Genomic DNA, 55,942 nt, shown 5'->3' with positions numbered 1-55,942 from the left:
AGTGGCGCCGTCGTTGATCTTGGCGCGAATCGCAGCATCCTGCTGCAGCAGCATTTCGGCGCGTTCCACCGTGGTCATAGTGGGGACCGCAGCCTCGTCCTCATTCTGGTTTTCTTGGGATTCATTGGTCTCAGTCATAAGCCAACAGTGTACCGAGAAGCCACTACACAACACGCGACACGCCGTATTTGCAAGCACCGCGCAATCGTGTAACATAACCAACTGTTGCCAAACGGGCTGTAGCGCAGCTTGGTAGCGCGCTTCGTTCGGGACGAAGAGGCCGCGGGTTCAAATCCCGCCAGCCCGACAACTAAGGCGGAACTTCGGTTCCGCCTTTTTCTTTGCCTTTCCATCAAACCGACGCTTGGCACCGTCTCACCGTCGGTTTCGCGGGAATCGCAATATCGAACCGACGCTTGGCACCATCCAAGTGCTGGTTCGGCGGACAATCCAAAATAAGGAATCCCCATGAAGAGAAGCATTCTGGCGCTGGCCTCCGGCGCCCTCATCCTCGGCGCCGCCGAATTCGTGATGATGGGCATCCTGCCCCAGACGGCCACCGCCATGCATGTCAGCATTCCCGCGGCCGGCCATTACATCTCCGCATACGCCATCGGCGTGTGTATCGGCACACTGATCCTGGTGTTCGGCCGCAAGGTGCCGCCGAAGCATCTCATCATCCTGTTCATGGCCATCGCGTTGGTCGGCAACACGCTCAGCGCCGTCTCCTTCTGCTCGCCGATGCTGCTGGTGGCGCGTTTCATTTCCGGCCTGCCGCATGGCGCGTTCTTCGGCACGGCCACGCCGATCGCCAAAACGCTTGCCGACAAGGGCAAGGAGGCGCAATCCGTGTCCATGATGGTGATGGGCCAGACGGTGGCCAACATGCTGGGCGTGCCCGCGGGAACGTTGCTCGCCGAGGCGATGTCCTGGCGGCTGGCGTTTGCGATTCTGGCCGCCTGGGCGCTTATGACGATCGTCGTGGTGATTTCGTGGGTGCCGTCCATCGATCCGATCAAGGACGCCGGCATCAAGGGGCAGTTCCGCTTCCTCACCCATCCCGGCCCGTGGCTGATTCTGCTGGCCGTGTTCTTCGGCAATTCGGGCATCTTCTGCTGGTGGAGCTACGTGTCGCCGTGGTTGCAGAAAACCGGCGGATGGTCGGCGACGATGGTGCCGATGCTGATGGTGCTCGCCGGCCTCGGCATGGTGGTCGGCGGCATCGTGGGCGGCAGGCTGACCGACCTGTGGAAGGCGGGCGCGACCGCGGCGCTATCGCACGGCATCGCCTTGTGCGGACTGTTGCTGGTCTTCCTGTTGCCCGGCAATCATGCGACCACCGCGTTGCTGACGTTCATCATCGGTTTCGCGCTGTTCTTCAATTCATCGCCACAGCAACTGCTGATGGTGCAGGCGGGCGAAGGCGGCGGCGAGCTGATTGCCGGTGCCGCCGTACAAATCGCCTTCAATTTCGGCAATGCGATCGGTTCCATCGTCGGCGGAGCGGCACTGACCGCGACGGCGATGAATTACCATTTCACCGGCATCGCAGGCGCGCCGATCAGCCTGCTCGCCGTCATCCTGCTGGTGCTCTACACCCGTCGCTACGAAGCCCGCGCCTAGCCCCATCCCAACCTTCCCATCCTTCTCCCCCAAATCCCATCTCAGCGTCGATTCCATCGCCCCCAATCCGCGAAACCGACGCTGAGGAGGGCCTAAGCGTCGGTTTGGCGGAAAAGGTGCGGCGAAACCGACGGCTGGAGGACGCTCAGCGTCGGTTTGGCGGAGGGGATGCGATGGAACCGACGTCTGCCCGCATCAAAGGATTTCCACATATCCACAGGTGGATTGTGGAAGGGGTTATTGCGATTTTCCCCTGGTTTCGTGTTGATTTGCAGCACGAAACGTCGGTTGGCGATTACGAAATCGCGATTATACGCGGATTCCCCATGATTCCGTGTTTTCCGCGCCACGCACGCCGAATACGACTAGAGTGGCGTACCGTGCGAAGCATTGTGAAACGAATTCTCGTCACCTGCGCGGCGACTACCGCGCTGGCGCTTCTTCTGACCATGGTCCTATGCGCGCTCGGCAATGCGATGGCGCCGAAATGGCAGGTCGAGCCGTTCACGGACCATATCACGCTCACCACGACCAATACCGCTATCCAAGCCGTTGACCCGGCCACAGGTGCCGTGTTCAAAACCCCGCAGGAGGGCGCGTACCGCACCAAGGAAACGCATATCACGGTCGCGTTGGACGGCGGCAAAACCGTGAATGCCATCGTTCGCGAGCCGCTCGACGCGCCGGCAGATCGTCCCGCATGCCTGTTCCTGCACGGTTCGGGCACCGGCAAATCGTCGGAGGCGTTCGTCGACGTGGCGAACGCGATGGCGTCGGCCGGCATCACCACTCTCGTGCCGGACAAGCGGCTCGACAACTACACCATGCTGCACCGCGACTACGTGTCCAGCGCGCACGACTATGCGAAATCGCTGGAAATCCTGAGAAAATGGCCGGGCGTGAGCAGATCGGAAACCGGCATCTACGCCGAATCGGAAGGCACATGGATCGCCACCGTGCTGACGCAACAGCATCCGGATCTTGCCTTCGCCATCCTCACCTCTCCCCCGGTCGTTTCGGGCCGTCAGCAGATGACGCTCGCAGCCACCAATTATCTGACCGCCGCGGGCGCACCCGATGCCGTCAAGCAGCTTATTCCGCGCATCACCAGCCTTGGCACACAACGCATGGGACTCGCCTATGCGGATTTCGACGCGGCCAAATACCGCAGATCGCTCACCATGCCGCTACTCATCAACTATGGCGTCAAGGACACAGCCATGCCGGTCGAACAGGGCGCGCGGCTGCTGATCAAAGCCGCAAACCAGGCTGGCAATACGAATGTGACGCTGCGGTATTATGACGCGAACCATCAGCTTCGAACCGGTTCGAATCAGACGGTTCCGGGACTGCCGTTGGAACCGCATTACACGCACGATCTGGAGGATTGGATCAACGCGGTGACGAGCGGCACGGGTGCGAACGGCTGGGCAACGCCGATGATCGCCGGAACGCAGCCGAATCAGACGGTCACGGCACCGCTGAAGACCCCGCCCGCGCTGGTGAAGTCGATGGGTGTGATTGTCGGCGCAATCGCGGTTTGCCCGCTCTGCGCGCTGCTGGCGATGTGCGGCGCGCCAATTCTGCTCATCGCCGGCTGGGTGCGCGAGCGCCGTGCGTCACGGCGGATATCGCACGATTCGGCTTCGACGGAACCGGCGGAGCCAACGGATTCGACTTCAATGTTTTCAACGGATGCGACCACACCGACAGGTCCGTCCACACAACCGAATGCAGCACGTCCAATCGCAATAACCGACCATCGATTCCCGGTCGGCATGCGCGTCGCACTGGCGCTCAACACCCTCCTTGCCGTCGGCACGACCGGCGTGTTCCTGGCGTATCTGGTCACCGTCATCATTGATGCGATCTCGTTGACCGACAATTCGGCGGTGCTTGCCAAGAACTGGCATGCCATCGTCATGCTCACATGGCTGAGCCTTGTCGCGTTCGCCTGGCTGTTGGCGGAAATCATCGTGGACGCGTGCCGTCGTCATGCTAGGAATCGCGCGATTGCAAGCATAGATGACGATGCGGATATGAATAATGGCCACGATGCCGCAGCCGGAAGCCGATGCGATATAGGAAAAGATGGAAAAGCATGCATCGGATCCGGCCATGTCATCGTGGCCACGTGTGTGGTGGTGTCGGCGGCGCTATCGTTGGCGCTGCTGGCTTTCTGGGGACTGTTCTGCTGACTGGCGTTCCCGTCGGCGCAGACGCACCGCGGCGACGACGGCCCAGACCACGGAAATGATGAGCAGCAGCGCGCCGAGACCGCCGACCACGTAGAAGAACAGCGTCGAGGGATTCGGCATCCACCGCCATGCGCCGATGGGCAGCAGGCACAGCATGGACATCAGGCCGATCAGGCAGAAGAACACGCCCAGCACGATAGTTCCGGTGCTTGGTCCGGACGGGCGGATTACCAGCTCGCCGTCCGTTTTGCCGATGCGCACTTGCTTGGAGGGGTCGACCGGCTCGGCTGATTTGGCTGGATCAGCCGATTTGACGGAACCGGTCGGACGTGCCGAACGGCCCGCAAAGCTTCCGCGCATGTCTTGTCCGGAGGTTTCCAGCGATTCGGCCTCGTCCTGCGATTCGGCCTCGTCCTGCGATTCGAACTTCCTCTGCGCTTCCGGACCGCCGTCGAACGGCTTCTGGAACGATTCGGTCTTCGCCTCGCCCGGATCGTCGACGGCCGGCAGGGTTTCCGTGGGCTCGTCCGAGACCTCCGCGATTCCCATGACGTCGGTCAACGGCACTTCACGGGTTTTCTCGTCACTCATTTCGTTTCCTTTCCGCTGGCGCTTTTCCCGACGTTCTTTCCATCGACGCTGCCATGCGATTGGCCGCCCGTCGTTCCCACTGGCAGCTTGCTGTCGGACGTGTACTGCATGGTGACACTGCCGCCGACCGTCCCATCGACGTTGACATACAGATCCGGTTCCTCCGGAGCCTTGTCCGAATCGATCGACGGCCAATACCACTTGTTCTCGTAGATCGTTTTGAATGCCTTGTCGAGATCCGTGCCGGCGTATACCGAATCCTGCGAATCGTTCTCCGTATCCGAACCGGCATCGCCCGCATCATCATCGCCGGAATCGTCGAAATCGGTGGTGCCGTTGAGCGCCGGAACGCCCTTGTTCACGCCATGATGGCCGAGTCCCGAATCATCGTTCTCATCGAGGGACAGGCCCATGAAGCCCGTGCCGTTGAAGAACGTAATCCCGTCCGGCCCTCCTATGTAATCCGTGACGTTGGTGTAGCCGTCGTCCGGATCGCTGACCGACCACTGGCATCCGTCCGGCAGCGTGACCACCACCTGGGCGTTCACCACCACCAGATTCAGCTTCCCTGTCGGACATGAGCTTTCGCCGTACGTGCCGTCGTTGAGCTTGACCTTGTGCTTGCCATGCGCTGCCGGATATCCGCTCAAATCGATGTCGAGCACATCGTTGGCGTAGTTCTTGCCGACCACCACCAGTCCCTGTTCGTATCGTTTCATCTGGGCGTCGCTGGTGTCGCTCCATGTCACGATGCCGGAGACCGTCGTGCGGTGGTAGTCATTCGACATCATCCAATCGCGGCTTTCCCATGCCACCGCACTCGTGCAGAACGTCATCACCACGGCCATGAACGCCGCGCACCATGCCAGCGGATGCAGGCCGCCGGTGCGACGGCCCATGCAACCAAGCACGACGATCACCACGCCGATTCCCAGGCAGATGCCGCCGCAGCACAGTGTGGCGAGACGCAGCACGCGCAAGGCGTAATCCCAATCAACCGGCATCGTAATGGCGTACCAGCCAGATCCGGCGATCGCCAGCAATGCCAAGCCAAGCGTCACCAGTACCAGCAGCGGTCCGGCTGGCTTGCGGCGGGCGCGTTTCGACTGCGGCGCCGCCACCGTCGGCGGAGCGGTGAAGGTCGGCGGCACATTGGCCGTGGCAAACGCTGCAGGCGGGTTCACCGGCTGCTGAAACGTCTGGTATGGCGATTGGACGGGACGCGCGTACTGCTGGTAGCCGGAAGGCGCGGGACACGTCGGCTGCGGCATCGGCTGGCCTGGCGTGCCGGGCATGTTTGCAGTGGTGGCCGTGTTCGTGGACATCGGCTGCGGCATATATTGCGATTGCGCAGGCCGCACCGGCTGTCCCGGCTGAACGGGCTGAGCAGGCTGCCCAGGCCACGATCCGCCCTGCTGCGGCGGCTGCCAGCTCGCCGCATACGACTGGCGGTTCACCAGCAGCCAGAACACCAGCACGGCCACGCCGAACGCCAGCCATCCGGCGCCGGGCAGGCACAGCGCCACCGCGGCGCATACCAGCGCGCCCGCGCAGTTCCAATCCCAATGGCCGTTGACCAGCTCCTCGCACAGGATCCGACCATCCGTCTCGTCCGGTAGCAGGAACCAGGCCAATGCGTAGAACGCCGCTCCGGCGCCGAACAGTAGCGAGGTGAGAATCACCAGCGCGCGGACCAGGGTGGCGTTCCATCCCAAGCGGCGCGCCACGCCGTCGCACACGCCTGCGATCCACCGGTTGCGGCCGCGCGTGATCCGGCTGGAGCGGATCCATGCGAAGAATCGATTGCCGCGATTCGGCTGCGGCTGATACATCGGCGGCCGTGGCTGCGATTGCGGTTCGGCAGAACCAGCGGCACTGCCGCCTTGCGGATTGTTGTTTGCGTTGCTCATATCTCCATTACAGCAATCCGCAGCCGTCATACGTATCGGGGAACACCCTGAATCTGCCCTGAACACCAGCTGAAAGCCCTGAATCGGCATCCCCGACAGGGCACAATGGAAGCATGAAGTCCTTAGCCAAACCGCGATACACGCAGGAACAGTACGACCAGGCCAGCGCGGTCTACATGCGCTGGTGCTACGTGCAGGCCCTGCGCGAAGGCCGTCCCGCACCATCACGACCGGCCAGACTGCCGTTGCTGCGGCCAACGTACGGACGTGCGGTTGCGGGCGTGGCCAAAGCCGTCAGCATGCATCTGGGCGTGTCCGTCCATCTGGTCCGCTTCATCTTCATCATCACCTCCTTCTTCTTCGGCTCCGGACTCATCGCCTACATCTTCCTGTGGATCACCATTCCCACAGGTGATCCGGTACAGCAGGCATACGCCATCGCAGGCAGCCAGCCCGTAGGCAACGCGCCGTTGTCACGCGGCAATGCGCCGTATGGCGAATCCGTCGCACACGGCTTCATGGGCAATGGGGCAGGCACGCAAAACGTCGGCACGCAATCGGCAAAAACCGGCGCGATGGCAAACGAAACGCCATCGGAAGACGGACGGCAATCGTCCGAAAGCCTGGAACAGATGCTCCGGCAGGCGCCGAAACCCGCACTGTTGGCCATGGCGGGACTCGCCGCGTTGGGTCTGTGCGCGGTGATGACGGCGACCGGTCTCGAAGGCATGCTGATTCTGCCGGTACTGCTCGGCGTGGTCGGCATCGGCGTGTCCTGGCTTCGTTTCAACGCGAAGGAAGGCCAGTTGTGGACGATGCTCGCCGGCATTGCGATCATTTTCGCCGCATATGCGCTGTACATCGCCACGCATGTCCGCACGATGCCGTCCGCACGGCATGCCACGCTCACCATGCTGGTCGCCGGCCTGGCGATGCTTGTCGGCGTGCTGCTGGCGATCGTGCCATGGATCGTGGCGATGATCCGGGATTTGGGCACGGAGCGCGCGCTGAAGGAGCGCGAGGAGGAGCGCGCCGACATGACCGCCCACCTGCACGACGGCGTGCTGCAGACGCTGGCGCTGATCCAGTTGCATGCCGATGACCAGCAGACCGTGTTTTCACTGGCGAGGCAGCAGGAACGCGAGTTGCGTGAATGGCTATATCAGGAGCGCACCACGTCGGATCGTTCCGTCAACGCCGGTTTGAAGCAGATCGCAGCGCATGTGGAGGACACGCATGGCAAGCCGATCGAGGTGGTGACGGTGGGTGACGCGCGGCCGAGCGCGCAGACCGACGCGTTGTTGGATGCCACGCAGCAGGCACTCGTCAACGCCGTGACGCATGGCGGCGAACCGGTGTCCGTCTACTGCGAGGCCGGCGACAAGCTGGTGGAGGTGTTCGTACGCGACCATGGCGACGGCTTCGACGTCGACGCCATTCCAGCGAATCGCCTGGGCATCCGCGAGTCCATCATCGGACGTATCAAGCGCCGCGGCGGTACAGTGGAGATTGTGTCGAGGCCCGGCTGGGGCACGGAGGTGCGCATGCACATGCCGATTTCAGGAGCGGCGGAGGATGCGGACAGCGCTACGACCACCACAGCGGACGGCGATACGGGCGTGCAATCGGCGCAATGAACACGGCACATGCAGCAGGTGCGGCAATGAATCAATCGAACCAAGGAGCAGGAATGAGCGAGCGGGAACAGCGCATCAGAATCGCCGTCGTGGACGACCATGAGATGTTCCGCGCGGGCGTGATCGCCACGTTGCAGCCGTATTTCGACGTGGTCGGACAGGCGGCCGACGTGGAGGGGTCAGTGGCGATGATCGCGCAGACCAAACCGGACGTGGTGCTGCTGGACGTGCATGTGCCGGGCGGCGAGAACGGCGGTGGCGCCGAAATCCTCACGAAATCGCGCGCATACTCCCCCGATACCGTCTTCCTCGCGCTGTCCGTGTCGGATTCTCCGCAGGATGTCGGTTCCGTGATCCGCGCCGGTGCGCAGGGATATGTGACGAAAACTATTTCCGGCGACGACCTGGTGTCCTCCATCAAGCAGGTGCATGAGGGCTACGCCGTGTTCTCGCCGAAATTGGCGGGATTCGTGCTGTCCGCCTTCCAGAACGGCCCGAGCGCGAACGGCGCGTTCGGCGGCCCGATCCACGATGACGAGCTGGACCGGCTGTCCAACCGCGAGCAGGAGGTCATGCGGCTGATCGCGCGCGGCTACACGTACAAGGAGGTGGCTTCGGAACTGTTCATCTCCATCAAGACCGTGGAGACCCATATGAGCTCGGTGCTGCGCAAACTGCAGCTGTCGAACCGTTCCGAGCTCACCCGTTGGGCCGCGGACCGTCGGATCGTGTGACGTTCCGCGCATCATCCCGCGTCGCGGAAAGCCTCACATAGCCGGAATGATGCATGGTGAAACGCATCTGGTCTGCGATGTACATGTCGATCGCCCGTTCGAAAGGATACCCGTCCGCCGCATAGGCGATTCTGTGGATGCGCATCAGAGGCGTTCCAGGATCGATGTCCAGTAGCTCGTTCTCATGCTCGTCACCCACCACGGATTCCAGCGTCTCATCCACGGTGCACGGCCGGATGCCGTATTCACGTTCGAACATGGTGTAGAACGGCGCGGTCAGGTCGCGCGTCAGGAATTGCGGGAACAGATACGCGGGCAGATGTGTTTTTTCCAAGGAAAGCGGCCGATCCTCGATATAGCGCAGACGGATGATGTCGTATATCATGGGGTGCTCGCCGGGCAGCCTCAGCAAGCGCACGTCCGATGGCGAAGCGGGTGCGATCACCGCCCGCAGCACTTTCGAAGAGACGCGCATCCCCTGCCTTCGCGCGATTGTCGGCAGCGATTCCACGGTGTTGATATTGCGTTCCAACCGGCCGTCGGAGACGACGGTGCCGCCCGCACGGCCGATTTTGCGAATGACCTCGTGGCTGGATTCCAGGACCGCGAGCGCGGTGCGCAGATCAGACCTGCTGACGCCAAGGCTTTTGGCAAGCGCGCGTTCCGATCCGAGCCGCTCCCCTGGCTGGAGTTCCTGCTCGCGGATGAGGACGCGGATAAGGTGAACCAACCCGTTCGCCGCTGTTGCCGTGCGATCCGTGTCAATGTGGTCCGCCATGTCCACGCCCTTTCGTCGGTTGGTTTCCTGTAGTTCTACAACTTCAATGTTTCCAGCGTCTTCGTGAATCCGTCCATGAACCAGTCCACGTCGGATTCGCTGAAGACCAGCGGCGGACGCAGTTTGAGGATGTTGCCGTAGCGTCCACACACCGAGGTGAGGATGTGGTTGTCCCTCAGGGTTTCGAGGATGTCGAGCGCGGCCTTCTGGTCGGGATTCTTGGTTCCGGGTTTGACGATTTCGCAGCCGATGTACAGGCCTGCGCCACGGACGTCGCCGATGCAGGGGTGCTCCGGCATGAGGGAGGTGACGGCGTCCTTGAAGATCTTGCCGACTTTCTTGGCGTTGCCCATGGTGTCCTCGTCGCGCATGACGTCGAGCACGGCCTGTGCTGCGGCCATGCAGACCGGGTTGCCGCCGAAGGTGTTGAAGTATGGGATGGAGCCGGCGAACGGTTCCAGCACTTCATGACGGGCCGCCATCAGGGAGGTCGGTAGGCCGTTGGCCATCGGCTTGCCGGAGGTGACCAGGTCAGGCACGATGCCTTGGCGTCCGAATCCCCAGAATGCATCGCCGGTGCGGGTGAAGCCAGGCTGCACCTCATCGGCGATCCACACGCCGCCAAGCTCGTGGACGGTGTCGATGACCGGTTTCAGGTAGCCGACCGGATCCGGGTACACGCCGTCGGACGAGAAGATGGAGTCGGCCAGCAGGGCCGCGAACTTGATGCCGTGGCGTTCCATGTCGGTCACGGCCTTCCGCACCTCGCCGGCCATCCAGTTGCCGAATTCCTCGGCGGTGCATTCGGAGGCGGGCTTGCCGTCGATCTCGAGACGGTAGGTGTCCGGCGTTGGAATCATGCGCATCGTCAGTCCCAAGGTCTGCGCGGTGCCGAGCGCTGGAGACAGCTTGGAGGTCAGCGCGGAATTGCCGTGGTAGGCCTCATGCGTCACAATCACACCTTCGCCGCCGGTGTAGGTCTGTGCCACGCGGACGGCCAGATCATTGGCTTCGGAGCCGGTGCATTGGAACATGATGCGGTCGAGCTCGTCCGGCATAGTGGAAAGGATATCCTCCGCGTAATGCAGGATGTTCTCGTGCAGGTAGCGGGTGTGAGTGTTGAGCATCGATGCCTGCTTGGACAAGGCTTCGACCACGCGCGGATGGCAATGCCCAACGGAGGCCACGTTGTTGTACACGTCGAGGTATTCCTCGCCATCCGCATCCCACAGATGGGAGCCGACGCCCTTCACCAGGTGGACCGGATTGCGGTAGAACAGACGGTATGCGGGGCCGAGCACGTTGCGCTCCTCGGTCAGTTTGCGGGTCTCCGGATCAAGCGCGGCCGCCATTTCCGGGCGGAAACTGTTGGTGTCCATGATGGTCGATCGGGTTGCCATGATTCCTTCTTTCGTTGGCTCCTTGACGTTACCCAAACGGTAGCGCGGCTTTGTTGAGCGCCTCGATACAGTAGAGAAACAAACCATTTCCATTGTTTTTTGTCGATTTGGTTGACCATTTGAGATGTCTTCATCGACGTTTACATCGACGAAAAAAGCGCCGGGGCGCATCCCACCTGCAACGATGGGATGTGCCCCGGCGCTTTCCGTATGCGGCTATAACGCCTAGTCTTCAGTTCTGTACTCCGCCTTGCCTCCGGATGCCGCGAACTCCTCTTCGGGGGACAGCACCAGGTGCTTGCGGCCGTAGACCGCGAAGAAGATGGTGGCGAGGATGTAGATGGCCACCATGGCGTAGACGGCCAACCGGTAGTCGGGATTGAGCAGCACGGCCACGAAGATGCAGAAGGCCAGCAGGCCGGCGATCACCGCGCCCGGCACACCGAAGCGGCTGACGAAAGGCCTTTCGATGTCCGGCATCTTCTTCTTGAGCAATACGTAGGAGACCATCTGCAGCAGATAGGCCAGCACGGCGCCCCAGACGGCGATGTTCAGCACCACGGAGCCTGCGCCGGAACCGCCGTAGGCGATGATGAACAGGGCCGCGAAACCGATGAAGGCGCCCACGATCAGTCCCCAGTACGGCGTCTTCTTCTTGCCGGTCAGCGACAGGAACGCCGGATAGTAGCCAGCGCGGGACAGCGAATACAGGTTGCGCCCGTAGGCGAACATGATGCCTTGGATGGAGGCCAGCAGGCCGATGAGCGCGAAGGCGGACAGCACCGCGGCGAGATTGCCCGGCAGAATCGCACGGTAGCCGTCAAGCAGCGGTTCATCGGAGCCGGCGAGCGCCTTGGAGCCGACCACGGCCGGGTTCAGGAACACGATGATCAGCGCGGACAGACCAAGCGTGAAGATGCACAGGCGGGAGGACTTGGGAATGTTCCTCTCCGGGTCGCGCACCTCCTCGGCGGCCAACGGCAGCTGCTCGATGCCGAGAAACAGCCACATCGCGAACGGCATGGCGTAGAAGATGGCGCCCGGACCGAACGGCAGGAACGCGGAGTTGCCGTCCGTCGCGGGAATGTTCAGCAACGTGGAGAAATCGGCTTTGCCGGCGATGAAGGTGCCGATGCCGAACATGGCCACGATGGTGAGCGCCGCGATCGAAACCACTTCGGCGAAGCGGAACGAGGTTTCGGCGCCGAGCCAATTGACCACGACGAAAATCGCGTACAGGGCAAGCCACCAGACCCATCGCAGACCATGGTCGTCAAGCGAGTAGCCAGTCAGATCGGACAGGATGGCGTCGGCGTACGCCGATGAGAAGTAGACGATGGTGGCCGCCGTCATCACATATTCGATGGTTTCGGCCAGACCGGTGAAGAAGCCGCCCCACGGCCCCATGGCGGCACGCGCGAACGAGTATGCACCACCGGTGTGCGGCATGGCCGACGCCATTTCGCTGATGGAGTTCAGCATGAGCACATACATGAGATAGACCACGATGGCCGCGATGAGCATGCCTGCCCATCCGGCTTGGGCTATGCCTCCGTTCCATCCGGAGAAGTCTCCGGAGACCACGGCCGAGATGCCGATGGCCCAGAGGCCGAACGCCCCCGCAGTGCGTTTGAGCTGTCGCTTTTTGAAGTAGTCCTTGTCGGTCGCGACGTAGGTAACGCTGCCTATGGAGCCGCTTGAAACGGTTGATGCCGTCATGGTGATCGCCTTCCTCTCTTGTCATTCGGCGAATGATGCCATTGATTCCTCATTCATGTTGTGTTGTGGTTGGTTGTTCAGTTATGAAGTCGATACGCGCCTCACGATGGCGTCAGTGCAGCAGCCAAAGCGGATCGTCGAGATACCTTTTGGCGCACATCACGCTGCCGGGAGCCTGCTGCGCGGCCAGACCGTCGGGAAGCGCGTCCTCGCGGTGGCTTGTGGTCCAGCCAAGCATCTGCAGACGTCGGATCATGGACAATGCCGACATGATGTGCAGCTGCTCGTCGGTGAACGCTCCGGCCACGCTTTGGTATCCTTTGACCCAGGCCTTGGCCAGGTCGGGCGCGTACGGCTCGTGTTCGATGAAGCTCAACGACGAGGCGTAGTCGTAGAGGTACCAGCTGTAGCCAGCGTCGTCGAAATCGATGATGGTCAGCTTGCCGTCGTCGCCGCGGATGACATTCGACGGCCTCAGATCGGCGTGGATCAGCCCCCATGTCTCGGTGGTGCGCGGCACCTTCATCACCACGTCCATCGCCTTCCATAGGGCCGTCTCGCACAGATGCCGTTCCTCGTCGCTCAGATCGGCGTTCTCCCAACGTCCCCAACGCGGCGCGGGACCGACCATGTTCGACAGATCCCAGTTGAAGCGGGTGAAGCCGTACGGCTTGGTCCATGTTCTGGACTGCTCATGGAATTTCGCGGCCCATTCGCCGATGGTCTCGTAGTATGGCGCCGGATTGTCGAGGTCCTCCAGCACGGTACCCTCCACGAATTTGGTGGAGATGACGGTCCAGCCGATGCCGTTCAAATCGTTGATCTTCGTCACGAACGTGCCACGGATGGTCGGCACGGGGTTGATCAGGCTGATGCCGTCGATGTCATGCAGGGCGTTGAGCCAGCTGATCTCCGACGCGACCGCTTCCGGACCGCCCACATACCCCGGTTGGGAGACGCGCACCACGCCTTGCGGCTCGCCGTCGAGCAGCAGCAGGAACGTGGCGTTCTCCGATACCGTGATGAGGTTGAGCTGGGCGCGGGAGTGGTCGATGCCCCAAGCGGCACACACGCCTTGGAACAGCCAGAACGGTGCCGGGCATCCTTTCGTCAGACCGCTGAAGGTGTCAAGACTGACCCCCTGCGAAGTGTCATCGAGCAGGCTAGTGATCTGCTGTGTCATGATGGCCTCGATTCATGCTGGGGTTCCTGGGATTCGGATATACATCCGTTGCGATACCCAAGATTGTGCCGGAATCGAGCGTTACAATCGCCACCGCACTGTTACGCGACAGTAAAGAAACGGCTTGAGAACATTAATGGCGCGTTACCGAACATCCCGTTGCGCGACCGTAAGGCAGGCATGAAAAAGGGCTTATCGGTATGAAACCGATAAGCCCCACACGGCGGACAGAGCGAGATTCGAACTCGCGGAAGGTTGCCCTTCAACGGTTTTCAAGACCGTCTCTTTAGACCGCTCAGACATCTGTCCTTAGTACTTTGCACGCGAAGCCGAAACCATATCGAAACCACGTGTACGGAACGTCAATATATCACAGCGATAAGAAAAGCGGCGTGGCACAGGTGCCGACGCCGCTTTTCACGGATTCACATCGGATGCCGGACATGGCCGGTGCGTAGCGCAAGCGTAACGCACCGCGCACAGACCTGGCGAAGCCTGATGAAATCAGGCCTCCCATTTAGTGGGCTCGATGACTTCCTTGCCGCCCATGTACGGACGCATGGCCTTCGGAATCTCGATGGAGCCGTCCTTGTGCTGGTGATTCTCAAGGATGGCGACCAGCCAACGGGTGGTGGCCAGCGTGCCGTTCAGCGTGGAGACGGCGCGGGTGCTGCCGTCCTCCATGCGTTCGCGGATGTTCAGGCGACGAGCCTGGTATTCGGTGCAGTTGGAGGTGGAGGTCAGCTCACGGTAGCGGCCCTGGGTCGGCACCCAAGCCTCACAATCGAATTTACGGGCGGCGGAGGAGCCCAGATCGCCGGCGGCGGTATCGATGATGCGGTACGGCACCTCGACCTTGCCGAGCATCTCCTGCTCCATGGCCAGCAGGTGCTCGTGCTCCTTGTAGGAGTCCTCCTGCTTAGCGTAGACGAACATCTCAACCTTATCGAACTGGTGCACGCGGATGATGCCGGAGGTGTCCTTGCCCGCGGCGCCGGCCTCGCGGCGGTAGCAGGAGCTCCAGCCGCAGTAGCGCAGCGGGCCGTTCTCAAGGTTCAGGATCTCGTTCTCGTGCATGCCGGCGAGCGCCACTTCGGAGGTGCCGACCAGATACTGGTCGTCGGGCTCGCGCAGGCGGTAGATCTCGTCCGCATGGGAGTTGAGGAAGCCGGTGCCGCGCATCACTTCCGGACGCACCAGCGTCGGGGTGATGGCCAGCGTGAAGCCGTGCTCCTCGGCCTGATCGACGGCCATGGTCAGCATGGCGATCTGCATACGGGCCACCTGGCCGCGCAGGAAGTAGAAGCGGGAGCCGCCGACCTTCACGCCGCGCTCCATATCGATGCCGGCGACGCCACGGCCGAGAGTCAGATGATCCTTCGGCTCGAAGCCTTCGGCCGCAAAGTCGCGGATCTGGCCGACCTTCTTGACGACGACGTAATCATCCTCGCCGCCTTCCGGAGCCTCCGGCTCGACGATGTTGGACAGCTTCCACATGGCGGTGGTGTATTCTTCGGCTGCAGCATCGGCGGCGGCCTTGTATTCGGAGACCTTCTGAGACAGCTCCTTGGTGGCGGCGATCAGCTTGGCCTTCTCGTCCGCGGGGGCGGCGGCGACCTTCTTGCCGATCTCCTTCTGCCGCGCGCGAGCGGCTTCAAATTCCTTCAGAGAGGAGCGGCGAACCTCGTCGGAGCGCAGCACCTCGTCGACAAGTTCGACCGATTCGCCACGCTTACGCTGGGATTCCTTGACAACGTCAGCATGTTCACGAATGAATTGAATATCAAGCATGGTTCTCAGCCTAGTGCCGAAAGCAGACACCGACGCAACCGTTCTCATTTTTAGACGCGTGCGCGGGAATCGTCGAAATTCGGCATGTCAAATTCGCCTTTTTCGAAGGCCCAGTAGACAATAGGTATATGCCTATGCCACTTATCGTTCTCATCATCGCCGTCGCCGTGATCGCCGTAGGCACGGCCGCGTTCTTCGGATACCGGGCCTACAAGCACCGCTCGCTCGCCGAGAAACTCGACAAACGCGACGACGACCAAGTGCATTACGCGTTCATCGTCAATCCTTCCAAGCCGCAGGCGAAACAGCGCAAGGAGCACATCAGGGAATTCTGCGAGGCGAAGCATCTCACCCAGGTGGAGTTCATCGAGACCCAGCTCGACAAGGACGGACGCGCCTGCGCTTTGGAGGCCTTGGACCATGGCGCCGACGTCGTGGTGGCGGTCGGTGGGGACGGCACGGTGCGCACCGTGGCAAGCGCGCTGTCCGGAACGGGGCACGCATTGGGCATCGTGCCGATCGGCACCGGCAATCTGTTCGCTCGGAATATGGGCATTCCCGTGGACGACATCGACGCGGCGCTTACCGTGGCGACCTCGCACGGCTCGCGTCAGGTGGATGTGGGCCGCCTCACCCTGCTGGACGACAAGACCACCGACCATGGCCACGCGTTCCTTATCATCGCGGGTATCGGCTTCGACGCGGTGATGATCGAGGACACCGATCCGGAATTGAAGAAGAACATCAGCTGGCTGGCCTATTTCGTGTCGGGTGCGAAGAACCTGTTCGCGCCGAAATACAAGGGCGACGTCACCATCACCAAGGCCGACGGCAGCACGCATACCACGCATGGGCTCGTCTTCCGCACATTCATGGCGGGCAATTGCGGGCAGATCCCCGTGTTCTCGCTGATGCCCGACGCCTCGTACGATGACGGCCTGCTCGATTACGAGGTCATCGACACCTCCGGCGGTCTCCTCGGCTGGTGCAATCTGTTCGGCGACGTGCTGCACCAGACCATCACCGGCAAGGCCCAGCAGAGCCCGCTGTCCACGAATTCCACCGTCGACCAGATGCAGGGCGTCAGCGCGGAAATCAAATTGGAGAAGCCGGTCCTGGCGCAAGTGGACGGCGACATGCTCCCCGAAACGAAGCACATCCGCTTCACTGTGGAGCGCAAGGCACTGACCGTACGCGTGCCGGAGACGCCCGCGGAGCCGAGCGCGCTGGAACGCGTCGCCGAGCAGCGGTAGCCGCTGCCGGAATCGCACGTAGGATACTTATTATTTAATCGCGCGCGATTCACGGAACGTCCATCACAATATCCGTCGTTTTGAAAATAGAAATATACGAGTAATTGTGCGAATCATGCATATCCGTGCAATCGCATGACACGGTTATTTCGATTGCGGCTCCCCGGCCTTCTCCGCGACGCGTGACACATGCAACGCGAGATAGGCGGTTTCCGATTCCGTAAGGCCGACGTTCAATCTCATCTGCACCACCATCGCAAGCTGCTTCGCGCACTGGTACGCGCGCGGATACGAAGTTTTGATGGAATCGATGATTGGCTGCGGCTCGTCGTCGAGCTGCTTGTGCTGGTGGATGCGTACGAACAGGTAGCGCAGATGCGTGATGAACCGCGCCACATTGACGCCATCCTGCTCAAGTTTGATATCGTATGTGCTTTCGATGACGGCGATCATCTGCTGGATGACGCCGGTCATGGCGTACGTGGCGGACATGTCGCCGCCTGAGAATCCCGCATTGACTAGGTGTAATGCGAACGCCACCGCTTCGCTGCGGGGCAGGGCTCCGCCCAGATAGGTGTTCATCGCGTCGACCAGCGCCAGGCCTTTGGCGTATTCGTCGGGATAGAGCGATCTCACTTCCGCTTCAAGCGGATATTCGATGGATTGTTTTTTCTGCGCGCGTTGGATCGCGCCGCAGAGATGGTCGGCGAGCGCCATGACCAGGGATGGCTTGTCGTCGGCCTGTTCTTTCAGCCCCGTCCGGTTCATGGCGTCCGTGACGAGTCTGATGATTTCGGGAGGAATCCCGGCCACCTGTTGAGCCATGTGGTCGGGATCCTTACCGTCGACGGGGACGAATCGACGGACGATCTTCGCGTCATCCACGTGCTGGCCGGGCTTGGCTTGGAAGCCGATGCCACGGCCCGTGAGGATCACCTCGCGGTTGCCATCCCTGGCCAGCACGACATTGTTGTTGAACACGCGAAGAACGTCCACGTCGACCCCTTTTCGCCTCTGTGTGATAGTTAGCGCTGGATGTCGATCACCTCATCCCCTGCCTTGACGTCGATGCCGGTCTTCGGCGTGACGGAGGCGAGGGCGGCGGTGTTGAGCACCGTCATCAGCGTGGTGGTGCTGTATCCAGCTTCCTTCACTTTAGCAAAGTCGACGGAAACCAGCGGATCTCCCGCATTCACGCGATCATTGGCCTTGACCTTGACGGCAAAGCCCTCGCCGTTCATCTTCACGGTGTCGATGCCGACGTGCACGAGCACCTCCACGCCATCATCGGTTTTGATGCCGAAGGCGTGGCCGGTTTCGGCGACGGTCTGCAGCACACCGGAGACCGGGGCCACGACCTCGCTGTCGGTCGGCTGGATGCCGACGCCCTCGCCGAGCGCGCGGGAGGCGAACACCGGATCGCCGGTTTCGTCCAGAGCGATCACATGGCCGGCGACCGGCGCGTTCACCACGGTGGTGGAGGTGGCGGTCGGAGCAGTGGTTTCGGTCTTGGTTTCGATCTTGGTCGCGGTGGCGACGGCGACCGGAGCGGCGGCCTTCTGATCGGCGGCGGCGCGGGCCAGGACTTCAGCCTTCTGTTCCGGGGTGCGGTAATCGAAGGTGATGATCAGGAGGAAGGAGGTGATGAAGGAGACCGCGATGGACACCGCGTACACCCACATCTGGTTGAAGACCGGGATGGTCAGCAGCGAGGTGAAGGCGAAGGCGGTGGTGGTCACGCCGTGCACGGTCTGGCCGGCGGCGGTGACGGACGGGAAGAGCCAGCCGAGGACGGCGATGACGACGCCGCCGAGGCCGCAGCCCACGAGCATGCGCTTGTAGACCAGCTTGTAACGCAGATGGATGCCGTACAGGGACGGTTCGGAAACACCACCGAGCAGGCCGGCGGCAAGCGCGCCGAGAGCGGTCTGGCGCATGTCCTTGTCCTTGTCACGCACGGCGAGGAAGAGCACACCGGCGGTGGCGCCGAAGCAGGCGAAGTTCCACACACCCATCGGGCCCTGGATGAAGTCGTAGCCGAGAGTCTGGATGTTCATCAGCATCAGGGCGTTGAGCGGCCAATGCAGGCCGAGCGGCACCAGGAACGGATACAGCAGCGGAATGATGATGGCGAAGATGAACGGAGCATGGGTGTTCATCCAAGCCAGGCCGACGCCGAGGCCGTTGCCGACCCACACGCCGATCGGGCCGATGATGAAGGCGGTCAGAGCGCCGACGATGATCATGCAGAAGAACGGCACGAACACCAGCTGGACACTTTCAGGGATAATCTTCTTCAGTCCATGGTAGACGAGGGCAAGCACGGCAGCCATAAGCAGCGGCACAAACACATTGCCGGAGTAGTCGCTCAATGACATCGGCAGACCGAAGATGCTGGCCGTGCAGGACTTGGTGCCCAAAGCGGCGTTCTCCACGCACGAGGTGGTCTTGGCATCCATCAGACCAGTGAACTGCGGGGTCATGAGGATGGCCATGATAGCGCCGCCCAGCCACGGATCGACCTTGAGCTTCTTGGAGGCGTTATAGGCGACCATGATCGGCAGGAAGTAGAACACGCCCTTCCAGATGGCCTTCACGAACACCCAGCCCGCGGAGGCCTCGTCATTCGGGATGACGTTCAGCGAGATGAGCAGGTTGACCAAGGCGATGATAATGGAGGCGCCAAGCAGCACACCCAGAATCGGGCGGAAGGAATCGGCAAGATACTCGAAGAAGGAGTCCAGCCAAGCCACCTTGCCCCGAGCCTTGGAACGAGCTTCAGCCTTGACATCAGCATTGCTCTTCTGAGCATCGTCGGACGCGGAGGCACCGCCAACGTTGGCCATTTCGGGCAGATGCATGATGTTTTCGTACACAGTAGCAACACCGCCACCGATGACGACCTGGAAGCGGTCACCGCTCTGCGGAACCGCGCCAAGCACGCCCTTCATATGTTCGAGGGCGTTCTGGTCCACCTTGGACGCATCCGCCAATTCGAAACGCAGTCGGGTGGCGCAATGCGTCAAACTGCGAACGTTTTCAGGACCACCGATTGCAGTGATGATCTGCGATGCAAGTGAGTCAGCCATCCTGATTCCTTTCTTTTCCTTTCAACCGTCCCGATCATGCAATCCTGGCTGCCGCGCAACAAAAAAGACCCGAGACATGGCATAGCAATGCCACATCTCAGGTCTTGCGTCTTAAAAAGTTGACTTGCAACCCTGCATGAGTCGAATCAGGTAAGACAATACACGACCAACACGATATTGGCAAATCGCCCGTCAGCAAACCACGCAAAGCCCCGGCCACATATGAGACACGCCGAAATCAGCCAAAAAAGAAAACGTATTCATCGCACATAATGGGACGATTGCGCCGATTGGACATGCACGCGTGGCACAATGTTGACTATGGTTGCAAAAAATGCGGGAATGCCCGCCACCCCAGCAGATCTGATCAACGTCGACGAGGTCATCGGCAAGTACTATGACGTCGTCCCCGATCCCAACATCCCGGAACAGCGTGTCTCCTTCGGCACCTCCGGCCATCGCGGATCGTCCCTGAAGACCTCGTTCAACGAGGCCCACATCGTCGCCATCACCCAGGCCATCGCCGAATACCGCAAGAAGGCCGGCGTCACCGGCCCGCTGTACATCGGCCGCGACACCCACGCCCTGTCCGAACCGGCTTGGAAGACCGCCATCGAAGTGCTCGTCGCCAACGGCGTGCGCGTGCGTATCGACTCCCGCGACGACTTCACCCCGACCCCGGTCGTCTCCCAGGCCATCCTGACCCACAACCGTGCGGCCGACGGCACCCAGCGCTTCACCGGCGACGGCCTCGCTGACGGCATCGTCGTCACCCCGTCCCACAACCCGCCCACCGACGGCGGCTTCAAGTACGACCCGGTCACCGGCGGCCCGGCCCCGGCCGACGTCACCAACGCCATCGCCGATCGCGCCAACGAACTGCTCGGCGACTTCAAGAACGTCAAGCGCGTGCCGTTCGAGCAGGCCATCAAGTCCGATCTGGTCGAGCGCTTCGACTTCCGTGAGCACTACGTGTCCGATCTGGAGAACGTCATCGACTTCGACGTGATCCGTTCCTCCGGCGTGCGCCTGGGCATCGATCCGCTCGGCGGCGCTTCGGTCAACTACTGGCCGCTCATGAACGAGAAGTACAACCTGACCATCGACGTGGTGCGCCCGCAGGTCGACCCGACCTGGAGCTTCATGACCATCGACCATGACGGAAAGATCCGTATGGATCCGAGTTCCCCGTACGCCATGAAGGGTCTGGTCGATTCCCTCAACAACGGCGCGTGGGACAAGTACGATCTGGTCGGCGGCACCGATCCGGACGCCGATCGCCACGGCATCGTCTGCCCAAACTGGGGCGTCATGAACCCGAACCACTACATCGCCGTGTGCGTGGAGTACCTGTTCGGCGGCAACCGCCCGGGCTGGCCGGAGAACGCCGGCATCGGCAAGACACTCGTCTCCTCCTCCCTGATCGACCGCGTGGCCGCGTCCATCAACGCCAAGCTCGTCGAGGTTCCGGTCGGCTTCAAGTGGTTCGTGGATCCGCTGTTCAAGGGCGAAGTCGCTTTCGGCGGCGAGGAGAGCTCCGGCATGTCCTTCCTGCGCAAGGACGGCCGCGTGTGGACCACCGACAAGGACGGTCTGATCCCCGACCTGCTGGCCGCCGAGATCACCGCCAAGACCGGCAAGAACCCGGCACAGCTGCACCAGGAGCAGGTCGAGCGCTTCGGCGAAAGCTGGTACAAGCGCGTCGACACCCCGACCACCCTTGAGCAGAAGCAGAAGTTCGCCAAGCTCACCGGCGACGACGTCGAAGCCACGCAGCTGGCGGGCGAGGACATTACCGCCAAGCTCACCGAGGCTCCGGGCAACCACGCCAAGATCGGCGGCCTGAAGGTCACCACCAAGGACAACTGGTTCGCCGCCCGTCCGTCCGGCACCGAGAACATCTACAAGGTGTACGCCGAGTCCTTCGAGTCCCCCGAGGCTCTGGACAAGGTGCTCGCCGAGGCCACTGAGGTCGTGGACAAGGCCCTGGCCGAGTGATGCGGCGCCGTCATACCGAGCGATGACGCAAGGCATGCGATGACGGCATGACGCATGTATGGCGAAAGGCCCGTTCCCATCCGTGGAACGGGCCTTTCGCCATACATGCGGCTATATCGCCCCGTCCCACAAAGCGACGAGCATGGCACGAAACGCGGTTTTCTGGCATGAAACGCGCCGTTCGCCGCACCCCGTATTTCCCTCTCCCGGTACGCTGGAAACAGAACAGGCAAAACGGCCGGCGCGGACAACGCATGTCAGCCGGAAATCACCGGAAGGAGGGAACGTGCGCATTGCCATCGTCGAGGACCACGCCGCCGAACGCGAGCAGATTGCAGCCATGTGCGCGGACTATTTCGGCCACGGACATGGTGGGGACATGGTCTGCGACTCCTTCGCCGACGCGGGCTCATTCATCGCAAGCTGGAGGAAAAAGCGATACGACCTGCTGCTGCTCGACTGCTATCTCACCGACGACGAGGCATCGCCGCACGCCGCCACCGGTCTGGACATAGCGCGGCTGCTTCGCCGGCAGGACGATGACTGCGCGATCGTGTTCATCACATCCAGCAGCGATTTCGCGGTGCTCGGCTATGAGGTGCAGGCAAGCGGATACCTGCTCAAACCCGTCGACCGCAAAACCTTCGACGCCACCATGGAACACGTCGGGAAACAACTCGAATCGAGATTCCCATCCGCACATCCGGGTACGGCGCGGACGCCCGGCACTGTGAATCCCAATTGGCATGTGGCGTTCGGCAATCCCGCCATCACCATGGACCGGCGGCTCATCGTCTGCGCGCTGTCCAACGCGCACTACGTGGAATTCACCTTCTCGGACGGCACGCGGACCCGCATCCGCACCAATTTCTCCGACGTGGAACAACGGCTCACCGTCTTCGACAATTTCTACCGCACCGCGCGCGGCGTGCTCGTCAACTTCGACTACGTGTCCGGCATCGTCAACGCGCAATTCGTCATGAAAGGCGGCAGACGCATCCCCATCACGAAGACGATGGTGACCTCCACCTGCCGCGCATATGCGGAATACACGTTCACCCGCATGCGGACGGAGGACTGACATGCACATCCTGTTCGCGGACCTCGCCCAGATCAACCCATCATCCCTGTTCTTCGCCGTCGGAGAGCAGTTCAACGCGCTTGCAGGACTGGCGCTGTGTCTCATCATGGCGTGGGACCATATGGACAATCCCCGTCGCAGCGGCGCGCTGATCATGCTCTCCGGCCTGATCTGGTTCCTGCTGTGCGGAGCGCTGTGCTGCGCACTGAACATCCCCTCGCTGTGGACGGTCCTTCCGACCACGCCAATCGTGCTGCTGGTCTTCAAATGGCTGTCCGAGTTGCCATGGAGGCAACTGCTGCTCATCGTGGCCACCGCATCCTACATGGTGGCGATCATCTATTATGTGTCGCTCGTCATCGACGTGGCGGCGCTCGGCACCCAATCCGTCAATCTGCGCGTCGGCTGGCCGGGACTGACCACCCTGCTGCTGCTTGACATCGTCGCGCTGCTCTCCCTGTGGCATCCGCTGCACGACTCCATTCCAAGCACCTTCGACTCCCCGTCCATCAACAAGGACTTCTGGCGGACCATCTGGCTTTTCCCCCTTCATCTCCACATCGATCGTGGTGTGGTGCCTGCCCGCAGACAATTCGTCGCTGCTGGACGCGCGCGTGCTGGAGATAGCGTTCACCGTGGCGGTGTTCTACACCTTGTTCATGGCTTTGGCGTACTTCCTTATCTGGTACATGATCAAGCAGTCGGACAGCCTGCTCGAGGCGCACAGGCGGGAGCATTACGAGGCCATGCAGACGCTGCAGCTGCAGCATATGGACGAACGCATCCGGGAGGCGCGTCAGATCAAGCACAATGTGCGCCACCACATCCATTCCCTGCAGGCGCTGGCGGCCGACGACGACATGGACGGCATCCGCTCGTATCTGGAGGAGGCGTCGAAGCACCATCTGCTGCAGCCGGCGCCGATGCAGTACTGCGAGCACACGTCGCTCAACGCCGTGCTGGTCTATTACTGCGACTGGATCCGGCATCTGGGAGCGGACGTGGATGTCAAGGCGTCGGTTCCGCAATACATCGGCATCAACAACGCGGAGCTCTGCTCGATGGTCGGCAATCTGCTGGAGAACGCCACGGACGCCATCACCCGGCAGACCAGCGGATGCAAACGGCTAAAAATGCGCGTCCAATACCGTCCCGGTCCGCCATCGGCGCTGTTCATCACGGTGGACAACACCTACGATGCCGACAAAACCGACATCACACGGATCGACGACGGCTTCGCCTCCACGAAGCATGGCGGCAACGGACTGGGCACCGCCACCGTGCGCGAGACCGCCGAGCGGCATCATGGCACGGCCACGTTCGATTACGGCGACGGTGTGTTCCGCGCCTCCGTCATGTTGTGTCTGGATGATTGACGTGCGATACGACCGGATGCTTCGCGTCGCGCGGCTTTCGTAGGGTAGAAGGCATGACGATTACGGTTTCCACAGATGGTTCCGCTCTTGGCAACCCGAACGGCCCGATGGGCTGGGCATGGGCCGACCATGAACCCGCCGCGGGCGGACGGCCAGGACACGAGCATGCCGGCGATTGCGATGCCGGCGGCGCCACGAACGGCACCAACCAGATCGGCGAGCTATGCGCCGTGCTGGAGGCCTTGCGCGCACATCCCGGTTCCGAGGAACTCATAATCGAAACCGATTCGCAGTATGCGATCAACTGCTCCACCAAGTGGGTGCAGGGTTGGAAACGCAATGGATGGAAGAATTCACAGAAGAAACCGGTGAAGAACGCCGACCTGATTCGCGCCATCGATGACGAGATCGGGCACAGAGCCGGTTCGGTGCGCTTCGTCTGGGTCAAGGGACACGCGGGCAATGCCGGCAATGAGAAGGTGGACGAGCTTGCACGCACCTACGCGGGCGACTGCCGTTCGCACGTGCGCGAAGGCTATCTGCCGTTGGAAGGCTGGAAGTCGTTGCTGGCTTCCGAGTATTCGCGCGGCACGGATGTTCCCGAGGACGCGCGCATGCTGATGGACGGCACGATCAGCGCCGCCGAATACCACATGGGACGCGGGCAGGGCGATTCCTCCTCCGATTCCGGCGTTCACGGCGCGAATGGCGCGGACGGCGGCGCGAAGCCGCGTTCGATCGCCGACATGCTGGCACAGCCGGAAGGCGTTCCCGACGATCTTGCGGATTTCGGCCAATCGTCCGATGGCGACGCGACGGAAGCCGACGATGCGGTGGAGACGACGGCGCTTGGCCCGGCTTCCGCAGCGGAACCGTCCGCCGAAGGCTCGTCCACGGAGGAATCGCAAGAACCGCACCAATCGTATGCGCAGATGCTGGTCAAACATGACTACTTCCCGCGCGAGGACGGCGAAGAGGACGAGGCCGCAAAGGATGGAACGGACGTCTCGGAAACCGGTTCGGAATCGGACGAAACGGAAAACAGCGCGAAGCCGGATCAAACCGACGCCACGACTTCTCAAACCGGCCAGACGGCCACGGAAGACGCCAGGCAATCGCGGAATCTGCCGAAACTGCCGCATCGCAAAAGCCCATCGGGCCTGTCGGTATCGGGCACGGTGCGCTTCTCTCCCCCGCCGAATTCCAGCCCGACCTTCGACGGCAAGCCGCGCCTGATCCGTGGCTACATCGCAGTGGAGGGATATGTGGACGGCGATGGCACGCTGATACTGGACGAAGCGCCGTTCGCGGTCAAGCACAGCTGATCCGAAGGCCGCGCAATGCCACGCATATCACAGGTTCCACCATGGAACCCATCGTGAAACACCTTGTGAAACAATCCATGTCCACATCTGCGTACGAACGACGCAAGCCACACCATTTCCGCCCCGAAAATCAACGCATCCGATAGTATGGAGACGGTCTTAACCCCATATCGAAGGAGGATCATGGACAAGGCACAGCAGGACGCGCTGAAGAAGGCGGCCGGCATCGAGGCTGCAAAGCTGATTCACAGTGGCATGATCGCAGGTCTGGGCACCGGCTCGACCGTGCGTTTCCTGGTCGACGAGCTCGGCCGTCGCGTCAAAGAGGAGGGCCTCGAGTTCACGGGCGTCACCACCTCCCGCCGCACCCAGGAACAGGCCGAAGGCTACGGCATCAAGATCGTTGACATCGATGACGTCGACCACATCGACGTGACCATCGACGGCGCCGACGAAGTGGACAAGAACTTCAACGGCATCAAGGGCGGCGGCGCCGCTCTGCTGTGGGAGAAGATCGTGGCCACCAACTCCAACAAGATCGTGTGGATTGTGGACGAGTCCAAGGTCGTCGACACCATCGGCAAGTTCCCGCTGCCGGTCGAGGTGATTCCGTTCGGCGCAGGCCAGGTCATCAAGAAGTTCGAGGCCAAGGGCTACAAGCCGGTGCTGCGTCTGGATGCGGACGGCAAGGAGGTCCGCACCGATGAGAACAACTTCGTGGTCGACCTGCATCTCGACCGCATCGACCATCCGCAGGAACTCGCACAGGATCTCATCACCACGGTCGGCGTGGTCGAGCACGGCCTGTTCCTGAATATGGTGGACCAGGTCATCGTCGGCGACCCGAACGGCCCGCGCATCCTGGATAATCCGAACAAGAAGTGACTCACAGAAAGTGATTCCGGTCGGCCGACGGAACCTCCGTCGGCCGCGTATAGCGGAATCACACAGAATCACATAGCAAAAATCCCGCGCCTCCGAAAGGAGATGCGGGATTTTGTTTTGAGCGGACGCTTCACACGCGTCTGAAGACTACTTGCGCTGGTGGCGAGTCTTACGAAGCAGTTTGCGATGCTTCTTCTTGCTCATGCGCTTGCGGCGCTTCTTGATGACCGAGCCCATCTCAGCCTCCGTTCCTTAAACTCAAAGGGTAAAAGTTTGCAACTTGCCCAATACTACACCGCTTCGGGGACGAATACGCGCCCATGCATTCATATGGTGGAAAATCGTGCCTTATTCACGACCGTTCCATCATGCGACGGCGACGATCCGACCACAGCCTCCCCCACGAATCACAGGGGGAACTGCTGGTAGAAACGCTGGACGGAAGCCTTGGCTCCGGTGGCGTAGAACACCACGGTATCGTTCTGCCACACGGCGACGGCCTTGCTGTCGTCGTTGTTGTCGAGATTGACGCTGTACGTGCCGGTGTTCTTGCCGGACACCTTCACGTTGCCGCTTGCCAGCTCCTTGCCGGTCAACGCCTTGGCAAGCGTGTCGTACTGGGTCTTCGCCTTATTCGCGTCGGACCACTGCGCCGCTTCAAGCGTGATGTCCTGCGCCGTCTTGCCGGTGGAATAGGTCAGCGTGTATTCCTCGACCGGGGAAGCACTGGACCACGCCGTGCCTTCGTCGGCCTTGATGCGCGCGAAGTTCAACACGGAATCCGGCATGGCCTTGAGCAGCTCGCTGGCTCCATCCGGCAAAGCCACGGCGTCGATGGACGGCGTGGTCGGCTCATTGGCGGCGCCTTTCGACTTGCCGCCGGACTTGGTCCCGGTCGACGAGCTTGAGGTCTGCTGTCCGGACTGGGCGGATCCGTTGCCTTTGTTCAGCGCCCAGCCGGGCCACACGAATGCGGAGACCAGCGCGAGCACGACCACAAGAGCCGCGGCAAGGACGGCGGCGATCAATTTGCCATGGGAAGAGGAATTCTGCGTATCAGACATGCTTGTTATTGTTTCACAGACATAAGACTCGCACGGGCGCCCTCAAGAGAACGGAAAAGCCCATGTCGAAACGTCCGGAGCGACCTTGCTCATCGTGCCTTCCACATGGTTTTACGCACCTCCTTGCATAGCCCCGCATACGACCTTCCATGTCGTCCGCTATGCCGCCCGCGAACAGCTTGTCCCAAAACCTCCGTATTGTCGGCCGTATGGCAAAGACGTCCTCACAATTCCTCTGCTCAGAATGTGGCTGGAGCGGCCCGAAATGGCTTGGCCGATGCCCCGAATGCGGCCAATGGGGCACTATCGAGGAATTCCATGAGGCCCGTCCATCGGCGGGCGTCCGCACCGCGGCACCCGGACGCACGTCCCGCACGCAACCGCAACCCGTCACGGCATCCGAAGCCAGGCCGATCACCGAAATAGGCACGGAGAACGTCTCACGTATCGCCACGGGATTTTCGGAATTCGACCGCGTGCTTGGCGGCGGCATCGTGCCCGGATCGGTCACACTGGTCGCCGGCGAGCCGGGCATCGGCAAATCGACGCTGCTTTTGGAAACCGCGGGCAACGTGGCCCGGCTGACGGCGTTCGCAAGCGAACGCAACACCGTGCTGTACATCTCAGGCGAGGAATCGCAGGCGCAGGTACACATGCGTGCGTCACGCATCGGCGCGATGGAACCGAATCTGCTGCTCGCCTCCACCACCGATCTGTCCACGGTGCTGGGGCTCATCGAACGGTTCAAGCCTTCGCTGGCCATCGTCGATTCGGCGCAGACCATCGTCTCGCAGGACGTCGACGGCATCTCCGGCGGCTCCACGCAGGTGCGCGAGGTGGCGAGCGCGTTGATCGACACCGCCAAAAAGCTTGATATTCCGGTGCTGCTGGTGGGGCATGTCACCAAGGATGGCTCGATCGCGGGCCCTCGCACGCTGGAGCATCTGGTGGATGTGGTCTGCCAGTTCGAAGGTGACGCCGAGACCGCGCTGCGCATGCTGCGCGCGGTGAAGAACCGTTTCGGGCCGACGGATGAGGTCGGATGCTTCGACATGAGCGGCGAGGGCATCGAGGAGGTGACCGACCCGTCCGGCCTGTTCCTGTCCACCGGCAACGGCGCGCAGACAACCCAGGTGGACGGCACGTGCGTGACGTTCACGCTGGACGGCCACCGCAGCCTGCCGATCGAAGTGCAATCGCTCGTCACCAAATCGGTGCTGCCGACGCCGCGACGTGCCGCGAACGGCGTGGATTCCAACCGCATCGCCATGCTGGTGGCGGTGTTGTACCGTCACGGCGGCATCAACCTGCTGTCCAACGACCTGTACATTTCCACGATCGCCGGCGGACAGGCACGCGAGCCGGGCTGCGATCTGGCGATTGCCGCGGCTTTGGCGAGCGCCGCGAAATCCAAGGCGATCGCCCGCACGACATGCGCGATCGGCGAAATCTCGTTGACCGGCCAGGTGCGTCCGGTGCCGCGTCTGGAATATCGGCTTCGCGAGGCCGCCCGGCTGGGCTTCACCACCGCCGTCGTGCCGACGTTGCGCAAGAACGTTGCGATACCGGGATTGGGCGTGGTGCAGGTGGATACGCTGCAGGACGCACTGTCGGCGATTCTGCGATAACCGGACCGTCTACAACGTCACGCGGTGAGACGCTTCGTCTCCTCGACGTTGCGCTTCAGCTCGGCGACAAGGTCGTCGGCTGAATCGAATTTAATCTGCGGACGCAGGAAGCCCACGAATTCCACACGTGCCTGATGGCCGTACAGATCCAGCCAATCGTCGGTGATGGCGTAGGCTTCGACCACGCGCTGCGCGTCGCCGTTTTCGTTGAATGTGGGTTTGGTGCCGATGGAAATGGCGGCAGGCCAACGATACGGCGATTGCGCAGTCAGACGCGCGTTCGTCGAGGACGAATCATATTGCCGGGATACGCCGTCCTCTGGCTTCTCTTCGGCTTCGGCCGGCTTCTCCCCCAGATCGACCAGCCATCCGGCGTACACGCCGTCTACTGGCAAGTATCCCTCCACGTTCTCGCTGAGATTGGCGGTGGGGAATCCGATGGTGCGGCCACGTTCCTCGCCATGCACCACGGTGCCTTCCACGGCGTGCGCATGTCCGAGAATCGCGTCGGCGTCCTTGATGCGGCCTCGTCCCAGCAGATAACGCACATTGGTGGAGCTCCACACGCGAACCGCCTTGGCCTGGTGCTTCTTGCTCCACGCGCGGCGTTCGGCCTTCGTGGCGCCTTCCAGCGGATCGGAGGGCTCGCCGGGCTCCGATGGCATGACGGGCTTGGCGTTGACGGGCACACGGGTCTCCCCCGGTCCCAGATCGTTCACGACATCCAGCTGGAACACGCCGGTGGCGAGCGCAAGATTCTCAATGGCCTTCACGTTCCCCGCGCGTTCCGCGCCCATGGCCGCGTCGGAGCCGAGCACCAACGTGCGCATGCCGAGCTTGCCGACCAGCTGGCCGAGGAAGAAACGGTACGATTTCGCCGCGAACGCCATCGTGTAGCGCACGATGAGCGTGTAGTCCACACCGATGGCGTCGATGGCGCGCAGGCGCTCGTCCACGCTGGTCAGCGCTTCGGCGTCGCGCACGCCGGCTTCCGGATCCTGACCGTCATGCTGGGCCGCATACGCGTGCGCCATCGCAGGGCGTGGATCGAACAGCACCACCACGGAGAACGCCTTCTCCTGCTCGGCGAGTTCGGCCACACGGCGGATGACCGCCTGATGGCCCTGATGCATGCCGTCGAAAGACCCGACGGTCACCACGGATTTCTTGTCGTTGCTCAGGGTTGGCCAATCCACCATGCCGTTGGCATCGGGGGTAAGCGTGATCGTTTTCATATGTCCTTCTTGTTGTGGTTTGTCTCTGTCTGTCGATCCGCCGGTCCGTCATATGACGGTTCGGGCCGGCCCATGGTTCAGTTGAATACCGCGACCGGCTTGGCCTCGCCTTTTTTAGCCCGTTCGACGATCGCGACCAAATCGTTGGTTTCGGGAACGTATGCCGCCATGGTTCCGCGGATATCCCGGGCGATTCTGCGTCCGAACCGCAGGTCCGTCGCCTCCCGTCCGCTCACTGGCAGCATGTCCATGGAGACGGCGGCGCTGGCGACCAGGTCGAGCGCGTGGTCGGCCGCATGGTCGGCGTCGTCGAGCACCGCACGGTTGCGTGTCACTTCGACGCCATCACGATTGGTGAAGGTTTTGGATTCCGCATGCGCGGTCATGACGTTCGGTGCGTCCACCGAGAATCGTCCGACGCGGATGCGCCGCAACATCGTCAGATGGCCTCCGAGACCGAGCTCCTCGCCTAGATCACGGCCCAGCGCACGGATATAGGTGCCCGCCGAGCAGGCCACCCGCACATCGATTTCCATAACCGGCTGCATGCCTGGTTCCGCCGTGCCGGCTTTCCAAGCCTCATCCGGGGAAATATCGGCCGCTACGGCAAGTGGAGCGCCCGCGCGTGCGGACGAGGCATAGCCGTAGCGCACAGCGGAGACGTGGAATTCCGAAATGGTCACCGGACGTGCCTTGAGATCCACATCCTTGCCTTCGCGTGCCAGATCGTATGCACGCTGGCCGTTGATTTTGATGGCCGAATAGGAGTTCGGCACCTGTTCGATGCGCCCGGTGAAACGTTCGGCGATGGTCTTCTCGACGGTCCGACGGGAGGGAAACGTAGTCGCGATCCGTTCCATCGGCAGCAGTTCGCCGTCCGCGTCGTCCGTGTCGGTGCGCTGGCCGAGCCTGATGGTGGCCAGATACGTCTTGTCGTGGTCAACGATGTAGTTGAGCAGACGGGTGGCGTTGCCGAAACCGACCACCAGCACTCCGGTGGCCATCGGGTCGAGCGTACCGGCATGGCCGACACGCTTCATGTGCAGCGCTCCCCGCACGGCGGCGACGACGTCGTGACTGGTGATGCCACGCGGCTTGTCGATGACCAGCAGGCCGGAGATATCAGGCTTCGTCATCGTCCCAATCCTCGACTTCGACGTCATCGTCATCGTCGAAATCGTCATCGTCGGACTCGTCATCATGCTTGTACGGGTCGGCGTCGCCGGCGTACTGCGCGTTGGCCCGCGCCTTGGCGAGCTCCTCGTCGCGCTTGCGGGCCAGCGCGAGAATGTCCTCGATCTCATGCGCCTCTCCCGGCACCTCGTCGAAGATGAATTCCAGCTGCGGGGTGAGACGCAGGCCGGCCTTGGTGCCCACTAGGGAGCGCAGACGTCCCTTCGCCTGGTTCAGAGCCTGCTGCGCGCGGCGGCGTTCGCCCTGCTCGTGACCCTCATGGCCGAGCTGGGTCCAGTAGACCTTCGCGATCTGCAGATCGTTGGTGACGCGCACCTCGGTGATGGTCACGTTGGCGAGACGCTTGTCATGCAGCTGCGCCTCCATGGAGGATGCGATCACGCGCTGGATCAGCGCCGCGATGCGCGCGGCGCGGGGATTGGTTCCTGCCATTGGTTTCCTTTGATGAAAGTTCGTGTTGTATCACGGAACGCCCGCAGTCGTGAACCGGCTGTGGGCGTTCCTTTTTTGATGTCTTATCGTTCCGGAGAACGAAGCGTTCGACTACTTGCGCTCGATCTCGCGCATCTCGAAGGTCTCGATGATGTCACCGATCTCGATGTCGTTGAAGGAGCCGAGGTTGATGCCCGCCTCGTAGCCTTCCTTGACGGACTGCACATCGTCCTTGAAACGACGCAGCGAGGAGATCTCGAGGTCGTTGACGGTAGCGATGCCGTTGCGCAGGATACGGCACTTCGTACCGCGCTTGACTTCGCCGTCCTGAACCATGACGCCGGCGATGTTGCCGAACTTGGAGGAGCGGAAGATCTCGCGGATCTCGGAATGGGAGGTGACGACCTCTTCGAATTCCGGCTTGAGCATGCCCTTGAGGGATGCCTCGATATCCTCGATGGCCTTGTAGATGACCGAGTAGTACTTGATCTCCACGCCTTCGCGCTCGGCCAGATCGGCCACCTGACGGTTCGGGCGGACGTTGAAGCCGATGATGACGGCCTTGTCCACGGTGGCCAGGTTGACATCGTTCTGGGTGATGGCGCCGACACCGCGGTGGATCACCTGGATGCCGACCTCGTCGGACACCTCGATCTTCATCAAGGAATCTTCCAGCGCCTCGACGGAGCCGGAGGAATCGCCCTTGATGACGATGTTGAGCATATCCACCTCGGACTTGGCGAACTGCTCCTTGAGGCTTTCGAGCGAAACGACCTTGCGGCGCTTGGCCAGCTGGGCGGCACGTTCGGTGGCCTGACGCTTTTCGGCGATCTGACGCGCGGTGCGATCGTCGGAGGCCACCAGGAAGAGGTCGCCTGCGGTCGGCACGGAGGTCAGACCCAGCACCTGCACAGGCGTGGACGGACCGGCTTCCTTCATGTGCTTGCCGTTCTCGTCAAGCATGGCGCGGACACGACCATAGGAGGTGCCGGCCACGATGGCGTCGCCGATATGGAGGGTACCGGACTGCACCAGCACCGTGGCCACCGCGCCACGACCCTTGTCGAGTCGGGCTTCGACGGTGGCGCCGCGGGCGTCCATATCCGGATTGGCACGCAGGTCGAGTTCCGCGTCGGCGGTGAGCAGCACCGCTTCGAGCAGCTTGTCGACGTTGGTGCCCTGCTTCGCGGAGATGTCGACGAACATGGTGTTGCCGCCGTACTCCTCCGGAACCAGGCCGTATTCGGTGAGCTGTCCGCGGACCTTCTCCGGGTTCGCGCCCTGCTTATCGATCTTGTTGACGGCCACCACGATCGGCACATGCGCGGCCTGCGCATGGTTGATGGCTTCCACGGTCTGCGGCATCACGCCGTCATCGGCGGCGACCACGAGGATCGCGATGTCGGTGAGCTCGGCGCCACGGGCACGCATGGCGGTGAAGGCTTCGTGGCCCGGGGTATCGAGGAACGTGATCTTACGCGGCTCACCCTCGAGGTTGACAGTCACCTGGTATGCGCCGATGCGCTGGGTGATGCCGCCGGCCTCACCTTCGATGACGTTGGTGCGGCGGATGGTGTCCAGCAGTCGGGTCTTACCGTGATCGACATGGCCCATGACGGTGACGACCGGAGGACGCGGCTTCAGATCCTCGTCCTCCTGCAGCTCCTCTTCATCAAGGTTGATGTCGAACTGCTGCAGCAGCTCCTTGTCCTCCTCTTCGGCGGACACGATCTTGATGTTCCAGCCGATTTCCTCGCCGAGGATCTGGAAGGTGGCCTCATCCAGGGACTGGGTGGCCGTGGCCATCTCACCGAGATGGAACAGCACTGTGACCAGAGCCGCCGGATTGACGTTGATCTTCTCGGCCAGATCGGCGAGGGACGCGCCCTGACGCAGACGGACTTCCTGTCCGTTGCCGGTCGGAATACGCACGCCACCGATGACCGGAGCCTTCATCTCCTGGAATTCATGACGCTTCGCCAGACGGTTCTTGCGGGCCTTCGAGGACTTGCCTCCCTGACGGCCGAACGCGCCGGCAGCGCCGCCACGTCCACGTCCGCCACGTGCCGGACCGTTGCTCGGGGCGCTGTTGCCGCCCTGGAATCCACCGCTGTTGCCACCGAAACGGTTGCCGCCGGCGGGACGCTGACCGCCCTGGCCCGGACGATGCTGTCCCCACTGTCCCGGCTTCGCTCCGCCCTGACCCGGACGGCCACGGAATCCGCCGCGCTGGCCCGGACGGCCACCACGACGTCCCTCGCCATTGTTGACGGTCGGACGGGCCATCGGATGCGGACGCGGGATATCGCTGGGAGTCGGGGCGTGCATGCCCTGCTTGCGGCTGAACGGATTATTGCCCGGACGCGGTCCCGGAGTATGCGGCTTCGCGCCATTGCCGCCCTGCGGGGCGTTGCCGTGCTGGGAACGAGGTCCCGGCACGGCCGAAGGACGACCGGACTGATGGCGTTCGTCTCCCTGCGGACGTGGGGAGTTGCCGTTGTTGCGATTGCCATGCTGACGGGATTCGCCCGGACGCGGGGCGCGCTGGCCCGGCTTCGGCGCTTCGGACCTGGAGCCAGGACGATGCGGCTTCGGAGTAGCCGGCGCGGACGGCTTCGGCGTGCCTGCCGCAGCGCCCGGACGCGGTGCGGAATGGGAAGGCTGCGGAGCCGGCTTCCTAGCCGGCGCAGAAGACTTCTTGGATTCGGATGCGTTGCCCTGCGCGTTGGATGCGAATGCGGCTTTCAGCCTACGTGCGACAGGGGGTTCAACGGTGGACGATGCGGACTTCACGAATTCGCCCATCGCCTCAAGTTTGTTCAAAACGGTTTTGCTATCGACGCCAAGTTGCTTGGCAAGTTCATATACGCGTGCTTTCGGCACTCAATTCTCCTATCCCGGGCCGCGCGCATACGGGCGCGACCACTACTGATTCACGGCGAGCTTGTTCCTTCTCATCGTGCAACCATGTTCGTGATACCTCGTCTTTTCCCTGGGCGCGGCAGCTTGGCCGACGCGCTTTGGACTGTCGAGTCCAGCATACTCAAGCCCGTGGATTGTACACCCACGGGCTTGTTGGTTGCTGGAAGTGTTGTTTATTCCGCGGTTTCGGCGTCGGAATGGTCCGCCTGCTCCGCCATCTTCTTGGCATGCGCCTCGGCTGATTCGATGCCGATCTTCCAACCGGTCAGCTTGGCGGCGAGACGCGCGTTCTGTCCTTCCTTGCCGATGGCGAGGGACAGCTGGTCATCGTGGATGAAGGCGATCGCGGTCTTGTTCTTCTCGCTGATCACCTGCACGCCGGTGGCGACCGCCGGGGACAGCGCCGCGGCGACGAATTTCGCCGGATCCGCGGACCAATCGACGATGTCGATCTTCTCGGGACCAAGGTTCTCCATGACGGCGCGCACGCGGGCTCCGCCGGGGCCGATCAGAGCGCCCTTAGGATTGACGCCCTCGGTGTTGGCGCGGACGGCGATCTTGGTGCGGGCGCCGGCCTCACGTGCGATGGCCATAATCGAAACCGCGCCGGAGACCAGCTCCGGAACCTCACGTTCGAACAGGCGGCGAACCAGCTCCGGATGGGAGCGGGACACTACGATTTCCGGTCCCTTCAGGCCTCGAGCCACGTTCACCACATACACGCGGATGCGCTCACCATGACGGTAGCGTTCGCCAGGCACCTGCTCACGGCGCGGCAGCAACGCCTCAACGTCGCCGACCGCCACATGCACGTTGGACGTATCCTTGACATCCTGCTGGACGATGCCGGTGATGAGCTTGCCCTTCTGTCCGGAGAACGCGCCGAACACCTTGTCGTCCTCGGCCTTGCGGAACAGCTGGCTGATCACCTGACGAGCGGTCGCGGCGGCCAGCCGGCCGAAATCATGCGGGGTGTCGTCATATTCCTCGCCCAAGGTCGGCGCGGGATGCGGATTGTCCTCAGTCGGTTCGCCAGGAATTTCGTCCTGGGCCCAGACGGTGAAGCTTCCGGCGCGCGGATCGAGCTCCACGCGGGCATGCTTCGCGGCGTGCGGTGTTTTCAGATATGCCAGTCGCAATGCTTCCGAGAGTGCGGCATCCAGCGTCTCGGGATCGATTCCCTGCCCAGCGGCGAGCTGGTGCATTCCTGCCAGGTCCAGTTCCATACTTCCAAGACCTCCTATATGAAGTTATTCCGAGCGCATGGCCCAATGGTCACAGTCGGATATTATTCTAATGATTCATGCAGACACGTTCCCCTTCCCTTCGTCCGGTTCTTTCCATCGCGAAACGCGTCTGCGCGATCCTCTGCGTCGGACTCGCGCTGTCATCGCTGACGGCCTGCTCCATGCCGCGTATCGCGGGCAAAGACGAAGCAGAACAGCAGCAGAGTCCCTGCGAAAAAGCGTATCTCGACGCCTCCAAAAACGACGCCGTCGCACTTGACCAACATCAGCTCGTCATCCGGCGCTATTTCGCGGCGCACCAGGCGATCTCATCATGGACGGATACCGCCGCATACTGCCCGTCACGTTTCGCCGACGGCACATTGCGCAGCGCGAGGGCACGGCATATCGCACGCACGCTGGCTGACCAGCTGTCGATTGCAGAAGATCCGATCACACTGTCCCGTTTCGACGACATCGAATCGCTCGACGTCGATTCCGCATCGCTTGATGCGATGGCCAAGGCCGAGGACAAGGCCGGATTCGCGATGACGCTGTTCGCCGCACGTTCCATCGGCCACGCGACCCTCGACATCGCGGATCGGCACAAGACGACGTCGCAGCGGCTCGTTTCTTTCTCCGGCGGCGACGACAACCGTAAAAAAACGTACGACACGACCAACCTGCTCGCCAATCCCGACACGATCGTCGATCCGGCGACCGGCTTCCTGGCACCCACCGACGCCACCATCGAAATGAACTGCGCGCGCGCTGAGATCGCCGCGATCGGGAAAAGCTCCAATGCAGCGGAATCGCAATCGACGAGCGCGAGGGAGCAGTCCCTCGGCGTGCTTGCCGGGCTGATCGCCGACCGTGTCGAATTGGCGCTCGACTGGGGCTATCCGTCCTTCGACGGGGCGCTGTTCGGAAAGGACGCGCAATAGCGGGCAAAACAGGGACGCGACGGACGTGCAACGTGACACGCCTGAAATTCCGCCATCCAAGCACCATCGATTTGACAATCGCCGATGCTGTGGCAAAATAGTCAAGTTGCTTGTTCTCAGGCAACGAATGGATAAGTGTCCGAGCGGTCTAAGGAGCACGCCTCGAAAGCGTGTGAGGGCGAACCCCTCCGCGAGTTCGAATCTCGCCTTATCCGCACAGCAATAAAGGTTGGAACAATGGCGTTCCAGCCTTTTTTGTTTGTTCTTGTTTATTCCTTGTTCACTGCCTTGCGCATGTCATTGGACGTCCATATTCCGCCCATGCGCGACTACGCGTCCCGTTCATGCACGGAGGCATTCACCCACTGGCTCTGCCGCACATCGCATCCGGAGAAGATGCCGATGTCGAGCATGCAGTCGCGGTAGTCACGGCCGTGGGCGATGGTGATGTAGTTGTCGTCGACCATGCGATTATGCGTCGGATCCAAGCCGATCCAGCGCCCGTCATAGTAGACCTCCACCCATGCATGCGTGGCGCCTTCGCCGCACAGCAAACCCGCGATGTACCTTGCGGCGAGACCGACATGGCGGCAGACCGCCAGCATAACGTGCGCGTAATCCTGGCACACGCCTTTGCGTTGCGCGAACGCCTCCTCGGCGGTGGTGCGGATGGTGGTGGATGCCGGGGTGTAGACGAACGCGCGGTACACTTCGTCCATCACTACCTTGGCTTGGTCGATGGGAGTGCTGTCGGACGGCAAAGTCCCAATACGGGCCTTGCATATGTCGATCAGTTTCCCGATGGCGGGCCCCGGCACCGTCAAGGCCGAATTGAACCGATATAGCGGCTTGTATATCTCGGATTTGATATGCGCGTTGTCCACGAAGGCAATGCCCGTCACCGAATAATTGAACACGGTGTGTGGTTCGGGGATGAACCCGGTCATCACCACGGAATCGAAGGAGTCTATGGTGGTCTCAAGCTCCGTTTCCGGTTCGAGCTTGACGACCACATCGATCACCTGTTGACGCGGACCGGTCGCCGGAATACAGCGCAATTGGAAACGATGGTCGGTCACAGGCGAGCTGAACGAGAGTTTCATCTCATAATCGAACACCAGTTTCTTCACATCGTCTCCTCAACGCTATCGCCGATTCCCCGGAAAATGTCAGATGCGCGCCGCATCCATATCCATGGTATTCAGCATGCCGAGATCCTTCAGACCCTTTGTTGAAATGCGGCCATCGAAATCGTCGAGCAGCACGCCAAGCTTGTCGGCGAGCGCGCCATATCCCCGCTGCGGCAGCTTCCCAACCAGCCAACGCAATCCTTCGGCGAAGCATTGCGGCACGGGCAGTCCCTGCAAAGGCATGAGGTAGTTGGCCAGCTTGGCCAACGGCGCCTTGAGCTCGTCCATACGGTATCCGAAGCGCGTGTACAGGTCGAGACGTTCCATATATTTTCCTACGAAGATGAAGGATTTCAATGTCGGGTCGACCGGCGAATCCTCCACGCCTCCCCAGAATGCGAGCATGTTGTCCGCGATGTCGCGATGTTTGAAGATGTCGGCGTCCGCGCCGGCGCATACCGACGCCTCCACGATGGAACCCATGGCCAACTCCACCTGCTGCAGCGAACGCGAGCCGAGTTCCGGACGGAGGATCACCGCGTTGTTGAACGCGTAGACGATGGCGCTGCGCACAGAATCCGGATTGTTCTCATCGTAGAGGAAACTGTGGATGAACGCGTCAAAGTCCTCGAAATCCTCCGGCAAGTCAAGCGCGCGTGCGAACGGTCGGAACGCGTCCACGTCCGTGTCCATCACGCGGTCGTAGAACGGGAAGAACTGGCTCAACGTGGTGAACACGCGTTCCGTGTACCGGCCAAGCCAGAACAGGTTGTCCGCCTTGGAGGCGGTGACGAGGGCCAGCGGATGCTTGCGTGATTGCTCCAGCACACGCACGCTTTCCGACCCCGGAGCGCAATCGTGTTCCACGCCGGTGTCCTTGGCCAGCACCCATGTGTCCTTGAAGCCGCCGCCCTGCGACGAATTGACGATCATCTGTCCCGGAACCGACGAATAGCGGGTCAATCCCGAATACCACACATGCGTGTTCTTGCCGGTCACCACGAATGCGCGCAGATCGCATTTGCGCGGCTCGAGCTCGCCGGTCTTGGGATTGGCCACGTCGATGTCTCTGAATTGGATGACCTCCTGCGCTATGAACCGCCGGGGTTCGGCCTTGATGCGGTCGGCGAGCTCCTCGCGCTGCCTGGCATCGAGAGACGATCCGAACACCACGCCGTAGCCGCCCGCCTCGGCGACGTCCTTGATGACGAGCTCGCCGAGCCGATCGAGCACTTCGTTGCGGTCCCGTTCGAACATCGGCATGTAGGTCGGCGCGTTGTGCAGGATCGGCTCCTCGCCAAGATAGTACCGGATCATGTCCGGCACGAAATAGTAGATGGCCTTGTCGTCCGCCGCGCCGTTGCCGGGAGCGTTGACGATCGCCACGTTGCCGGACCGGTAGGCAGACAGTATTCCCGGCACGCCGATGACGGAATCCGGATTGAAGGCAAACGGGTCGAGGTATTCGTCGGACAATCTGCGGTAGACCACGCCGACCCGATGCCGCTTGCCCGAATAGTCGAGGAAGTACAGCTTGTTGTCCACCACCTCCAGATCTTCGGGGAACGCCAGAGCGGCACCGGTCTTCTCCGCCAAGTACGCATGTTCGAAGAACGCCGAATTGCATCGGCCCGGTGTCAGCACAACGGCGATGCCATCGGTGGAGACGAAATCCATGGATTTGCGCAACAGACGCGGATAATCGCGATTGTCGCGCACATGCACGTTGCGGAACAAGCTCGGCGAGATCCTGCGTTCGATGTCGCGTGCGAACAGCGGATAGCTGGCGCCCGACGGGATGCGCAGATTGTCCTCCAGCACCCACCATCGGCCGTCCTGCCCCTGCACCAGATCCTCTCCGGCGATGTGCGCGAATATGCCGCCGGGAGGCATCACGCCGTTGACCTGCGGAAAATACCCGGAGGACGTGTACACGTACTCCTCCGGCACGACGCCATCCTTGATGGCCCGCTTGTCGGAATAGATGTCGCGCAGATAGGCGTTCAACGCGTCGACACGTTGTTTCAGACCGGCTTCCATATCATCGAATTCATCTGATTCGATGATGCGGGGAATCGGATCATACGGGAACAGCCGATCATGGTACGTGCCGTTCTGGTAAATGCCGAAACGCACGCCGTTACGGCTCAGCTCGCGATTGATGGCGTCCCTGTGGCCCACCAATTCCATGGCCAGCTTTCGTGCGGCGGATTCGATCATCGTTCCACGCTCCTCTCCCCCACGCCGATGCGGCGCATGCATGCCACCGCGGCTTTCGCTGTGATAGAAGAGAACGTATCGACCCACAGTTACCGGAAAAGCAACGCATTGTTACGGCAATGTCTCGGTCATGGACTTGTTCGCTCGTTGTAACCCCGTCGTGACATTTCCCGTCGCGTACCCCGGTTTCCTGCCGTATATCCCGCGCAGGCTCCGTCTACAGCGTGCGTTTGGCGCGGATTGCCTCCGCCCGCGCGGCAAGCTGGTCGTCGGCCGGATATTCGATATGCTCCAAAGTCAGTCCCTGCGGCGCAATCGGTCCTGTGGAGCCTTCGCGCAACGGCGTGGCCATCTTCCCCGCGAACCAATCGAGCGAACGTTTGCCGATGCCGACCTGCACGCAGCCGTTGACGAGCGACCTGACCATATTGCGGGCGAAGGCGTCCGCGACGATCGTGAAGCAGACGAGTCCCGATTCCGCGGCCGGCGTGCGGTACCGCTCCCCCATCGTCATGCCGTCATCGATCAGAGGACGCTGGGGAATGCGGCGCCAGTACGCGGTCTTCACCTCGCGTATGGTGGTGCCTCCCGGATTGGGGGTTGCGAACGAACCGAAGTCATGCAGGCCGATCGTCATCGCCGCGGCCTCGTTCATGGCTTCGATATTGAGTTCGTTGTCGACGTGCAGGACGAAGTTCCTGGTACGGGGGTCGATTTCGCTGTTGCTGTCGGTGATGCGGTACACATACGTGCGCTCCAGCGCTGAGAAACGCGCGTCGAATCCGTCGGGAGCCTTGGAAACGGCGTGGATTGAAATATCGTCCGGCAGCATGCGGCGGAGCCGTCGGGACAGCGCGGTGACGGGCGGCACATCCATATGCCCGACACAGCGCGCCAGCACGTCCTCGTCGACGTCGAGATGGCACACCTGATGCGATGCGTGCACGCCCGTATCGGTTCGGCCGGCCACGGTCAGACGCAGCGGTTCGTCCGCGTCATGCTCAGGCACGCGAAGCACAGTATGCAGCGTTCGCTCGATTTCCCCCTGCACAGTGCGTATTTCAGGTTGTTTCGCCCATCCATAGAAGTGGGCGCCGTCGTATGCCAAGTCGATGCGTAGTCTCACGGCATCGAGCATAGCAAACGGCTGTTATAGCGGTACATATATGAAAGAGTATGGAAAAAGGCCGGGAACCTTTCGATTCCCGGCCTTCAATCAGCCAAAATGGCGACTCACTCGGCCTTGTCGGCGGTGGTCTCCTCGGCGGCGGCTTCCGGAGCCTCAGCAGCCGGCGCTTCAGCGGCCGGAGCTTCTTCAGCGGCGACCTTGGTCGCAGCTTCGGCTTCCTTCACCACGGCCTGCTTCGGGCTCACCGGCTCGGTGACGAGCTCGATGATGGCTGCCGGAGCGGCATCGCCGCGACGCGGAGCGATCTTGACGATGCGGGTGTAGCCGCCTTCGCGCTGCTCCATCTGCTCGGCGATCTCAGTGAACAGCTTGTGCACGACGGACTTGTTGCGGATGACGCGCATCACGCGACGACGGTTGTGCAGATCACCACGCTTGGCGAGCGTGATCAGACGCTCGGCCAGCGGACGAAGACGCTTGGCCTTCGGCAGGGTGGTGGTGATACGGCCGTTCTGGAACAGGCTGGTGGCCATGTTCGCGAGCATAAGACGCTCATGAGCCGGGCTGGAGGCCAGACGCGGACCCTTCTTTGGTGTAGGCATTGTTTCTCCTTGAAAGCCCCGTTGGATTCAGGTGGGCAATCGCCCGAACATCCGAATCCAACGAAGCGGTTAGGTCAAAAGTGGCGAATCACTCGTCTTCCGGCGAGAAGAAGGTACCACCTTCGAGGTTGTTGGTATCGAAGTTGCCCAACGGGGAAGCCTTGAGGGCGAGGCCCAGAGACTGGAGCTTCTCCTTGACTTCGTCGATGGACTTCATACCGAAATTGCGGATGTCGAGCAGATCCTGCTCGGTGTGGGCGACCAGCTCACCGATCGTGTGGATGCCTTCGCGCTTCAGGCAGTTGTAGCTGCGCTGGGTGAGGTTCAGGTCCTCGATCGGAATGTTCATCTCCGGGTTGGTTTCCTCTGCTACCGGAGCAGGGCCAACCTCGACGCCTTCCGCCTGGGTGTTGAGCTCACGGCACAGGCCGAAGAGCTCCACCAGGGTGGATCCTGCGGATGCGACCGCATCACGCGGGGAGATTGCCGGCTTGGTCTCCACGTCCAGGATGAGCTTGTCGAAGTCGGTGCGCTGTTCAACGCGCGTGGCTTCCACACGATAGCTCACCTTGAGCACCGGGGAGTAAATCGAGTCGACCGGAATACGGCCGATCTCGGAGTTATCCTGCTTGTTCATCTGGGCGGGCACATAACCGCGGCCACGTTCGACGGTGAACTCGATCTCGAGCTCGCCATCCTCCGCGAGGGTTGCGATGTGCATGTCCGGATTGGCGATGGTGACGCCGGCCGGCGGGGTGATATCACCCGCGGTGGCCTCGCCCTTGCCGCTCTTGCGCAGATACATGACAACCGGCTCATCGTATTCGCTGGTGAGCACGATGCCCTTGATGTTCAGCAGGATCTCGGTAACGTCCTCTTCAACACCCGGCAGAGTGGTGAACTCATGCGGGACGCCGGAGATACGCACCGAAGTCACAGCCGCTCCCGGAATGGAGCTCAGGAGGGTGCGGCGCAGCGAGTTGCCAAGCGTGTAGCCGAAACCAGGCTCAAGAGGCTCGATGGTGAAGCGGGAACGCTGAGGGTTGAGAGATTCCTCGGTAAGTGTCGGACGCTGTGCGATAAGCACTGTGGTTATCCTTTCAGCTTCAGGCCGGTGGTGCACTCACCGGCCGTAAGCGGCGTTGGATTGATGATTTTTTCTAGTGCTCAGACGCGACGGCGCTTCGGAGGACGAACGCCGTTGTGTGCCTGCGGGGTGACGTCGGTGATGGAACCGACTTCGAGTCCGGCGGACTGCAGGGAACGGATGGCGGTCTCACGACCGGAACCCGGGCCCTTCACGAACACGTCGACCTTCTTGAGACCGTGCTCCATAGCCTTGCGGGCTGCGGATTCGGCGGCCATGCCAGCGGCGTACGGCGTGGACTTACGGGAGCCCTTGAAACCGACATCGCCACCGGACGCCCAGGACACGACAGCGCCGGACGGGTCGGTGATCGAAATAATGGTGTTGTTGAAAGTGGACTTGATGTGCGCCTGCCCAACCGGGACCGACTTGCGGTCGCGGCGACGCGGCTTGCGCGCGGCTTGCTTTTGAGCTGCCATTGACCCTCGTTTCCTAATAACGAATTTGCTTTGATGCCCAGACGATGGGACTCATGCCCCGTGGCCCGGACTGCCAACCACCGATTACTTGGTGGCCTTCTTCTTTCCGGCGACCGTGCGCTTCGGGCCCTTGCGGGTACGAGCATTGGTCTTGGTGCGCTGACCACGCACAGGAAGTCCCTTACGGTGACGCTGGCCTTGATAGCAGTTGATCTGAATCTTACGACGGATGTCCGCATCGATTTCACGACGCAGATCGCCCTCGATCTTGTAATTGCCTTCGAGGTAATCACGCAGCGTGATCAGCTGCTCATCCGTCAGATCCTTGACGCGAGTATCCGGGTTGATACCGGTCGCGGCAAGCGTTTCCTTGGCGCGAGTGCGACCCACACCAAAAATGTAGGTGAGGGCGATCTCGATGCGCTTCTCATTGGGGATGTCGACTCCGGCAAGACGTGCCATTGCGATTCCTTCTGTTTTCCGCAGGTCTTGCACCGAGTCGTCCGGTTTCCCGGCCCGGGCCTGCGTACCCGGGGTTCATCTCGTTCTCACGAGCTGTGACTCAGCGCCTGTACTTAATTTGTGCCGCTGGATCTGCTCTCAGCCCTGGCGCTGCTTATGGCGCGGGTTGACGCAGATCACCATGACGCGGCCGTGACGACGGATCACGCGGCAGTTCTCGCAGATCCTCTTCACACTAGGGCTGACCTTCATGGTTTTCCTTTGCTTGTGTACCTTACTTGTAACGGTACGTAATACGGCCGCGGTTCAGATCGTATGGGCTCATTTCCAACACAACGCGATCCTGCGGCAGAATGCGGATGTAGTTCTTCCTCATCTTGCCCGAGATGGTTGCGAGCACGATATGCTTGTTCTCGAGTTCGACACGAAACATCGCGTTCGGCAGTGCCTCCACCACCTGTCCTTCGACTTCAATCACACCGTCTTTAGCCATGAGCCTCGTTCCGTTCTTTGGCGATTACTACGCGTGCCCGAAGACACGCCAACTTGTAAGAGTACACGAAAGCGGGAACCAAGACACGTTCGGCGTGTCGCGATTCCCGCTTTCGTTGAAAATATGTTATTCTGCTTATTTTTGCTTTCAGCCGAGCTCTGCCACGATGGTGGCCTGGATCTCGTCCACGGCACCGACGCCGTCGAAGGTCTTGAGCAGTCCGCGCTGACGATAGATGTCCAGCAGCGGTGCCGTTTCCTTGGCATAGACGTCAAGGCGCTTGGCGATGGCCTCCGGGGTGTCATCGGAACGGCCTTCGATCTCGGCGCGCTTCTTCATGCGTTCCATGAGCACGTCGTGATCCGCGTCCAGGGCGACCACCGCGTCGAGCGGGGTTCCCAGCTCGTTCAGAATGGCGTCCAGAGCTTCCACCTGGGAGGCGTTGCGTGGATATCCATCGAGGATCCAGCCGTTCTTGGCGTCATCCATGGCCAGACGATCCTTGACGATCTTGTTGGTGAGCTCGTCCGGAACCAGTTCGCCCTTGTCGATGTACTTGAGCGCCTCGACGCCCAGCTCGGTCTTGTTCTTGATGTTGTAGCGGAAGATGTCTCCCGTGGAGATGGCGGGGATTCCGTAATGCTTGCTCAGCAGAGCGGCCTGCGTGCCCTTGCCAACGCCTTGCGGTCCCATGATCAGCAGTCGCATGTTGTTTCTCTCCGTTTCGCTAGGTCCTTGAAGGACGTTCGGATAATCGGTTGATTACAAAAAATCGTGATACCGTCCTGCTATCGGGACGGTATCACGATTCAAGTGGTTACTTGCCTTCCTTGTGGTCGGTGTCCTCGAACAGGAAGCCGGCGTACTGGAACTGTTCGGTCTGTGCCTTGGCCTGGCGCAGGGTGTCAAGGCCAACGCCCGCGATGATCAGGATGGTGGTGCCACCGAACGGCAGCTTGGTGTTCAGGTTCAGGGCCATAATCAGCACCGTCGGGATGAGGGCCACGAACAGCAGGTAGACCGCGCCGACCGTGTTCAGACGGTTCATCACGTAGCTCAGGTAGTTGCTGGTGGCGCTGCCCGCACGAATGCCAGGAATGAATCCGCCGTACTGCTTCATGTTGTCGGCGGTCTCATCGGGGTTGAAGGTGATCTCGGTGTAGAAGAAGCAGAAGAACACGATCATCAGCGCGTACAGAACGATGTACCACACGGACGTGGTGTTGGCCAGATTGCTGTTGATCCACTTGACCCAGGACTGGTCCGAGTTGCCGAACTGCGCGATCAGGGTCGGCACGGCCAGAATGGAGGATGCGAAGATCGGCGGGATGACGCCGCTCATGTTGATCTTCAGCGGCAGGTACGTGGAGGAGCCGCCATACATCTTGCGTCCGATCATACGGCGGGTGTACTGCACCGGGATACGGCGCTGGGACAGCTCGACGTAGATGACGAGGATCATGATGACCAGAAGCACGCCGACGACCGCGGCGAACTTGCCCCAATTGCCATCGGTGCCATTAGTGCCCCAGCCGATCTCCCACAGCTGCGGCAGGAAGCCGGAGCAGATGGACATGAAGATAAGGATGGACATGCCCTGGCCGAGTCCCTTGTCGGTGATCAGTTCGGCCATCCACATGATGAGGCCGGTGCCGCCGGTCATGATCAGCACCATGACGATGAGGTTCCAGACGGAGCCGTCAGGAACGACCTGGGAGCACTGGTAGTTGAACAGCGCGCCGGAGCGTGCGGTCACCAGAATGGTGGTGGACTGCAGCACGGCAAGGCCGATGGTCAGATAACGGGTGTACTGGGTCAGCTTGGCCTCGCCCGACTGTCCTTCCTTGTGCAGCATCTCGAAACGAGGGATGACCACGCGAAGCAGCTGGATGACGATGGACGCGGTGATGTACGGCATGACGCCCAGCGCGAAGATCGACAGCTGCAGCATGGCGCCGCCGGAGAAGAGGTTCACCAAGCCAATGAAGTTCTCGGAGGTGCTGTTCATCTTGCCGACGCACTGGTGGACGACGGTATAGTCGACGCCTGGGGTCGGAATGAACGAACCGATACGATAAATGATGATGATGCCAAGGGTGAAGAGGATCTTATTCCTCAACTCCTTGGTCTTCAAGGCCTGGATTAACGTCCTCACCTGGGATTCCTTCCATCGTCGTGCGCGCCTGCGCACACGTGCAAAAACAGACTCTAAAAGCCGAGTTTAGCGTATGGCGTCTACCGATACGCCCTATTTCTCCAGTATTTGTCCGTTTTTTGAATTCTTCGCGCGGTTTTCCCCGCATGGATCCTCTGCAAAAAAGAAGTGAGGCCTCCCTCGCATAAGCGGGGAAGCCTCACTTCTTTCGAGCTTCAGTCAGCTATGTTTCCTGGAATCAGTCCTCGGAAACGGAACCACCGGCAGCTTCGATCTTGGACTTGGCGGAAGCGGAAGCCTTAACACCCTTGATGGTGTAGGCGGCCGAAACCTCGCCGTCGCCCAGGACCTTGACCGGATAGCCGCCACGGACAACGCCCTTGGCGACCAGATCCGCCACGGTGATCTCTCCACCCTGCGGGAACAGTTCCGCGAGGGAGGCCACGTTGACGACCTGGTATTCCTTCTTGAACGGGCTCTTGAAGCCGCGCAGCTTCGGAAGGCGCATGTACAGCGGCAGCTGGCCACCTTCGAAGCCCGGGCGAACCTGGTAACGCTTCTTGGTGCCCTTGTCGCCACGGCCCGAGGTCTTACCCTTGGAGCCTTCACCACGACCGACGCGAATGCGGTCCTTCTTGGCGCCCGGAGCCGGCTTCAGGTCATGCATCTGCAGAATGTCTGCCATAATCAGTCAGCCTCCTCAACGGTGATCAGGTGACGGAGAACCTGCAGCTGGCCACGAAGAGCCGGGGTGTCCTCACGAGTCACGGTCTTGCCGATCTTGTTCAGGCCCAGAGTCTGAGCCGCAGCGCGCTGCTTCGGAGTGGAGTTCACCAGACCGTGGTGCAGCTTGATGTTCAGGTTAGTCATCACTCACCGTCCTTCTGAGCAGCCTTGGCCTGAGCCTCTTCACGAGCCTTGCGGGCCTCGGCGATGCCTTCGGCGCGAGCACGCAGCAACGCATCCGGAGCCACCTCTTCAAGGGACATGCCACGACGTGCGGCAATCTCCTCCGGCTCTTCGAGCTTCTTGAGGGCGTCGACGGTAGCGCGCACCACGTTGACGGCGGTGGCGGAGCCCATCGACTTGGTCAGGACGTCGGTGATGCCAGCGCATTCCATGACGGCGCGAACCGCACCGCCGGCGATAACGCCGGTGCCCGGAGCGGCCGGACGCAGCAGCACGGTGCCAGCGGCATCATGGCCGATCACCGGATGGGTGACGGTGCCCTTGATGCGCGGCACGGTGAACATGTGCTTCTTGGCATCCAGCTGGCCCTTGGCGATTGCGGCCGGGACCTCACGGGACTTGCCGTAGCCGACACCAACGGTGCCCTTGCCGTCGCCGACCACCACGAGGGCGGCGAAGCTGAACGTACGACCACCCTTATGGGTCTTGGACACACGGTTGATGGTCACCACACGGTCGAGCATCTCGTTCTCGTGAGATTCCTCACGACGGTTGCGACGCTCTCCACGGCGACCCTCACCGCGCTGGCCACGACGAGACTTGCGGTCCTCGTTGTTGGACTCAGCGGCAGCCTGAGTGTTCTGAGTTTCTTCAGCCACTTGGGTTTCCTTTTCGTTGTCGCTCACAGTGCCAGACCTCCCTCGCGGGCGCCTTCAGCGACAGCTGCGACGCGGCCATGATACTTGTTGCCGCCACGATCGAACACGACCGCGGTGATGCCTGCGTCCTGAGCCTTCTTGGCTATCAGTTCGCCGACCTTCTTTGCGGCTTCGGTCTTGGTGCCCTCGAAACCAGCGAAATCGCTGGTCAGAGTGGATTCGCTCACCAGGGTAACGCCCTTGGTGTCGTCGATGATCTGGGCAACCATGTGACGGTTGGAGCGGGTGACCACCAGACGCGGAAGCTCCGGGGTGCCGCTGATGTGCTTGCGCAGACGAGCGTGGCGGCGCTTAAGCGCGACCTTCTTGCCCTTACCGAGAATCTGGACGCTCATTACTTACCAGCCTTTCCAGCCTTGCGCAGAATGTGCTCATCCGCGTACTTGATGCCCTTGCCCTTGTAGGGTTCCGGAGCGCGAAGCTTGCGGATGTTGGCGGCGCACTGGCCAACAGCCTGCTTGTCGATGCCCTTGACGATCACCTGGTTCGGGTTCGGCAGCTCGAATTCGATGCCTGCCGGAGGCTCGACGGTGATGGTGTGGGAATAGCCGAGGGAGAACTCGATGCCCTTGCCCTTCATCTGGGCGCGGTAACCGGTACCGACGATCTCCAGAGTCTTGGCGTAGCCTTCGTGCACGCCCTTAACCATGCCCGCCACGATGGAACGAGCCAGGCCGTGCTTGGCCCTGGTCGGACGCAGGTCATCGGCCGGGGTGAGGACGACTTCGTTGCCCTCGACCACAGCGGTGATGCCCTCAGGAATCTCGTAAGAATCAGTGCCCTTGACACCCTTTGCGGTGAAGGACTGACCGTCGATCTTGACTTCCACGCCAGCCGGAATGGTGACGGGGAGCTTACCAATATGCGATGCCATGTTTCAGCTCTCCTTTCTCACCAAACGAAAGCGACGATCTCGCCGCCGATGCCTCGATCGAGGCATTCCTTCTGGGTCAGCAGTCCCGAGCTAGTCGAGATGATTGCGATGCCAAGACCACCGAGCGGCATCGGCAGAGCATCGGACTTTGCGTAACGACGCAGGCCCGGCTTGGAGATGCGCTTGATGCCCTGGATGGAACGCTCGCCGTTCGGGCCGTACTTGAGGGTGACCTCAAGAGTCTGGCCGACCTTGGCTTCCTTGGCGGTGAAGTCCTTGATGTAGCCTTCACGCTTCAGAATCTCGGCGATGTTCGCCTTGAACTTGGAGTACGGCATATCCACGGTCTCGTGCTTTGCCGCGCTCGCATTACGCAGACGCGTAAGCATGTCTGCGATCGGATCTGTCATTGTCATTTGGGCTAACGCCCTTTCTCGCCATGGTTTCCGCCGCCCTCACGCCTTACTGGCGATCGGCCGCGGACCTTCAGCGTCGATATTTACCAACTGGACTTCGTAACGCCGGGCAGCTCGCCGCGGTGGGCCTTCTCACGAAGGCAGATGCGGCAGAGGCCGAACTTGCGGTAGACGGAGTGGGGACGACCGCAGACCTGGCAACGCGTGTAAGCGCGCACCTTGAACTTCGGCTTAGCGGCCGCCTTGTTCTTAAGAGCGGTTTTTGCCATATCAGTTCTCCTTGAAGGGGAAGCCGAGGTGCTTCAGCAGCACGCTTGCTTCCTTGTCGTCCTTGGTGCTGGTCACCACAGTGATGTCCATACCGCGCTGGTGATCGATCGAATCCGGATCGATCTCGTGGAACATGGACTGCTCGGTGAGGCCAAAGTTGTAGTTGCCCTGACCATCGAACTGCTTGCCGTTGATACCGCGGAAATCGCGGATACGCGGCAGAGCCATGGTCAGCAGACGGTCCAGGAACTCCCACATGCGGTCGCCGCGCAGGGTGACGTATGCGCCGATGGCCTGGCCTTCACGCAGATGGAACTGAGCGACAGACTTCTTGGCCTTGGTGATCTTCGGCTTCTGGCCGGTGATCAGGGTGAGGTCCTTGACCGCGCCTTCGATGAGCTTGGAGTCGCGAGCCGCGGCACCGACGCCCATGGAGACGACGACCTTCTGGACGCGAGCGACCTGCATCGGGTTGGAGTAGTGGAATTCCTTCTCCAGCTCCGGCACGATCTGCTCGTTGTACTTCTGCTTCAAGCGCGGAGTTGCCGGCGCTTCGACAGTGGTATCGGTCATGCCAGCTCCTTTCCGGACTTCTTGGCGACACGCACGCGCACGGTCTTCACCTTGCCGTCACGAGCCTCTTCCTTTTCGACGATGCGCACGCGGGTCGGCTGCTTGGTCTCCGGATCGATGACCATCACGTTGGAGCGATGGATCGGAGCTTCAACAGCCACGATGCCGGCCTGCTGGCCCTGCTGCGTGGCGCGGACGTGCTTCTTGACGATCTGCACGCCCTCAACGATCAGACGATCGTCCTTGAGCACCTTCTTGACGGTGCCTTCCTTACCGCGATCCTTGCCGCGGATGACCTTGACCAGGTCGCCGCTCTTGATCTTGGCTGCCATGTCAGATCACCTCCGGGGCGAGGGACACGATCTTCATGAAGCGCTTGTCACGCAGTTCACGACCGACCGGTCCGAAAATACGAGTGCCCTTCGGGTCACGGCCGGAGCCGAGAATGACGGCGGCGTTCTCGTCGAACTTGATGTAGGAGCCGTCAACACGACGGTGCTCCTTGACAGTGCGGACGACGACAGCCTTGACGACGTCGCCCTTCTTGACCGACCCGCCAGGGATGGCGTCCTTGACGGAGGCGACGATCACGTCACCGATGCCGGCATAGCGTCGCTTCGATCCGCCGAGCACTCGGATGGCGAGGAGTTCCTTCGCACCCGTGTTGTCGGCGACATGAAGCCGCGTTTCCTGCTGAATCATTGATTCTCCTTAGCCGAGCTGGTTCTCCCCAAGCACCCCGCCTGCCTGCTGGAAGCAGGCGGGGTGACTCACGGAGCCTTGCCGAACTTATTTACTTAGCGCGCTCGATGATGGTATCGAGACGCCAACGCTTGGTCTTGCTCAGGGGCCGAGTCTCCATAATACTCACGAGGTCGCCAACGTGCGCCTCGTTGTGTTCATCATGGACCTTGACCGTACGAGTGGAGCGCACGACCTTGCCGTAAAGCGGGTGGGTCGAACGCTGCTCGAGCTCGACGGAAATCGTCTTGTCCATCTTATCGGACACGACGTAACCGCGACGAACCTTGCGGAAGTTACGCTCTTCAGCCATTACTTCTCCTCAGCTTTCGTTTCGGTCGCCTCGGGGGCCTGGCTGATGCCGAGCTCACGCTCGCGCAGGACGGTGTACATCCTGGCGATGTCGTGCTTGACCGCCTTGAGGCGGGCGGTGTTTTCGAGCTGACCGGTCGCGGACTGGAAGCGCAGGTTGAACAGCTCTTCCTTGGACTTCTTGAGGAAGCCCTCGATCTCCTCGTTGGTCTTCTCGTTCAGATTCTTCATGGTGTAGTCTGCAGTTCCGACTGCCATCAGATGTCACCGCCTTCACGAGCAATAACACGGCACTTCATGGGGAGTTTGTCGATTGCGCGGCGCAGAGCCTCGCGAGCGACATCCTCGGACACGCCACCGATCTCGAACATGACGCGACCTGGGTGGACGTTGGCGATCCAGAATTCCGGAGTACCCTTACCGGAACCCATTCGGGTGCCGAGCGGCTTCTTGGTCAGCGGACGATCCGGGAAGATCGTGATCCACACGCGGCCACCACGCTTGATGTAGCGGGTCATGGCGATACGAGCGGCCTCGATCTGGCGGTTGGTCACGTAGGCCGGAGCCAGAGCCTGGATACCGAAATCGCCGAAAGCGATCTCGTTGCCGCCCTTGGACATGCCACGGCGGACCGGACGGTGCTGCTTACGATACTTGGTTCTCTTTGGGATAAGCATTTCTCAGCTCACTCCTTCGTTTCCGTTGCGGCAGGCGCCTCGGCGGCGGCCGGAGCCTCCGCTGCAGCGTTCTGCTGCGGAGCAGCGTTGCGCTGGCCACGACGCGGACGACGATCGCCGCGACGACCCTGGCGGTTGTTGCTCTGCTGTGCCTGCTGCTCTTCGAACTCACGCTCGGTCATATCGCCCTTGTAGATCCAGACCTTCACGCCGATGCGGCCGTAAGTGGTCTTGGCCTCGAAGAAGCCGTAATCAATGAGGGCGCGCAGGGTCTGCAGCGGAACGCGACCCTCGCGATAGAACTCGGAGCGGCTCATCTCGGCGCCGCCAAGACGACCGGAGAGCTTGATGCGGATGCCCTTGGCGCCTGCGCGCATGGCATCCTGCTGGGCCTTGCGCATCGCGCGACGGAAGGTCACGCGGTTGGTCAGCTGCTCAGCGATGCCCTGGGCGACGAGCTGGGCGTCCAGTGCGGCGTTCTTCACTTCGAAGATGTTGAGCTGGACCTGCTTGCCGGTGAGCTTCTCGAGCTTCGCGCGGACGCGCTCAGCCTCGGCTCCACGGCGGCCGATGACGATGCCCGGACGAGCGGTGTGGATGTCCACACGCACGCGGTCGCGGGTACGCTCGATGACAATACGGGACACGCCCGCACGCTCGAGATCCTTGCTCATGGCCTTGCGGATGGCGTCATCTTCGAGGACGAAGTCGCGGTAGCGTTCGCCGACCTTGTTGGAATCGGAGAACCACTTGGAACGATGGTTCTCAGTGATTCCCAGGCGGTAGCCAAACGGATTGATCTTCTGACCCATCTTTAGCGGTTTCCTTCCTTGTTAGCGACGACGACCGTGATGTGGCTGGTGCGCTTGTTGATACGAGCGGCACGGCCCTGTGCACGGGCGCGGAAACGCTTCAGCGTCACGCCTTCGTCCACATAGGTCTCCTTCACGACCAGGTCGTTCTCACGGAACGGCTCGCCGGCCTTGTCGGCCTTCACACGGGCGTTCGCGATGGCGCTCTCCAGGACCTTGCGCACCGGAAGGGATGCGTCCTGCGGAGCGAACTTCAGAATGGTGATGGCTTCGGTCGCCTTCTTGCCTCGGATGAGGTCGACCATACGGCGAGCCTTGCGCGGCGTCACGCGGACGTGACGAGCGATTGCTTTAGCTTCCATGTGTCCTTACTCTCCTTTAGCGGCGTGCCTTTTTGTCGTCCTTCACATGACCCTTGAAGGTCTTGGTCGGGGCGAACTCACCGAGCTTGTGGCCAACCATGGATTCGGTGACGAACACCGGAACATGCTTGCGGCCATCGTGAACGGCGAAGGTGTGTCCGATGAAATCAGGGGTGATCATCGAACGACGGGACCACGTCTTGATGACGTTGTGCGTGCCCTTCTCGTTCTGCTCGTCGACTTTCTTCTGCAGGTGGGCGTCGACGAAGGGGCCCTTCTTGATGCTACGAGTCATCTACTCGACACTCCCTTACTTACGGTTCTTACCATTCGGGCGACGACGAACAATCATCTTGTTCGAAGCCTTCTTCGGACGGCGGGTACGAACCTCGCCCTTGCCCCACGGAGAAACCGGCGGCTTGCCACCGCGGGTACGACCGCCGTGCGGGTGATCGACAGGGTTCATGGACTCACCACGGGTGATCGGGCGCTTGCCCATCCAACGAGCGCGGCCTGCCTTGCCGAGCTGGATGTTGGCGTGATCGGAGTTGCCGACCTCACCAACGGTCGCGCGGCAGCGAGCGTCCACGTTGCGGATTTCGCCGGACGGCATACGCAGCTGGGCGTAAGCGCCATCCTTGGCGACGAGCTGCACGGCAGCACCGGCGGAGCGGGCGATCTTGGCGCCACCCAGCGGGCGGAGCTCAATCGCGTGCACCACGGTACCGGTCGGGATGTTGCGCAGCGGCAGGTTGTTGCCCGGCTTGATATCGGCCTGGGCGCCGGTCTCGATGAGGTCGCCCTGCTTGATGCCTTCCGGAGCGATGATGTAGCGCTTCTCGCCGTCTGCGTAGTGCAGCAGCGCGATGCGGGCGGAACGGTTCGGGTCGTACTCGATGTGAGCGACCTTGGCCGGCACGCCGTCCTTGTCCCAACGCTTGAAGTCGATGAGACGGTACTGGCGCTTGTGACCGCCGCCACGATGGCGGGAGGTCATACGGCCGTAGGAGTTACGACCGCCAGTCTTGCTGAGCTTGCGAACCAGCGACTTCTCAGGCGTGGAGCGCGTGATCTCGGAGAAGTCCGAGACGGACGCGTTACGGCGGCCTGCAGTCGTCGGCTTATAAACGCGGATAGCCATAATCTAGTTCTTCCTTTAACTTTTCTCGGCTAGCCTTCAGTTACCGAAGATGTCGATCGTCTGGCCCTCGGCGACGGTCACGATGGCGCGCTTCTGATTGACGCGCTGGCCGAAACCGTTGCGGGTGCGCTGACGCTTGCCGGCGCGGTTGAGGGTGTTGACGTTCGTCACCTTGACATTGAAGATCTCTTCGATTGCCTGCTTGATCTGAACCTTGTTCGCGTTCGGAGCCACCACGAAGGTGTACTGACCGCGATCGGACAGAGCGTAGCTCTTCTCAGAAACGACAGGCTTGAGGATGATGTCGTGTGCGGGCTTGTGAATAGCGACCATGAAAATCAGGCCTCCTTTGCAGCCGGCTCGGTCTTCGCGGCAACGAAGGCGTCGAAGCCTTCCTTGGAGAAGACCACGTACTGAGCGGTGACCACATCGTACGTGTTGAGCTGATCGGCGAAGATCGGGTGAACGGTCGGGATGTTACGAACGGAAAGCCATTCGTTCACATTCTCGCGAGAGAGCACCACGGTGGTGAACTTGTTCTCGGTCACCGGGGTAAGAGCGGCAACGGCGGCCTTGGTGGACGGGGCTTCGGAAACACCGAAGTCGACAACGGCCACGTGACCGGCATTGGCGCGATCGGAAAGCACGTACTTGAGAGCAGCGGCCTTCATCTTCTTCGGGGTGCGCTGGGAGTAGTCACGCGGCTGCGGACCGAACACGGTGCCGCCGTGGTACCACTGCGGTGCACGGATGGAGCCCTGACGAGCACGACCGGTGCCCTTCTGCTTCCACGGCTTGCGGCCACCGCCGGAAACCATGCCACGAGTCTTGGTGGCGTGGGTGCCCTGGCGAGCAGCAGCGAGCTGGGCGATGACGACCTGGTGGATCAGCGGGATGCGGGACTGGACTTCCTCGGCGGAGAAGCCGAAGATCTCAGCCGGAGCATCGACGGTGCCGGTGGCCTTGCCCTTGTTATCGGTGACGTTCAGAGTAACGTTTGCCATGATTTATCAGGCTCCCTTCACTGCCGAACGGACGAGAACGATGCTGCCCTTCGGGCCCGGAATGGCGCCCTTGATAGCCAGCACGCCGTTCTCAACATCCGACGAAACGATGGTGAGGTTCAGCGCGGTGTTGGTCACATGACCCATGCGGCCGGCCAT

The 55,942-nt window shown here is 61.5% G+C and carries 61 protein-coding genes and 3 tRNA genes (2 of these 64 cut by a window edge); 14 read left to right on the top strand and 50 right to left on the bottom strand.

Features of this window, described 5'->3' with window-relative positions; all coding sequences use genetic code 11:
* Positions 1-138, bottom strand: partial view of a lysine--tRNA ligase gene (gene lysS, locus OU26_RS01875; protein WP_026646466.1) — the start only. It extends 1,542 nt beyond the left edge of the window; the window shows 138 of its 1,680 coding nt (coding positions 1-138); the start codon lies at positions 136-138; its stop codon lies beyond the left edge, outside the window.
* 95 nt (positions 139-233) lie between these two features.
* On the opposite strand from lysS, the gene OU26_RS01870 reads away from it, so the two are divergent.
* The 3 genes from OU26_RS01870 (at position 234) to OU26_RS01860 (ending at position 3,821) form a co-directional block, all read left to right on the top strand.
* Positions 234-307: transfer RNA gene (locus OU26_RS01870), tRNA-Pro, on the top strand.
* 161 nt (positions 308-468) lie between these two features.
* A complete protein-coding gene (locus OU26_RS01865; protein WP_026646467.1) occupies positions 469-1,623 on the top strand; it encodes an MFS transporter in 1,155 nt (384 codons plus the stop codon).
* Positions 1,624-2,072: 449 nt separating this feature from the next.
* A complete protein-coding gene (locus OU26_RS01860; protein ID WP_081815631.1) occupies positions 2,073-3,821 on the top strand; it encodes an alpha/beta hydrolase family protein in 1,749 nt (582 codons plus the stop codon).
* On the opposite strand, the gene OU26_RS01855 is transcribed toward OU26_RS01860, so the two are convergent.
* Complete coding sequence (locus OU26_RS01855) at positions 3,780-4,412, bottom strand: hypothetical protein (protein ID WP_026646469.1); 633 nt, start codon at positions 4,410-4,412, stop codon at positions 3,780-3,782. The genes OU26_RS01860 and OU26_RS01855 overlap by 42 nt on opposite strands.
* Positions 4,409-6,322 (bottom strand): PspC domain-containing protein, encoded by a 1,914-nt coding sequence (locus OU26_RS01850; RefSeq protein WP_237743824.1) that lies wholly within the window; start codon positions 6,320-6,322, stop codon positions 4,409-4,411. Before OU26_RS01850 ends, OU26_RS01855 begins: the two co-directional genes overlap by 4 nt.
* 113 nt (positions 6,323-6,435) lie before the next feature.
* Between OU26_RS01850 and OU26_RS01845 the strand changes: the two genes are divergently transcribed.
* Together OU26_RS01845 and OU26_RS01840 are read left to right on the top strand one after the other, a co-directional pair.
* Positions 6,436-7,959 (top strand): ATP-binding protein, encoded by a 1,524-nt coding sequence (locus OU26_RS01845; RefSeq protein ID WP_033498813.1) that lies wholly within the window; start codon positions 6,436-6,438, stop codon positions 7,957-7,959.
* A 53-nt stretch (positions 7,960-8,012) separates the two neighbouring features.
* Positions 8,013-8,693 carry a LuxR C-terminal-related transcriptional regulator gene (locus OU26_RS01840; RefSeq protein ID WP_026646471.1) on the top strand — a complete coding sequence of 227 codons (681 nt, stop codon included), beginning with the start codon at positions 8,013-8,015 and terminating at the stop codon, positions 8,691-8,693.
* Here OU26_RS01840 and OU26_RS01835 read toward each other — a convergent pair.
* The 6 genes from OU26_RS01835 to serS all read right to left on the bottom strand — a co-directional run bounded on the left by OU26_RS01835 (position 8,659) and on the right by serS (position 15,564).
* A complete protein-coding gene (locus OU26_RS01835; RefSeq protein WP_026646472.1) occupies positions 8,659-9,471 on the bottom strand; it encodes a GntR family transcriptional regulator in 813 nt (270 codons plus the stop codon). The two genes, OU26_RS01840 and OU26_RS01835, sit on opposite strands and share 35 nt — an antisense overlap.
* A 35-nt stretch (positions 9,472-9,506) precedes the next feature.
* Positions 9,507-10,871 (bottom strand): aspartate aminotransferase family protein, encoded by a 1,365-nt coding sequence (locus OU26_RS01830; protein ID WP_026646473.1) that lies wholly within the window; start codon positions 10,869-10,871, stop codon positions 9,507-9,509.
* Positions 10,872-11,096: 225 nt separating this feature from the next.
* Positions 11,097-12,590, bottom strand: a complete 1,494-nt coding sequence (locus OU26_RS01825) for an amino acid permease (RefSeq protein WP_026646474.1) — start codon at positions 12,588-12,590, stop codon at positions 11,097-11,099.
* Positions 12,591-12,702: 112 nt separating this feature from the next.
* On the bottom strand, positions 12,703-13,773 hold the full coding sequence (locus OU26_RS01820; protein WP_026646475.1) for a phosphotransferase enzyme family protein: 1,071 nt from the start codon (positions 13,771-13,773) through the stop codon (positions 12,703-12,705).
* Positions 13,774-13,997: 224 nt separating this feature from the next.
* A tRNA-Ser gene (locus tag OU26_RS01815) sits at positions 13,998-14,082 on the bottom strand.
* Positions 14,083-14,277: 195 nt separating this feature from the next.
* Positions 14,278-15,564: a serine--tRNA ligase gene (gene serS, locus OU26_RS01810; RefSeq protein ID WP_026646476.1), complete on the bottom strand. Its 1,287-nt coding sequence runs from the start codon at positions 15,562-15,564 to the stop codon at positions 14,278-14,280.
* A gap of 128 nt (positions 15,565-15,692) precedes the next feature.
* Between serS and OU26_RS01805 the strand changes: the two genes are divergently transcribed.
* Positions 15,693-16,817 carry a diacylglycerol/lipid kinase family protein gene (locus tag OU26_RS01805; RefSeq protein ID WP_026646477.1) on the top strand — a complete coding sequence of 375 codons (1,125 nt, stop codon included), beginning with the start codon at positions 15,693-15,695 and terminating at the stop codon, positions 16,815-16,817.
* A gap of 144 nt (positions 16,818-16,961) precedes the next feature.
* On the opposite strand, the gene OU26_RS01800 is transcribed toward OU26_RS01805, so the two are convergent.
* Positions 16,962-17,813, bottom strand: a complete 852-nt coding sequence (locus tag OU26_RS01800) for a PRD domain-containing protein (RefSeq protein WP_026646478.1) — start codon at positions 17,811-17,813, stop codon at positions 16,962-16,964.
* 29 nt (positions 17,814-17,842) lie between these two features.
* Positions 17,843-19,906 carry a glucose PTS transporter subunit IIA gene (locus OU26_RS01795; protein ID WP_026646479.1) on the bottom strand — a complete coding sequence of 688 codons (2,064 nt, stop codon included), beginning with the start codon at positions 19,904-19,906 and terminating at the stop codon, positions 17,843-17,845.
* A gap of 321 nt (positions 19,907-20,227) precedes the next feature.
* On the opposite strand from OU26_RS01795, the gene pgm reads away from it, so the two are divergent.
* On the top strand, positions 20,228-21,904 hold the full coding sequence (pgm, locus tag OU26_RS01790) for a phosphoglucomutase (alpha-D-glucose-1,6-bisphosphate-dependent) (RefSeq protein ID WP_026646480.1): 1,677 nt from the start codon (positions 20,228-20,230) through the stop codon (positions 21,902-21,904).
* A 286-nt stretch (positions 21,905-22,190) separates the two neighbouring features.
* The gene (locus OU26_RS01785; RefSeq protein ID WP_026646481.1) at positions 22,191-22,985 is read left to right on the top strand and encodes a LytR/AlgR family response regulator transcription factor; all 795 of its coding nucleotides are present in this window, start codon (positions 22,191-22,193) and stop codon (positions 22,983-22,985) included.
* Between the two features lie 40 nt (positions 22,986-23,025).
* On the opposite strand, the gene OU26_RS10415 is transcribed toward OU26_RS01785, so the two are convergent.
* Positions 23,026-23,451, bottom strand: a complete 426-nt coding sequence (locus OU26_RS10415; RefSeq protein ID WP_237743823.1) for a hypothetical protein — start codon at positions 23,449-23,451, stop codon at positions 23,026-23,028.
* A 100-nt stretch (positions 23,452-23,551) separates the two neighbouring features.
* On the opposite strand from OU26_RS10415, the gene OU26_RS10410 reads away from it, so the two are divergent.
* The 3 genes from OU26_RS10410 (at position 23,552) to rpiA (ending at position 26,571) form a co-directional block, all read left to right on the top strand.
* Positions 23,552-24,361 (top strand): sensor histidine kinase, encoded by an 810-nt coding sequence (locus OU26_RS10410; RefSeq protein WP_237743822.1) that lies wholly within the window; start codon positions 23,552-23,554, stop codon positions 24,359-24,361.
* A gap of 53 nt (positions 24,362-24,414) precedes the next feature.
* A complete protein-coding gene (locus tag OU26_RS01775) occupies positions 24,415-25,686 on the top strand; it encodes an RNase H family protein (protein WP_026646482.1) in 1,272 nt (423 codons plus the stop codon).
* 183 nt (positions 25,687-25,869) lie between these two features.
* The gene (gene rpiA / locus OU26_RS01770) at positions 25,870-26,571 is read left to right on the top strand and encodes a ribose-5-phosphate isomerase RpiA (protein ID WP_026646483.1); all 702 of its coding nucleotides are present in this window, start codon (positions 25,870-25,872) and stop codon (positions 26,569-26,571) included.
* Positions 26,572-26,718: 147 nt separating this feature from the next.
* Here the strand turns inward: rpiA and OU26_RS09810 are convergent, their stop codons facing one another.
* Both OU26_RS09810 and OU26_RS01765 read right to left on the bottom strand, forming a co-directional pair.
* Positions 26,719-26,808, bottom strand: a complete 90-nt coding sequence (locus tag OU26_RS09810) for a 30S ribosomal protein bS22 (protein ID WP_004268639.1) — start codon at positions 26,806-26,808, stop codon at positions 26,719-26,721.
* A gap of 170 nt (positions 26,809-26,978) precedes the next feature.
* Positions 26,979-27,635, bottom strand: coding sequence for a hypothetical protein (locus OU26_RS01765; RefSeq protein WP_026646484.1), 657 nt, complete (start codon positions 27,633-27,635; stop codon positions 26,979-26,981).
* Positions 27,636-27,844: 209 nt separating this feature from the next.
* Between OU26_RS01765 and radA the strand changes: the two genes are divergently transcribed.
* Entirely contained in the window at positions 27,845-29,263 is a 1,419-nt protein-coding gene (gene radA / locus OU26_RS01760) for a DNA repair protein RadA (protein WP_026646485.1), read from the top strand.
* Positions 29,264-29,280: 17 nt separating this feature from the next.
* On the opposite strand, the gene ribF is transcribed toward radA, so the two are convergent.
* The 5 genes from ribF to nusA all read right to left on the bottom strand — a co-directional run bounded on the left by ribF (position 29,281) and on the right by nusA (position 36,272).
* Positions 29,281-30,498 (bottom strand): bifunctional riboflavin kinase/FMN adenylyltransferase, encoded by a 1,218-nt coding sequence (ribF, locus tag OU26_RS01755; RefSeq protein WP_026646486.1) that lies wholly within the window; start codon positions 30,496-30,498, stop codon positions 29,281-29,283.
* Between the two features lie 77 nt (positions 30,499-30,575).
* Positions 30,576-31,634 carry a tRNA pseudouridine(55) synthase TruB gene (gene truB, locus OU26_RS01750; RefSeq protein ID WP_026646487.1) on the bottom strand — a complete coding sequence of 353 codons (1,059 nt, stop codon included), beginning with the start codon at positions 31,632-31,634 and terminating at the stop codon, positions 30,576-30,578.
* The gene (rbfA, locus tag OU26_RS01745) at positions 31,621-32,124 is read right to left on the bottom strand and encodes a 30S ribosome-binding factor RbfA (protein WP_026646488.1); all 504 of its coding nucleotides are present in this window, start codon (positions 32,122-32,124) and stop codon (positions 31,621-31,623) included. Before rbfA ends, truB begins: the two co-directional genes overlap by 14 nt.
* 111 nt (positions 32,125-32,235) lie before the next feature.
* Positions 32,236-35,007, bottom strand: a complete 2,772-nt coding sequence (infB, locus tag OU26_RS01740) for a translation initiation factor IF-2 (protein ID WP_026646489.1) — start codon at positions 35,005-35,007, stop codon at positions 32,236-32,238.
* A 212-nt stretch (positions 35,008-35,219) separates the two neighbouring features.
* Positions 35,220-36,272, bottom strand: a complete 1,053-nt coding sequence (gene nusA / locus OU26_RS01735; protein ID WP_026646490.1) for a transcription termination factor NusA — start codon at positions 36,270-36,272, stop codon at positions 35,220-35,222.
* A gap of 77 nt (positions 36,273-36,349) precedes the next feature.
* Here nusA and OU26_RS01730 point away from each other — a divergent pair, with 77 nt between their 5' ends.
* Positions 36,350-37,216, top strand: coding sequence for a hypothetical protein (locus OU26_RS01730; RefSeq protein ID WP_026646491.1), 867 nt, complete (start codon positions 36,350-36,352; stop codon positions 37,214-37,216).
* A 129-nt stretch (positions 37,217-37,345) separates the two neighbouring features.
* Positions 37,346-37,431, top strand: a tRNA-Ser gene (locus OU26_RS01725).
* A 114-nt stretch (positions 37,432-37,545) separates the two neighbouring features.
* Here the strand turns inward: OU26_RS01725 and OU26_RS01720 are convergent.
* The 31 genes from OU26_RS01720 to rplC form a co-directional block, all read right to left on the bottom strand.
* A complete protein-coding gene (locus OU26_RS01720; RefSeq protein ID WP_026646492.1) occupies positions 37,546-38,346 on the bottom strand; it encodes a transglutaminase family protein in 801 nt (266 codons plus the stop codon).
* A gap of 39 nt (positions 38,347-38,385) precedes the next feature.
* On the bottom strand, positions 38,386-40,566 hold the full coding sequence (locus tag OU26_RS01715; RefSeq protein ID WP_026646493.1) for a circularly permuted type 2 ATP-grasp protein: 2,181 nt from the start codon (positions 40,564-40,566) through the stop codon (positions 38,386-38,388).
* A gap of 217 nt (positions 40,567-40,783) precedes the next feature.
* Positions 40,784-41,704: a tRNA pseudouridine(38-40) synthase TruA gene (gene truA, locus OU26_RS01710; RefSeq protein WP_026646494.1), complete on the bottom strand. Its 921-nt coding sequence runs from the start codon at positions 41,702-41,704 to the stop codon at positions 40,784-40,786.
* 95 nt (positions 41,705-41,799) lie between these two features.
* On the bottom strand, positions 41,800-42,297 hold the full coding sequence (rplQ, locus tag OU26_RS01705; protein WP_026646495.1) for a 50S ribosomal protein L17: 498 nt from the start codon (positions 42,295-42,297) through the stop codon (positions 41,800-41,802).
* Between the two features lie 88 nt (positions 42,298-42,385).
* Positions 42,386-43,384, bottom strand: a complete 999-nt coding sequence (locus OU26_RS01700) for a DNA-directed RNA polymerase subunit alpha (protein WP_026646496.1) — start codon at positions 43,382-43,384, stop codon at positions 42,386-42,388.
* 80 nt (positions 43,385-43,464) lie between these two features.
* Positions 43,465-43,863, bottom strand: a complete 399-nt coding sequence (gene rpsK, locus OU26_RS01695; RefSeq protein ID WP_003808141.1) for a 30S ribosomal protein S11 — start codon at positions 43,861-43,863, stop codon at positions 43,465-43,467.
* Between the two features lie 84 nt (positions 43,864-43,947).
* A complete protein-coding gene (gene rpsM, locus OU26_RS01690) occupies positions 43,948-44,325 on the bottom strand; it encodes a 30S ribosomal protein S13 (RefSeq protein ID WP_026641530.1) in 378 nt (125 codons plus the stop codon).
* A gap of 138 nt (positions 44,326-44,463) precedes the next feature.
* The gene (gene rpmJ / locus OU26_RS01685) at positions 44,464-44,577 is read right to left on the bottom strand and encodes a 50S ribosomal protein L36 (RefSeq protein WP_003808136.1); all 114 of its coding nucleotides are present in this window, start codon (positions 44,575-44,577) and stop codon (positions 44,464-44,466) included.
* A gap of 22 nt (positions 44,578-44,599) precedes the next feature.
* A complete protein-coding gene (gene infA, locus OU26_RS01680) occupies positions 44,600-44,818 on the bottom strand; it encodes a translation initiation factor IF-1 (RefSeq protein WP_003808114.1) in 219 nt (72 codons plus the stop codon).
* Between the two features lie 147 nt (positions 44,819-44,965).
* Positions 44,966-45,526 carry an adenylate kinase gene (locus tag OU26_RS01675; RefSeq protein WP_026646497.1) on the bottom strand — a complete coding sequence of 187 codons (561 nt, stop codon included), beginning with the start codon at positions 45,524-45,526 and terminating at the stop codon, positions 44,966-44,968.
* Between the two features lie 109 nt (positions 45,527-45,635).
* Positions 45,636-46,973 carry a preprotein translocase subunit SecY gene (secY, locus tag OU26_RS01670; protein ID WP_026646498.1) on the bottom strand — a complete coding sequence of 446 codons (1,338 nt, stop codon included), beginning with the start codon at positions 46,971-46,973 and terminating at the stop codon, positions 45,636-45,638.
* A 238-nt stretch (positions 46,974-47,211) separates the two neighbouring features.
* The gene (rplO, locus tag OU26_RS01665) at positions 47,212-47,658 is read right to left on the bottom strand and encodes a 50S ribosomal protein L15 (RefSeq protein WP_026646499.1); all 447 of its coding nucleotides are present in this window, start codon (positions 47,656-47,658) and stop codon (positions 47,212-47,214) included.
* A 2-nt stretch (positions 47,659-47,660) separates the two neighbouring features.
* Positions 47,661-47,846 (bottom strand): 50S ribosomal protein L30, encoded by a 186-nt coding sequence (gene rpmD, locus OU26_RS01660; RefSeq protein ID WP_011742827.1) that lies wholly within the window; start codon positions 47,844-47,846, stop codon positions 47,661-47,663.
* Positions 47,843-48,568: a 30S ribosomal protein S5 gene (gene rpsE / locus OU26_RS01655; RefSeq protein ID WP_003808052.1), complete on the bottom strand. Its 726-nt coding sequence runs from the start codon at positions 48,566-48,568 to the stop codon at positions 47,843-47,845. The genes rpmD and rpsE overlap by 4 nt, the downstream gene beginning before the upstream one ends.
* Positions 48,565-48,936, bottom strand: a complete 372-nt coding sequence (gene rplR, locus OU26_RS01650; protein ID WP_003808051.1) for a 50S ribosomal protein L18 — start codon at positions 48,934-48,936, stop codon at positions 48,565-48,567. Before rplR ends, rpsE begins: the two co-directional genes overlap by 4 nt.
* Positions 48,936-49,475, bottom strand: coding sequence for a 50S ribosomal protein L6 (gene rplF / locus OU26_RS01645; RefSeq protein WP_026646501.1), 540 nt, complete (start codon positions 49,473-49,475; stop codon positions 48,936-48,938). The genes rplR and rplF overlap by 1 nt, the downstream gene beginning before the upstream one ends.
* 17 nt (positions 49,476-49,492) lie before the next feature.
* Positions 49,493-49,891 (bottom strand): 30S ribosomal protein S8, encoded by a 399-nt coding sequence (gene rpsH / locus OU26_RS01640; protein WP_003808048.1) that lies wholly within the window; start codon positions 49,889-49,891, stop codon positions 49,493-49,495.
* Positions 49,892-49,974: 83 nt separating this feature from the next.
* Positions 49,975-50,160 carry a type Z 30S ribosomal protein S14 gene (locus OU26_RS01635; RefSeq protein WP_003808046.1) on the bottom strand — a complete coding sequence of 62 codons (186 nt, stop codon included), beginning with the start codon at positions 50,158-50,160 and terminating at the stop codon, positions 49,975-49,977.
* A gap of 1 nt (position 50,161) precedes the next feature.
* Positions 50,162-50,734: a 50S ribosomal protein L5 gene (gene rplE / locus OU26_RS01630; RefSeq protein ID WP_026646502.1), complete on the bottom strand. Its 573-nt coding sequence runs from the start codon at positions 50,732-50,734 to the stop codon at positions 50,162-50,164.
* Entirely contained in the window at positions 50,731-51,066 is a 336-nt protein-coding gene (rplX, locus tag OU26_RS01625) for a 50S ribosomal protein L24 (RefSeq protein ID WP_026646503.1), read from the bottom strand. Before rplX ends, rplE begins: the two co-directional genes overlap by 4 nt.
* Before the next feature lies 1 nt (position 51,067).
* Positions 51,068-51,436, bottom strand: a complete 369-nt coding sequence (gene rplN / locus OU26_RS01620; RefSeq protein WP_026646504.1) for a 50S ribosomal protein L14 — start codon at positions 51,434-51,436, stop codon at positions 51,068-51,070.
* Between the two features lie 91 nt (positions 51,437-51,527).
* Positions 51,528-51,788 carry a 30S ribosomal protein S17 gene (gene rpsQ / locus OU26_RS01615; RefSeq protein WP_026646505.1) on the bottom strand — a complete coding sequence of 87 codons (261 nt, stop codon included), beginning with the start codon at positions 51,786-51,788 and terminating at the stop codon, positions 51,528-51,530.
* The gene (gene rpmC / locus OU26_RS01610) at positions 51,788-52,045 is read right to left on the bottom strand and encodes a 50S ribosomal protein L29 (RefSeq protein ID WP_003835994.1); all 258 of its coding nucleotides are present in this window, start codon (positions 52,043-52,045) and stop codon (positions 51,788-51,790) included. The genes rpsQ and rpmC overlap by 1 nt, the downstream gene beginning before the upstream one ends.
* Positions 52,045-52,464, bottom strand: coding sequence for a 50S ribosomal protein L16 (rplP, locus tag OU26_RS01605; protein ID WP_003835996.1), 420 nt, complete (start codon positions 52,462-52,464; stop codon positions 52,045-52,047). The genes rpmC and rplP overlap by 1 nt, the downstream gene beginning before the upstream one ends.
* An 8-nt stretch (positions 52,465-52,472) precedes the next feature.
* Positions 52,473-53,276: a 30S ribosomal protein S3 gene (rpsC, locus tag OU26_RS01600; protein WP_026646506.1), complete on the bottom strand. Its 804-nt coding sequence runs from the start codon at positions 53,274-53,276 to the stop codon at positions 52,473-52,475.
* Between the two features lie 2 nt (positions 53,277-53,278).
* A complete protein-coding gene (gene rplV / locus OU26_RS01595) occupies positions 53,279-53,638 on the bottom strand; it encodes a 50S ribosomal protein L22 (RefSeq protein ID WP_003808026.1) in 360 nt (119 codons plus the stop codon).
* 16 nt (positions 53,639-53,654) lie between these two features.
* Entirely contained in the window at positions 53,655-53,933 is a 279-nt protein-coding gene (gene rpsS / locus OU26_RS01590) for a 30S ribosomal protein S19 (protein ID WP_003808025.1), read from the bottom strand.
* A gap of 15 nt (positions 53,934-53,948) precedes the next feature.
* Positions 53,949-54,779, bottom strand: coding sequence for a 50S ribosomal protein L2 (rplB, locus tag OU26_RS01585; protein ID WP_026646507.1), 831 nt, complete (start codon positions 54,777-54,779; stop codon positions 53,949-53,951).
* 36 nt (positions 54,780-54,815) lie between these two features.
* Positions 54,816-55,112: a 50S ribosomal protein L23 gene (gene rplW / locus OU26_RS01580; protein WP_003808021.1), complete on the bottom strand. Its 297-nt coding sequence runs from the start codon at positions 55,110-55,112 to the stop codon at positions 54,816-54,818.
* A 5-nt stretch (positions 55,113-55,117) separates the two neighbouring features.
* Complete coding sequence (gene rplD, locus OU26_RS01575; protein ID WP_026646508.1) at positions 55,118-55,783, bottom strand: 50S ribosomal protein L4; 666 nt, start codon at positions 55,781-55,783, stop codon at positions 55,118-55,120.
* Positions 55,784-55,789: 6 nt separating this feature from the next.
* A protein-coding gene (gene rplC, locus OU26_RS01570) for a 50S ribosomal protein L3 (RefSeq protein WP_003808016.1) crosses the window boundary here: on the bottom strand, positions 55,790-55,942 show its 3' end. 489 nt of this gene lie beyond the right edge of the window; only the last 153 of its 642 coding nucleotides appear in the window; its start codon lies beyond the right edge, outside the window — the gene reads right to left on this strand; it ends in the stop codon at positions 55,790-55,792.

Origin of the sequence: Bifidobacterium ruminantium DSM 6489 (assembly GCF_000770925.1) — a bacterium.
In the GTDB taxonomy this organism is placed as follows: Bacteria; Actinomycetota; Actinomycetes; order Actinomycetales; family Bifidobacteriaceae; genus Bifidobacterium; species Bifidobacterium ruminantium.
The sequence above is the reverse complement of the archived record's forward strand: the minus strand, read 5'-3'. Positions and strand labels throughout refer to the sequence as shown.

Excerpts from the sequence above, each read along its gene's own strand:
- rplO (WP_026646499.1), bottom strand. The coding sequence starts at position 47,658 with ATGGCAGACATTCTGCAGATGCATGACCTGAAGCCGGCTCCGGGCGCC.
- rplV (WP_003808026.1), bottom strand. The coding sequence starts at position 53,638 with ATGGAAGCTAAAGCAATCGCTCGTCACGTCCGCGTGACGCCGCGCAAG.
- radA (WP_026646485.1), top strand. The coding sequence starts at position 27,845 with ATGGCAAAGACGTCCTCACAATTCCTCTGCTCAGAATGTGGCTGGAGC.
- rpmJ (WP_003808136.1), bottom strand. The coding sequence starts at position 44,577 with ATGAAGGTCAGCCCTAGTGTGAAGAGGATCTGCGAGAACTGCCGCGTG.
- rplB (WP_026646507.1), bottom strand. The coding sequence starts at position 54,779 with ATGGCTATCCGCGTTTATAAGCCGACGACTGCAGGCCGCCGTAACGCG.
- OU26_RS01855 (WP_026646469.1), bottom strand. The coding sequence starts at position 4,412 with ATGAGTGACGAGAAAACCCGTGAAGTGCCGTTGACCGACGTCATGGGA.
- OU26_RS10415 (WP_237743823.1), bottom strand. The coding sequence starts at position 23,451 with ATGCCACAGGGAGAGCAGCGCGACGATGTCAAGCAGCAGCAGGGTGGT.
- OU26_RS01840 (WP_026646471.1), top strand. The coding sequence starts at position 8,013 with ATGAGCGAGCGGGAACAGCGCATCAGAATCGCCGTCGTGGACGACCAT.
- OU26_RS01860 (WP_081815631.1), top strand. The coding sequence starts at position 2,073 with ATGGTCCTATGCGCGCTCGGCAATGCGATGGCGCCGAAATGGCAGGTC.
- rpsS (WP_003808025.1), bottom strand. The coding sequence starts at position 53,933 with ATGACTCGTAGCATCAAGAAGGGCCCCTTCGTCGACGCCCACCTGCAG.
- rpsH (WP_003808048.1), bottom strand. The coding sequence starts at position 49,891 with ATGACAATGACAGATCCGATCGCAGACATGCTTACGCGTCTGCGTAAT.
- OU26_RS01835 (WP_026646472.1), bottom strand. The coding sequence starts at position 9,471 with ATGGCGGACCACATTGACACGGATCGCACGGCAACAGCGGCGAACGGG.
- rplE (WP_026646502.1), bottom strand. The coding sequence starts at position 50,734 with ATGACCGATACCACTGTCGAAGCGCCGGCAACTCCGCGCTTGAAGCAG.
- infA (WP_003808114.1), bottom strand. The coding sequence starts at position 44,818 with ATGGCTAAAGACGGTGTGATTGAAGTCGAAGGACAGGTGGTGGAGGCA.
- rpsM (WP_026641530.1), bottom strand. The coding sequence starts at position 44,325 with ATGGCACGTCTTGCCGGAGTCGACATCCCCAATGAGAAGCGCATCGAG.
- rplP (WP_003835996.1), bottom strand. The coding sequence starts at position 52,464 with ATGCTTATCCCAAAGAGAACCAAGTATCGTAAGCAGCACCGTCCGGTC.
- ribF (WP_026646486.1), bottom strand. The coding sequence starts at position 30,498 with ATGAAAACGATCACGCTTACCCCCGATGCCAACGGCATGGTGGATTGG.
- OU26_RS01730 (WP_026646491.1), top strand. The coding sequence starts at position 36,350 with ATGCAGACACGTTCCCCTTCCCTTCGTCCGGTTCTTTCCATCGCGAAA.
- rpsQ (WP_026646505.1), bottom strand. The coding sequence starts at position 51,788 with ATGGCTGAAGAGCGTAACTTCCGCAAGGTTCGTCGCGGTTACGTCGTG.
- rplD (WP_026646508.1), bottom strand. The coding sequence starts at position 55,783 with ATGGCAAACGTTACTCTGAACGTCACCGATAACAAGGGCAAGGCCACC.
- rplN (WP_026646504.1), bottom strand. The coding sequence starts at position 51,436 with ATGATTCAGCAGGAAACGCGGCTTCATGTCGCCGACAACACGGGTGCG.
- OU26_RS01820 (WP_026646475.1), bottom strand. The coding sequence starts at position 13,773 with ATGACACAGCAGATCACTAGCCTGCTCGATGACACTTCGCAGGGGGTC.
- OU26_RS01765 (WP_026646484.1), bottom strand. The coding sequence starts at position 27,635 with ATGTCTGATACGCAGAATTCCTCTTCCCATGGCAAATTGATCGCCGCC.
- nusA (WP_026646490.1), bottom strand. The coding sequence starts at position 36,272 with ATGGAACTGGACCTGGCAGGAATGCACCAGCTCGCCGCTGGGCAGGGA.
- rpsC (WP_026646506.1), bottom strand. The coding sequence starts at position 53,276 with ATGGGTCAGAAGATCAATCCGTTTGGCTACCGCCTGGGAATCACTGAG.
- OU26_RS01830 (WP_026646473.1), bottom strand. The coding sequence starts at position 10,871 with ATGGCAACCCGATCGACCATCATGGACACCAACAGTTTCCGCCCGGAA.
- serS (WP_026646476.1), bottom strand. The coding sequence starts at position 15,564 with ATGCTTGATATTCAATTCATTCGTGAACATGCTGACGTTGTCAAGGAA.
- OU26_RS09810 (WP_004268639.1), bottom strand. The coding sequence starts at position 26,808 with ATGGGCTCGGTCATCAAGAAGCGCCGCAAGCGCATGAGCAAGAAGAAG.
- rplX (WP_026646503.1), bottom strand. The coding sequence starts at position 51,066 with ATGGCAGCCAAGATCAAGAGCGGCGACCTGGTCAAGGTCATCCGCGGC.
- OU26_RS01845 (WP_033498813.1), top strand. The coding sequence starts at position 6,436 with ATGAAGTCCTTAGCCAAACCGCGATACACGCAGGAACAGTACGACCAG.
- rplR (WP_003808051.1), bottom strand. The coding sequence starts at position 48,936 with ATGAGCGTCCAGATTCTCGGTAAGGGCAAGAAGGTCGCGCTTAAGCGC.
- rpsK (WP_003808141.1), bottom strand. The coding sequence starts at position 43,863 with ATGGCAGCTCAAAAGCAAGCCGCGCGCAAGCCGCGTCGCCGCGACCGC.
- rpmC (WP_003835994.1), bottom strand. The coding sequence starts at position 52,045 with ATGGCAGTCGGAACTGCAGACTACACCATGAAGAATCTGAACGAGAAG.
- truA (WP_026646494.1), bottom strand. The coding sequence starts at position 41,704 with ATGCTCGATGCCGTGAGACTACGCATCGACTTGGCATACGACGGCGCC.
- OU26_RS01715 (WP_026646493.1), bottom strand. The coding sequence starts at position 40,566 with ATGATCGAATCCGCCGCACGAAAGCTGGCCATGGAATTGGTGGGCCAC.
- rplF (WP_026646501.1), bottom strand. The coding sequence starts at position 49,475 with ATGGCATCGCATATTGGTAAGCTCCCCGTCACCATTCCGGCTGGCGTG.
- rbfA (WP_026646488.1), bottom strand. The coding sequence starts at position 32,124 with ATGGCAGGAACCAATCCCCGCGCCGCGCGCATCGCGGCGCTGATCCAG.
- OU26_RS01850 (WP_237743824.1), bottom strand. The coding sequence starts at position 6,322 with ATGAGCAACGCAAACAACAATCCGCAAGGCGGCAGTGCCGCTGGTTCT.
- OU26_RS01775 (WP_026646482.1), top strand. The coding sequence starts at position 24,415 with ATGACGATTACGGTTTCCACAGATGGTTCCGCTCTTGGCAACCCGAAC.
- OU26_RS01805 (WP_026646477.1), top strand. The coding sequence starts at position 15,693 with ATGCCTATGCCACTTATCGTTCTCATCATCGCCGTCGCCGTGATCGCC.
- OU26_RS01795 (WP_026646479.1), bottom strand. The coding sequence starts at position 19,906 with ATGGCTGACTCACTTGCATCGCAGATCATCACTGCAATCGGTGGTCCT.
- pgm (WP_026646480.1), top strand. The coding sequence starts at position 20,228 with ATGGTTGCAAAAAATGCGGGAATGCCCGCCACCCCAGCAGATCTGATC.
- rpiA (WP_026646483.1), top strand. The coding sequence starts at position 25,870 with ATGGACAAGGCACAGCAGGACGCGCTGAAGAAGGCGGCCGGCATCGAG.
- OU26_RS01635 (WP_003808046.1), bottom strand. The coding sequence starts at position 50,160 with ATGGCAAAAACCGCTCTTAAGAACAAGGCGGCCGCTAAGCCGAAGTTC.
- truB (WP_026646487.1), bottom strand. The coding sequence starts at position 31,634 with ATGACGAAGCCTGATATCTCCGGCCTGCTGGTCATCGACAAGCCGCGT.
- OU26_RS01865 (WP_026646467.1), top strand. The coding sequence starts at position 469 with ATGAAGAGAAGCATTCTGGCGCTGGCCTCCGGCGCCCTCATCCTCGGC.
- OU26_RS01825 (WP_026646474.1), bottom strand. The coding sequence starts at position 12,590 with ATGACGGCATCAACCGTTTCAAGCGGCTCCATAGGCAGCGTTACCTAC.
- OU26_RS01675 (WP_026646497.1), bottom strand. The coding sequence starts at position 45,526 with ATGCGACTGCTGATCATGGGACCGCAAGGCGTTGGCAAGGGCACGCAG.
- rplQ (WP_026646495.1), bottom strand. The coding sequence starts at position 42,297 with ATGCCTACACCAAAGAAGGGTCCGCGTCTGGCCTCCAGCCCGGCTCAT.
- rplW (WP_003808021.1), bottom strand. The coding sequence starts at position 55,112 with ATGGTCGCTATTCACAAGCCCGCACACGACATCATCCTCAAGCCTGTC.